Consider the following 56,207-nt stretch of genomic DNA (forward strand, 5'->3'; position numbering starts at 1 on the left):
TCATGACTCACACGCTAGAAGCACAGATCAGCCCCGACAAGGGCCGAAATACGGATCTGTGGATAACTCGGGGCAAGCTAACCACCCTGCGCAAACCATCCACAGGCCGAAAACAGCCGCTTTCGCGGCGCCACCTGCCCAAAGGCCGAAAAATAGAGCAACGTGCCCAAGTAGCCACAGGTTGGCATAATTTGGGCACACTTAGGCACAATTAGGCACAAAACGGCCCCGCACCAGGCGGGGCCAAGAGGAATGAGAGCCTAGTTGCTCGAGTTGACCAGTTCCTCGCTCTGGCGCTCGATACACTCGCGCTGCGCCTGCTCGTCCTGAAGGCTCAGGCACTCTTCGAAGTTGGCCTCGTTGAAGAACCAACCGATGAAGAGCACCATGAGCACGCCGACGGCGACCGAAATCAGAGAGAGGATAAGGCCCACCACCGACATCCAGGTGCGACGGGCCTCCTTCGGCTTCTTGGCGTTGCGCACGAGGGCCACGATGGCCAGCACCACGCCCACGACACCCAGGAGAGCGCCCAAGCCGCCGACAAGCAGGCCGACCAAGGCAACAATACCGATGATGAGAACGGCCAACGCCAGCTTCGACTTCTCGAAGTTCGGCGCGTTTTCGAAGCCCCCCTGGTACTGGGAGCCGCCGTAGCCGGCAGCCGGCGCGGCGTGGGCGTTGCCCTCCGGCGAGGCCCCATAGGCGCCGCCGTCGAAGCCAGCGTTCGCCTCGCCGGTGCCGCCGTAGCCGGCGCCGGGCTCGCCGGCGTGCTGGCCCTGGGCATCGTTAGCACCCGGGCGGGAATCACCGTAGGACGGCAGGCCCTGGTTCGAGTCGTTGTTCTGGTCGTTCCCGTAAGGGGTGTTGGGAGTGGTCATTTCTACCCTCTTTCCTAGTGCTATAACTACCTATCCCGCCCCACAATAGCGAATAAGTGGCCTACTTCGCAGCGCGAACGCTACCACGCGCGCAGATACTCGATGCGCTCGCGCAGCTGCTCGGCGTTACACAGCGCGGTCGGCGGCCCGCCACAGGCCTTGCGCGCCTCGTTGTGGATGGCACCGTGCGGCCGCCCCTTACGCCCGGCGGTGATGGAGACGACGGTGTTGAGTTCCTTGCGCAGCCGCGCGATTTCGTCGACGGCGACCTCCTCGTCCCCGCCGCCCTGCGGCTGCTGCTTCTGCTTCGGCGCGCTCGGCATGCCGTAGATCTGCCGCCGATGCTCCTCCGCCGCGGCCTCAGCCCGGCGCGCCTTCTCCCGCGCCTCCCGGGCGTCCATCTCTTCTTCCTGCTTCTTGCGCAGCAAGTCCTTGACCTGCTGGGCGTCCAGCAACCCGGGGATGCCGAGGAAATCGGCCTGTTCCGCATCGTCAGTAAAGGCGGCGGTGTTGAAGGAGGAACCGTCGTAGATGAGCGAGGAGAACTCCGCGTCGGCGCCGAGCGACTCGTAGGGCTTGTCCAGGTCCGGCTCGGACTCCTTGCGGTTGGCCTGCTCTAGCAGCTCGTCGTCCCAGCCCTCCTTGGGCCGGTCCGGCTTGCCCAGGACATGGTCACGGGACTTTTCCATGTTTTCGGCTAGCCCCAGCAGCACGGGCACCGAAGGTAGGAAGACCGAAGCGGTCTCGCCGGGCATGCGCGAGCGGACGAAGCGGCCGATGGCCTGGGCGAAAAACAGCGGCGTCGACGCCGAGGTCGCGTACACGCCCACGGCCAGCCGGGGCACGTCGACGCCCTCGGAGACCATACGAACGGCGACCATCCACTCGTCGTTGCTCTCCGAGAACTCATCGATCCGCTCGGACGAACCCGGATCGTCGGACAGGATGACCGAGACCGGGGTGTTCGAAATGCCTTTGAGGATCTTTGCGTAGGCACGGGCCATCGTCGAGTCGGTGGCTAGCACGAGGCCGCCAGCATCGGGCATGCTGCGGCGCATCTGCATCAGGCGCGTGTGCGCGGCCTGCAGCACCGCGGGGATCCAGTCCCCCTTCGGGTCCAGGGCCGTGCGCCAGGCACGCGCGGTCTGCTCGGGGTTGAGGATGTCGCCCAGGCGCGCGGCGTACTCCTCGCCCGCGGAATCACGCCAGCGGGCCTCACCGGAATACGCCAGAAAGACCACGGGGCGCACGACGCCATCGGCCAGCGCGTCGCCGTAGTTGTAGGCGTGATCGGAGCGGGAGACCAGGTGGCCCTCCCCGTCCTGCTCGTAGCGCACGAAGGGGATCGGGGAATCGTCGGAGCGGAAGGGCGTACCGGTCAGCGCCAGGCGGTGATTGACGTCGTCGTAGGCCTCGCGCACGCCGTCGCCCCAGCTCTTGGCGTCGCCGGCGTGGTGGATCTCGTCCAGAATGACCAGTGTGCGCCGCGCGGAGGCGACCGCCCGGTGCTTGAACGGGTGCATGCCGACCTGGGCGTAGGTGACCACGATCCCGTCGTAGGCGGGGTTGACCGCCGAGGAGTTAGTGAAGTGCGCGTCCAGGGACATGCCGACGCGGGCGGCGGCGGACGACCACTGGATCTTCAGGTGCTCGGTGGGCACCACCACGATGACGCGTTCGACGGTCCGGTCTTCGAGCAGCTCGGTGGCCACGCGGAGGGCGAAGGTGGTCTTACCGGCGCCCGGCGTCGCCACGGCCATGAAGTCCTGGGGCTTGGTGCGCAAGAACTTCTCCAGCGCCTCCTGCTGCCATTGGCGGAGTTTGCCTTTGTTCTTGCCCGGAATCACTTGCGCCGCAGACCCTTAAAAATCCGCTCGCAGTCGGGGCAGACCGGCGAACCGGGCTTGGCTTGCTTGGTCACCGGGAAGGTCTCCCCGCACAGCGCGACAACCATCTTGCCGTTGACCGCGGAGTCGAGAATCTGGTCCTTCTTTACGTAGTGGAAGAATTTCGGGGTGTCGTCATTCGGAGTGGACGTATCCTCCCGGACGTCTGGCCTTTCGATTGTTTTCGTCGTCGTACTCACAGCACCCCATTTTGCCGCAAGAGTGTGGATTAATGCGAGTCCCCAGCTACCCTAGGGAGGCATGGAACCGTACACCGTTGACAATCCGGACGGCGAACCCCCTGTTAAGGGCTCCCGCCGCCTCTTCCGGCGCGCCTCGGTGTCCCTGATTACGGATGCCAAGGTCGGCCCCGGCCAGGATCGCCACCACCGCGAGGTGGTCTACGCCATCCTGCAGTTTATCCGTATCCCCGCCCTGTTTATCTCCATCTACCTAGTCTACGCGCATCAGGCGTGGATCACGGCGGGGATTGTCTCCGGGCTCACGTTGCCGCTGCCGTGGGCGGCGGTGGTCATCGCCAACGGGCGCGGCCAGCCGAAGGACAAGCGCGAGCGCAACGTCTACAAGCCGGCGCTGGCTCGGCAGATGGCCGCCCAGCAGCGTGAGCAGGTGTCCGGCCAGCAGCGCGCGCAACTCGAGCAGCCGGACACCATCAACCACGACGACCCGAAGAACCCTTAAGAAACAAGGAGCCTGCCTGCTATGCCCGCCACTGAACGCTTTTGTCTGCCGCTTCCGGACGATCTCTCCGCGCTGGCGGGTGAGCTCGCCGATGTCTTTACCTCCGCCGGTTTCGACGTGGCCGGTATTGCCGGCTATTTGGGCCCGGAGGTCACCGAGGCCCTGCACCGTGGCGAGTACGCCCCGGTGGCGCTGCGCTGCCGGGACAACAGCCAGATGGCGTGGCTTGTCCGCATCTTTTTGCTGCACGATGCCGTCCCCGCCACCGCCCTGGCCCAGGCCGTGGGCGCGCGGCTGGCCACGCAGCTGGTGGATACCGGCATCATGCGCGCGGACGAGCACGGAACGGTCTACTGCGCGCTGGAGATTCGGCCGCAGATCATCGCCGGCCGGGAGCGCGTGGTCTTTTCTGACGTCGATGCCTCCCTGGTCGACCACGTGCCCGGCTCCCAGCACGTGGTGGGCGTGGGCGCGGCCAGCCTGTCGCTGCTGCAGTCCACTCCCCTCTCCCCGGTCGGCACGGTGCTGGACCTGGGCACGGGCTCGGGCGTGCAGGTGCTCGGCCAGCTGGGTTGCGCGGAGTCGGTCACCGCGACCGATGTGAGCGAGCGCGCCCTGACACTGGCGCGCGCGACGGTGGCCGCGGCCGGTGCCGGAGACCGGGTGGAGCTTGTGGAAGGTTCCTGGTTCGCGCCGGTGGCAGGCCGGCGTTTCGACCGCGTGGTGGCCAACCCGCCGTTCGTGGTAGGCCTGCCGGAGGTGGGCCACGTCTACCGTGACTCCGGGATGGAGCTGGACGGGGCCTCCCAGAAGGTGGTCTCGGAGGTGGCGGACTACCTGAACCCGGGCGGTACCGCGCACTTGCTGGCGGCGTGGGTTCACCGCACCGACGAGAACTGGGCGCAGCGCGTGGCCAGCTGGCTGCCGTCGCACGGGGTGGCCGCGTGGGTCATCGAGCGCGACGTGGCGGACCCGGCGCTGTACGTGTCCACGTGGCTGCGCGACGAGTCCGTCGACGTGCGCACCCGCGCCGGCCGCAAGCGCAGCAAGGTCTGGCTGGAGTACCTGTCCGACCACGACGTGACCGGCATCGGCTTCGGCTTCGTGGCGCTGCAGCGCATTGCTGACGATGCCCCCACCGAGGTCCTGGCGGAGTCGCTACCCCAGTCCTTTAGCGATCCGCTGGGCCCGGAGGTGGAGGAATACTTCGCCCGCGTGGCCTGGCTCCGCGACCTAGTCCCCGGGGAAATTGAGACCAAGTACTTCGGGCTGCGCCCCGGTGTGGCCTTGGAGGACATCTCCGTCGCGGATGCCGAAAGCCATCAGGGCTTCGAGCCGGCGGTCAAGCGCCTGACCCGCACGGAGGGCCCGCGCTGGTCGCACGAGGTCGACGACGGACTGGCCGCGGTGGTAGCCGGGCTGCGGCCGGATGGGCTCAACCTGGGTGAGACCATCGCCTTGTACGCCGCCGCCCACGGGCTGGACGAGGAGGAGCTGGTGCGCTCGGCCGTGCCTGCCATCGTGGACCTAATCCGGCACGGGCTGGTGCTGCCGGCAGAGTTCCTGGACTAAGCGCCGGGGCAAATAGCGCCGACGCAGGAAGCCCCGGCGCAGGAAGCACCCAGCCGAGCAGGCAACGAGAAGAAAGGCACGAAGAGCAAATGAAGGCAGTGTTGACGCGGGTATCGCAGGCGAGCGTGACCGTGGCGGGTGAGACGGTGGGCAGCATCGACTGCCCGGAGACCGGCGGGGTGCTGGCGCTGGTGGGGGTCTCGCGGGAAGACTGCGAGGACGAGTCCACGACGGCAGCTGCCGTGGAGAAGATGGCGCGGAAGATCGCCGAGCTACGGATGCTCGACGGGGAAAAATCCGTGACGGATACCGGCGCGCCCGTCCTGGTGGTCAGCCAGTTCACCCTGTACGGCGCCACGGCGCGCGGGCGGCGGCCCTCCTGGTCGGCGGCAGCGCCGGCGGAGATGGCCGAGCCGGCCATTGTCGAGCTGGTCCGCCAGCTACGCTCCCGCGGCATCGCCGTGGCCGAGGGCCGCTTCGGCGCCATGATGGAAGTCAGCTCAGTCAACCAAGGACCCTTTACTTTGCTGGTGGAGACCTAGTTCGCCACCCCCAAAAGTTGGTGGGGGAACTAATCCGCACCACGAGCCGTTGAGTAGTTTGTAACCGGCGATACTTTAGGAGGCCCTAGATGACCACTTCCCACGACCAGGATTCATCTAAGCAAGACGCCACGGAGCAAGAAGTAGATCACGGTTCGCGCCGCGGACATACTAATGACAACCCTTCGGCCGACCTCGTGCGGGTTTACCTCAACGGCATCGGCAAGACCGCTCTTTTGTCCGCAGAGGACGAAGTCGAGCTGGCACAGGAAATCGAAATCGGCCTGTACGCCGAATACAAACTCAACAACGCGGAAAAACTCACCCGCGCCGAGAAGCGCGACTTGAAGATTCTCGTAAAGGAAGGCAAGAAGGCCCGCTCCCACCTGCTGGAGGCGAACCTGCGCCTGGTGGTTTCCCTGGCGAAGCGCTACACCGGCCGCGGCATGCCGCTGCTGGATCTTATCCAGGAGGGCAACCTGGGCCTTATCCGCGCGATGGAGAAGTTTGACTACGCCAAGGGCTTTAAGTTCTCCACCTACGCCACCTGGTGGATCCGCCAGGCCATTACCCGCGGCATGGCCGACCAGTCGCGCACCATCCGCCTGCCCGTCCACCTGGTCGAGCAGGTCAACAAGCTCTCCCGCATCAAGCGTGAGATGTACCAGTCGCTGGGCCGCGAGGCCACGAACGAGGAGCTGTCGGAGGAATCCGGCATCGATGAGGACAAGATTGAGATGCTCCTGCGCCAGTCCCGCGACCCGGTCTCACTGGACATGCCGGTCGGCGCGGACGAGGAGGCCCCGCTGGGTGATTTCATTGAGGATGCCGAGGCTACCGATGCCGAAACGGCCGTCGTCGCCTCCCTGCGCCACTCCGATATCCGCTCGGTCATCGGCTCCCTGGAGCAGCGCGAGCAGGACGTCATCCGCCTGCGCTACGGCCTGGACGACGGCGTGCCGCGCACCCTGGACCAGATCGGCCGCCAGTTCGGTCTGTCGCGCGAGCGCGTGCGCCAGATCGAGCGCGAGGTCATGGCCAAGCTCCGCGACGGCCAGCGCGCCGACCGCCTGCGCGAGTACGCCCAGTAGATTTTGTATCCACCGCCTCCCCGCCGCCGGACCTGAACTTTCAGGCCGGCGGTTTCGTCATTATCCATTCGCTTAAGCTAGTGCCGAATGGCGTTTATAGCCTTTACTGCAACAACGGGCCCGCGGCGATATACGCTAGACTATGGTGTATTAGTTTTGCCGCAGCTTAGGTTTAGCAATCCTGCGCTGTCAGCAATCATCCACTCCCCGGAATCAGAAAGGTGCCAGCCCACGTGAGGGACCTAGTCGATACCACCGAAATGTATCTGCGAACCATTTACGAGCTCGAGGAAGAGGGTATTACCCCGCTGCGTGCCCGCATCGCGGAGCGGCTCGAGCAGTCCGGCCCGACGGTCTCGCAGACCGTGGCCCGCATGGAACGCGACGGCCTTTTGCACGTGCGCACCGACCGGAGCCTGGATCTGACCCCGAGCGGGCGCGAGCTGGCGACCGCCGTGATGCGCAAGCACCGCCTGGCCGAGCGGCTGCTGACCGACGTGCTGGGCCTGGACATTCACCAGGTCCACGACGAGGCCTGCCGCTGGGAGCACGTCATGAGTGAGGACGTGGAGCGCCGCGTCGTCGCCGTGCTGGATGATCCGGCGCGCTCCCCCTTCGGCAACCCGATCCCGGGCCTGGCGCAGCTGGGCACCAACGCGCCGGAGCAGTCTCAGGGCACGCGCGCCATTGACCTGCCGGAGGGCAAGGAAGTCACCGGCGTGGTCAGCCAGATCAATGAGATCCTGCAGGTCGACCACCAGCACTTCCGGGAACTGCACGACGCCGGAATCGTCGTCGGCGCCGAAGTCACCGCGCTCAACAACGGCGGAGCTATCACCCTGACCACCAAGTCCGGGCAGGGCATCGAGCTGCTCACCGACCTGGCCCACGCCGTGCGGATCGAGGAGTCTTAAACCTTATGAAGCTTCTGGTCACCGGCGGCGCCGGTTATGTTGGCAGCGTCTGCGCCGCCGTTCTAATCGAGCGCGGCCACGACGTGACGATCATCGATGATTTTTCCACGGGCAACCGCGAGGCCGTCCCGGCGCAGGCGCGCCTGGTCGAGGGCCGCGTGGGCGGGCTGGCCCAGTCGGTGCTGTCCGAGGGCGGCTTCGACGGCGTGCTGCACTTCGCCGCGCGTTCCCTGGTGGGAGAGTCCGTCGAGGTCCCGAACGAGTACTGGCACGACAACGTCGGCACTACCCTGGCCCTGCTGGATGCCATGCGGGCTAACGACGTCAACAACCTCGTCTTCTCCTCCACGGCGGCCACCTACGGCGAGCCGAAGCAGGTGCCGATCACCGAGGACCTGCCGACCGCGCCGACGAACCCGTACGGGGCAACCAAGCTGTCCATCGACTACATGATCACCTCGTACGCGAAGGCCTTCGGCCTGGCGGCGACCTCGCTGCGCTATTTCAACGTTGCCGGCGCCTACGGCTCTATCGGGGAAAACCGCGAGGTGGAAACCCACCTCATCCCCATCATCTTGCAGGTGGCCCTGGGGCACCGCGATAAGATCTTCATCTTCGGCAACGACTGGGACACCAAGGACGGCACCGCGGTCCGCGACTATATTCATATCCGCGACCTGGCCGACGCCCACGTGCTGGCGCTGGAGAGCAACCAGCCGGGCACCCACCGAATTTACAACCTGGGCTCGGGCGACGGCTACTCGGTCAAGGAGGTCATCGCCGCCTGCCGCAAGGTCACCGGCCACCCCATCCCCGCCGAGGACGCCCCGCGTCGCGCGGGAGACCCGGCGGTGCTTATCGCTTCCTCCGAGAAGATCAAAAGCGAGCTGGGCTGGAACCCGACGCGCACGGACTTGGATACCATCGTCTCGGACGCGTGGGAGTTCACTCGCCAGCTCGGCGACAAGGCACACTCGGCCCGCCGCCAATAGGCAAAAACCGGCTACTCCGCACCGACTAGGCCGCCCGCGGCTCGGAGGCACAGCCGCAGACCCCGTAGACGGCTGCCAGCCGGGCCTTCTCCGAGCCCTGGCGCACGCTGTCGATGAGGTGTTCGCTCAGCCCGCAGCGGAAAGCGCCGAGCAACAACCGCAGGAAGGTGTGCTCGGGGAATTCCTTGCGGCCGACCATCAGCGCCGTGCTGGCTTTGTAGTAGATGCCCATCTGGATGGTGCAGACCGAGTAGACGGCCAGCGCGTTGGCGCGGATAGTCCCGCTAAAGGTCTGGGCCAGCGCCAGCATCAAGATTGCCGCGGCCGCGGGGTTGTCCAGGCAGCCGCGCAAGGCGACGTCGCGGGCCTTGGTGCTGCCCATCCACACCGCGGCGGTAAACAGCAGCTCGTCGTCTGCGAGGCAGTCGGCGGGGACGTCAATGTCGCTTAAGACCTCCGGGACGTCGTTGTCTATGGCCACGAGGTCGTAGCCGTAGGTGTGCCGGCCGCAGCAGGCATCGTTAGCGCAGGCGATGGCCAGCCGGCCGAGCGCGGCGAGTTCTTCCCACTCCCCCAGGGGGTTGCGGCGCTGGAAGGGCTCGAAGCATTCCTGCCGGTCGAGCGCGGGCAGTTCGCCCTCGGCGATGCACGCGCGCATGCTGTGGGACTCCGTAATCGGCGCGACGCGGCCGTAGAGCCACGCGTCGCCGCCGGGGCCTTGGTGCAGCGCCGGGTCAGCAAAAACTTCCTCGTAGGGTTGGCCGACCTGGATTTCCGGCACCATCCACAGGCCCTCTAGGTCGACGCAGCACTGGTCTGGGTCGTCGAGGAAGTTAATGAGTTCCGCCAGGTGGCGCTCCGGGCGGGTGCTGATGATAAATGCCAGGAAGATGTGGTCGGGGTAGTTGTCCAACAGGGCGAGTCCTTCCTCCCAGCCTTCTTCGACGTCGTCGATGCTGATGCGCAACAGTGGGCCGGAGACGAAGCTTTCGGTGCCGTCGTGAGCGGGCTGGAAGCTGACGATTACGAGGGATTCGGACGGGTAGAAACCAAGGTTTCCGGGGATGTCGGCAAGGATTTCGGCGGGTGTGTACGTGCGTTCTTGTGAATTAGTCATGCTGTCATCATCGGCGGGATTCCACCCGAGGTCGAGCGCTAGCGCTTCGCGCCTGTGGATAACTCGCCGTTTTTATATTCCACGTAATATATCGGCACGTTATCCACAGGCCGCGACGCTTGCGGATGGTCTACAATAGCGCCAATGCGTTCCCGAAAAGCTTAAGGAATAAACCCGGCCGGCTAATCGTTGTTGCAGGTAAAAGAAGGAGGAAAAGACATGCCTGATGAAAATCGCCGCATGTACGAACTGGAGTATCCTGCCCCAGTAGTCGACCCCACGAGCGACGACGGCAACGGCCCCACCCTCGTAGTAGCCATGAGTGGCTACGCGGACGCCGGCCAGGCGGTCGACGCCAGCACCGCGCACCTGCTCGCCGCGCTCGAATCGCGTCCCGTGGCCGCGTTCAACAACGACGAACTCATTGACTACCGCTCGCGGCGCCCCGCGGTGACCATCGACGCCGACAGCCCAATGGAGATCGAGCAGCTCGACCTCAGCATGCGCGTGGTGCGCGACAACCGCGAAAAACCCTTCCTGCTGCTGTCGGGCCCCGAGCCCGACCTGCGCTGGGAAGGCTTTACCAACGCGGTGGCGGACCTGGCAGACAAGTTCAACGTCACGGACACCATCTGCCTCTACGCTGCCCCGATGCCCGTGCCCCACACCCGCCCGCTGGTGATTACCGCCCACGGCAACTCGCGCCGGCTCAAGCAGCGGATGTTCAAGCTGGATTCCACCATGATGGTCCCGGGATCGGCACAGCTCTACCTGGAAAAGGAGCTGGCCGACCGCGGCCGCAAGGTCGCCGGCTTTACTGTGCACGTGCCGCACTACCTGGCCTCTTCGCCGTACCCGCACGCCACGCTCCAGCTGCTGGAGTCCGTGGCCACGGCCGCGGGCCTGGACTTGCCGCTCGGCAGCCTGGAACACGACGTCGAGCGCGTCAACCAGCAGCTGACCGAGCAGGTCGAGGACTCCGAGGAGGTAAACCAGGTCGTTCGCCAGCTCGAGGAGCAGTACGACTCCTTCCTCGAGCACTACCGCGACGAGCACCCGCAGGCCGTCCTGCCGGGCGAGCAGAACATGCCCACCGGCGAGGAAATCAGCGAGGAATTCGAGCGCTTCCTGGCCTACCTCGATGACCAGGACCCGGAGGTCCGCCGCGCCATTGAGCGCAACATGAACCACGGCCGCGACGACCAGGATCTGGACTCCGGGGCGGGGCCGGAGGATCGCGGCGAGGAGAGCTAGACGGGCCGCGCCCGGCGGTGACGGCGGTTGCGGCGATGACCTAGAGTGGTAGGCGTGACTTTAACGCAAATGCTGCCCGACCTCGCCGAAGTACCGGAGTCGCTCGTCGACACCGCCATCTGGGACACGTTTACCGCGTGGACCACCGAGCGCGGGATTTCGCTCTACCCGGCCCAGGAGGAGGCATCGTTAGGCATCCTCGCTGGGGACAATGTCATCCTGGCGACGCCGACGGGCTCCGGCAAGTCCATGGTGGCCAACGCCGCGCACTTCATCGCCCTGGCCCGCGGGCAGCGCAGCTTCTACACCGCGCCTATCAAGGCCCTGGTCAGCGAAAAATTCTTCGCGCTGTGCGAAATCTTCGGCGCGGAAAACGTCGGCATGATGACCGGCGACGCGACCGTCAACGGCAACGCCCCCATCATCGCCGCCACCGCGGAAATCGTGGCTAATATCGCACTACGCGACGGCCGCGACGCGAAAATCGACCAGGTGGTCATGGACGAGTTCCACTACTACTCGGACCCGCAGCGTGGCTGGGCCTGGCAGGTCCCGCTCTTGGAGCTGGACCGGGCCCAGTTCCTCCTGATGTCCGCCACCCTGGGTGACACCTCCTGGCTGGAAAAGGATCTCTCTGAGCGCACTGGCCGCACCACGGACCTCGTGGCGGGCTCGGAGCGCCCGGTCCCGCTGGATTTCAGCTACACCTTCCTGGCCGCCCACGACACCATCGAGGAGCTGCTAAGCGCCGGCAAGGCGCCCATCTACGTGGTGCACTTCTCCCAGCGTGAGGCCGCCGAGCGCGCGCAGGCACTGACCTCCCTCAAGGCGATGATTACACCGGAGGAAAAGGAGGCCATCGCCGGCGAGATTGGTAGTTTTAGGTTCACCACCACCTTCGGCAAGGACTTGTCGCGGCTGCTGCGCAAGGGGATTGGCATCCACCACGCCGGCATGCTGCCCAAGTACCGCCGCCTGGTGGAACGTCTCGCCCAGCGCGGCCTGCTGAAGGTCATCTGCGGCACCGACACCCTGGGCGTGGGCATCAACGTACCCATCCGCACGGTGCTGATGACGGGCCTGGCGAAATTCGACGGCACGCGCCAGCGCATCCTGAAGTCCCGCGAGTTCCACCAGATCGCCGGGCGCGCCGGCCGCGCCGGTTACGACACCGAGGGCACCGTGGTGGTCGAAGCACCCGAGCACGAGATCGAAAACGCCAAGGCCCGCCGCCGCGTGGGTGACGATCCGAAGCGGCTGAAGAAACTTCGCAAAAAGGCCCCGCGCGACGGCGAGGTCTCCTGGTCGGAAAAGACCTTCGAGCGGCTGACCCACGCCGAGCCGGAGCAGCTGACCTCGCAGTTCCGCATGTCGAACTCCATGCTGCTCAACGTCCTGGCCCGGCACGGCAACGGTTACGAGCACCTCAAGCACCTCCTGCGGACCAACCACGACACCCGCGCCCAGCAGAACCAGCACATCCTAACCGCGCTGGACCTGTTCAAGGGATTGCTCAACGCCGGCGTGGTCCAAAAATCCACCAAGGGCCTGGACATCTACGGCCGGCCCTACCACCTGGTCCGCGAGCTACCCCGGGACTTCGCGCTGAACCAGCCGCTCTCCCCCTTCGCGCTGGCGGCGCTGACGCTGCTGGATCCCGAGTCCGAGACCTTCGCCCTGGACATCATCTCCTGTTTCGAGAGCATCCTGGACGAACCCCGGCAGGTGCTCCAGGCCCAGCAGAAGGCCCGCCGGGGCGAGGAGATCGCGGCGCTGAAGGCCGAGGGCGTGGACTATACCGAGCGCATGGCCATCGTCGAGGAGATCACCTGGCCCAAGCCCCTGGAGGAGCTGCTGGACCAGGCCTTCGAGTCTTTCTGCGAGGGCAACCCGTGGGCCAGGGAATTCGACATCGCACCCAAGTCGGTTTTGCGCGAGATGGTCGAGAAGGCCATGACGTTCTCCGACCTGGTCGCCACCTACGGGCTGGCCCGCTCCGAGGGCGTAATCTTGCGTTACCTGACAGATTGTTGGCGCACGCTCAAGCAGTCCGTGCCGCAGGAGTACATGACCGAGCAGCTCGCCGACATCCTGGAATGGTTGGGCGAGCTCATCCGCCAGGTCGACAGCTCCCTGGTGGACGAGTGGGCACAGATGGCCGGCGAGGACTCCCCCGTCGACCAAGCCACGGTCGACCGGGAGCTGGCCTTCGGCGTGGAGGACCCGACCGCCCTGACGTCCAACAAGCGCGCGTTTACCATCATGGTGCGCAACTACTTTTTCCGCCTGGTCCAGCTCTTCGCCTTCGAGAAGGAGGACCGCCTGGCCGAGCTCCTCGACTATCTGGACGAGGTCCCCGATTTCGGCGCGGCGCTGGACGATTACTTCGACGAATACGCCGACATCGACTCCGGCCCCGCCGCCCGCGGCCCGGAGTACTTCCGCCTGGCAGAAACCCACCCGCGCACGTGGAACGTGCGCCAGATCATCAAGGACCCGGACGGCGACAACGCCTACGCGCTCGTCGGCACCGTCGACCTGGACGCCTCCGACGAGGCCGGCGAGGTCCGCCTGTCCGATCTGCGCGTCGACTACTAACGGCTTAGGGCGCCTTCCCCCTTGGGACGCGAAAACACCCGCCCGGGCTCAGTTGCGAGCCTTAGGGCGGGTGTCTGTTTTAAAGCGCGGCGCTAAATTTAGCGAGCGGCTTCAATCTGGACGGTCTGGGCGACAGCCTGAACGACGGCGCCAACCTTGACGGCCTCCCAGATCTGCTCCTTGGTCAGGCCGGCTTCCTGCAGCTCGTGCGCGTGGGCGGCCAGGCAGTGCTCGCAGCCATTGATGGCGGAGACCACGGTGTTCCACAGCTCGAAGTTAGCCTTCTCCACACCCGGCTTGGAGATGATGTTCATGCGCAGGCCGAACTTGACCTGAGCGTAGTCGTCACCGAGCCAGCCCTTGGCGCGGTAGGCAACGTTGTTCATCGCCATGACGGTGGCGGCACCCAGGGCAGCCTCGACGGCCTCGTCGGACAGGTGCTCCCTGGCCTCTTCCATGATCTCGGACAGGACGGTGTCGTTGCGGGTAGCGGCGGCGGCGGCCAGCAGGGAGCCCCAGAGCTGCTCCTCGTTGAGCTCGGTGCTGCGGGTCAGGGTGCCCAGGTTCAGCTTCTGGTCCTTGGCGTACTCGGGCATGGAGCTCTTCAGGTTATCAATAGACAAGACTATTCTCCTTCTAGTTTTTGATAAGTATATTTCAACGGGATTGAAACAAAGACCCCGCCGGAGCGGACTTCGACGGGGTCCATGGCTTGAATCTTTACTTCAGGGATTCCTGAACGACGTCCATCTTGTTGATGTTCTTGGTCGGGTCGTTAGCTTCCCAGTTGCAAGCGCAGACCTCTTCGGACTGCAGGGCGTCGAGCACACGCAGGACCTCGTCCACGTTGCGGCCCACAGCGTCCGGGGTGACGGACACGAACTGGATAATGCCGTCCGGGTCGATAATGAAGGTGGCGCGGTCGGCGACTCCGTCAGCGTTCTCGACACCCAGCGCACGGATCAGGTCGTGGCGAACGTCGGAGAACATCGGGAACGGAACGGACTTCAGGTCCGGGTGGGTGGCGCGCCAGTTGAAGTGAGCAAACTCGTTGTCGGTGGAGCCGCCCAGCACCTGGGTGTCACGGTCCTGGAACTCTTCGTCCAGCTTGCCGAATGCCGCAATCTCGGTTGGGCAGACGAAGGTGAAGTCCTTCGGGTAGAAGAAGACGATCTTCCACTTGCCTTCGTACTTATCCAGCGAAACCTGCTCGAAGTAGTCCTCCGGCTGCTGGGCGTTCACGTCGTGCAGGTCGCCACCGGTGAGCGCGGTCAGATTGAACTCCGGGAACTTTTCCCCAACGGTCAAAATAGGCATTGTTGACAACATCTCCTTTAATGAGGTTGCTTGGTCCAGATTTGTGGTCTGCGGCCGCCTTAGCGGCCAACGACTTCCATTATGCCTATCAATTTCTAGAACGTCAATAGACCTGCCTATCTATTAATGATATAATGATAAGTATGCATAATAAAGAGTACCGTCCCACCCTCGCTCAGCTGCGCACATTCGTCACCATCGCCGAAAATAAACACTTCGGCACGGCCGCCCAAAAGCTACAAATCTCCCAGCCTTCCCTGTCCCAGGCGCTGGTCGCTTTGGAGCAAGGCCTCGACATCCAACTGATTGAACGCTCCACCCGCCGAGTCATCGTCACCGCCGCCGGCGAAAAGCTACTGCCCTACGCCAAGGCCACCCTGGAAGCCGCCAACGCCTTCTTCGCCCACGCGCGCGGCGCGCACGGCGACCTGTCCGGGCCACTGACCATCGGTGCCATACCGACCGTGGCCCCGTACATCCTCCCGGATCTGCTCAAGAACCTGCACAGCAAGTTCGAGGATATGGAGCCCCGCATCGTCGAGGAGCAGACCGAGCATCTGCTCCAGCGCCTGCGCGACGGCCAGCTGGACCTAGCCATCATCGCCCTGCCGTCGGAGGCCTCCGGGCTGGTCGAGGTCCCCCTCTACACCGAGGACTTCGCCGTGGTCGTCCCCAGCGACCACCCGCTGGCCGGCCGCAACGACCTGAAGCTCGAGGACCTGGATTCCCTGGATCTGCTGCTCCTCGACGACGGCCACTGCCTGCGCGACCAGATCATGGACCTGTGTCGCAAGGCGAAGATCAACCCATCGGAGGCCACCAACTCGGTGACCCGAGCATCGTCGCTGACCACCATTGTCCAGCTGGTCATCGCGGGCCTGGGCGCCACCCTGGTGCCGGATTCGGCCCTGGCCGCGGAAGCTAACCACCCGGATCTGGGCATCGCCCGCTTTGATGATTCCGTGACCGCCCAGCGCCAGATCGGCCTGGTCTTCCGCAACTCCGCCGCCCGTGCCGAAGAGTTCCGCGAGTTCGGCGAGACCGTCAAGGACGCCCACGACAAGGCCCTGGCCCGTTCCCGCGAGTCCATCCAGTAAGTCCAAGCGCCACAAACACTTCGCCCCGCCGCGGGGCACAACCACGTGCTCCGGGCGGGGTGAAAACTTTAGTGAGCCGCTTTTAGACGCGGACGGTAGCCGCGCACGAGCGATACATGTGCGCCTGGGCCAGCAGCACGACGGCCGCCACGATGCTGGCGCCCAGCATGATGAAGATGGACATCAGGATCACGCCCACGATGCCGAAGGAGATAAACAGCAGGCTCACCAGCGTCACGGCCAGCATGAGACCGAAGGAAATAAGCCCCACCAACAGGCTGAACAGCAGCAGCTGCAGGTAGTTCTTCTTGCCGGCGGCAAAGCCCGTCGAGAAGGAGGCACCGAAGCCGGTTTTGCCGTCTGCCGCGAACCACGGCATCAGCGTGAACAGCGGCGACAGGAAGAACATGAGCAGGCCGAAGGCCATGAAGAAGGCGAAAACCCCCGCGAACAAGCTCGGATCCAGCTGCGCCGGGTCGGTGGTGTTGCTCATCTCGTTGAAGCCGCTTAGCTGCATCCCGCCCAGCATGATGACGGTGATAATCCCCTGGACGACCAGGTAGACGCCGGCGGCGGCCCAGTGCACGTCCTTGCCGAGGGCGCCGATACCCGGCCGCGGCTCGTCGACGTGCCAGGTGGCAAACCGGTACAGAACGGGCGTGACCACGATCGAGATCACCAGGCTGAGCAGGCTGGTGACCACGGAGTTGCCCGAGTAACCTGCCTCGATATCCCCGCCGGTGAGCAAGGAGATGCCTATAGACAGGATCGCGCCGGCCAGGCCCAGGACTAGCGCCAGCGGCACCAGGGTCTTCCAGTTGCGGCCGAAGGCGGAAAAGCCCCAGCCGATGGACCGGACCGCCTGCGGGCGCTGCGGCCCGTGCAGGTATCCATCATTGCCGCCCACATAACCCTGCGCGCCCGCGTAACCGTAGCCCGGGGCCTGCTGCCCGCCGGGATTCGGGGAGCCGAAATTCGGGTTGTCCTCCGGGTGGCTCGTCGGCTCGTAACGTGGTAGATCGCCAAAGGAGTCGTTCGGCGACTGCCCGTCGTGCGGATCGTTCGGGGTGGTCATGGTGGGTCCTTTCTGAATTCATCAACAGGATGCGGCGGGGACTGGCTACCCCAGTGACGGTATCACCCGGCGGCCCTATACGTTCAACCTGTTCCGAAAGAGTTTCTCAATAGTTACCGGTTTGAGCCCTCACGCGCCGCCGTGAGTAGAATTAGCTGCAACAATGGCTAATACACACAAGGACCCGCAAGAACCGCGCGAGGCGCGCGACAACTCTCCCGCTGCGCCCAGCCGCGACGATCTGTACGCCCGCCTGGCTAATGTGCGCAGCGCCGACGAGTACTCGTTCCGGCGCCGCCTGAAAAAGGCGCGCTCCCCGCACGCGCTTTCGGCGATCTCCGCCGACATCGACGCCGCCGAAGAGCGCGTGCGTGGCATCGACCGCCTCGTGCCGGAGATCGTTTACCCGGACAGCCTGCCGGTCAGCGCCCGCCGGGACGACATCGCGGAGGCAATCGACAACAACCAGGTGGTCATCATCGCCGGCGAGACCGGCTCCGGTAAGACCACGCAGATCCCGAAGATCTGCCTTGAGCTGGGGCGCGGCCGCCGCGGACTGATCGGCCACACGCAGCCGCGGCGCCTGGCAGCCCGCACGGTCGCCGAGCGTATCGCAGACGAACTCGGCCAGAAGATCGGGCAGACCGTCGGCTACGCCATCCGCTTCGACGACCAGGTCTCCAAGTCCACGGCCGTCAAGCTCATGACGGACGGTATCCTGCTCGCGGAGATGCAGCGCGACCGCTTCCTTAACGCCTACGACACCATCATTATCGACGAGGCCCACGAGCGCTCGCTGAACATCGACTTCCTGCTGGGCTACCTCAAACGGCTGCTACCCAAGCGCCCGGATCTTAAGGTGATTATCACCTCGGCGACCATCGATCCCGAGCGCTTCGCCCAGCACTTCGCCAGCCCGGAAGGCCCCGCGCCCATCATCGAGGTCTCCGGCCGCACCTACCCCGTCGAGATCCGCTACCGACCCCTGGAATTCGAGGCCGGCGGCAAGGTGGTCGACCAGGATCCGCTGGACGGGCTCGTCGAAGCCCTGACCGAGCTCATGGCCGAGGGTGACGGCGATATCTTGTGCTTCTTCCCCGGCGAGCGCGACATCCGCGACGCCATGGAGGTCATCGAGGCTAAGAAGTGGAAGGGCGTGGAGGTCACTCCCCTCTTCGGCCGCCTGTCCAACCAGGAGCAGCACCGGGTCTTTAGCCCGCACTCGGGGCGGCGGATCGTGCTCTCTACCAATATTGCCGAGACCTCCCTGACGGTACCCGGCATCCGCTACGTCGTGGACACTGGCACCGCGCGTATCTCGCGCTACTCCACGCGCACCAAGGTCCAGCGCCTTCCTATCGAACCCATCTCGCAGGCCAGCGCGAACCAACGCTCCGGCCGCTGCGGACGTGTAGCCGACGGCATCGCCATCCGCCTCTACTCGGAGCAGGACTTTTTATCCCGCCCAGAGTTCACCGACCCGGAAATCCTGCGCACCAACCTGGCCAGCGTCATCCTGCAGATGATTTCCCTGCGGCTGGGCGATATCTCCCGCTTCCCCTTCGTGCAGCCACCGGCGGACAAGGCGGTGCGCGACGGCATCGCCCTGCTCAACGAGCTGGGTGCGTTGGGTACGGCCGACAAGAACGGGCTGCCCACGCTGACCAAGACCGGCGCCACGCTCGCGCGCATCCCGGTGGATCCGCGCATGGCGCGGATGCTGGTGGAAGCCCACAAGCTGGGCTGCCTGCACGACGTCATCATCATCGTTGCGGCCATGACCATCCAGGACGTACGCGAACGCCCCCTGGAAAAGCAGGCCCAGGCGGACCAGGCGCACGCGCGGTTTAAGGACAAGACCTCGGATTTCTTAAGCCAGCTCAAGCTGTGGGACTACATTAAAGACTCCCGCAACGAAAAGTCCGGCAATGCCTTCCGCAAGCAGATGAAGGCGGAGTTCCTGCACTACATGCGCATCCGCGAGTGGTTCGACCTGGTGCGTCAGCTGCGCGAGGTCGCCAAGCAGCTCAAGTGGACCGCCCAGGAATCCGGCAAGCGTGCCGATGCCGCCATCCACCAGGCGCTCCTGTCGGGCCTGCTGTCCAATATCGGCGCCCGAGACGGCAACTCCAAGGAGTTCCACGGCGCCCGCAACACGCGCTTTATGGTCTTCCCCGGCTCCGCGCTGGCGAAGAAGCCGCCGGAGTTCGTCATGGCCGCCGAGCTGGTGGAGACCTCCCGGCTGTGGGCGCGCGATGTCGCCCAGATCGATCCCGCCTGGGTAGAGCGCCTGGCCGCCGGCCTGCTCAAGCACAGCTACTCCGACCCGGTCTGGTCGAGTAAGCGGGCCACCACCATGGTCAAGCAGAAGTCGACGCTCTACGGCGTGCCGGTGGTCCACGACCGCTCCGTGCCCTACCACCGCGTCGACCAAGCCGCGGCCCGGGACTTGTTCATACGCCACGCTCTCATCGGCGGCGAGTGGAATACCCACCATTCCTTCTTCCACGACAATGTCGCCAAACTCGACAAAGCGGCCGAGTACGAGGACAAGGCGCGCCGGCGCGGCCTGGTCGCGGACGAGGACACCCTCTTCGCCTTCTACGACGAGCGCCTGCCCGCCAATATCACCAGCGGCAAGTACTTCGACTCCTGGTGGAAGAAGGAGCGCCACGCCCACCCCGCGCTGCTGGACTTCGATCCGGAGGCGCTGGTTAACGACGCCGATAACCGCGTGACCGAGGCGGACTTCCCCGATACCTGGCGCGCCGGTTCCATGGAGCTGGACCTGTCGTACCACTTCAGCCCCGGCGATCCCCTGGACGGCGTGACCATCCAGGTCCCCGTGCCCATGCTGGCCGGGCTGGAGACCACCGGCTTCGACTGGCTGGTACCGGGCCTGCGCCTGGAGCTAGTCACGGAGCTCATCCGCAGCCTGCCGAAGGCCCTGCGCCGCACGGTGGTGCCTGCCCCGGAGTTCGCCGAGCGCGCCCTGGACAAGCTGGTCCCTTACGCCGGGCCCATTACCGAACAGCTCGCCGATGTTCTGCGGGAGCTGGGCGGCCAGGGCATCAACGCCGTGGATTTCCGCCCGCAGTCGCTGCCCGACCACCTGCGCATGAACTACGCGGCCATCGACAAGCGGGGAAAGATTATCGACTCCGACCGCGATCTTTCCGCGCTGGTCCATCGCCAGGCCGGTTCGATTAAGTCCTCGGTCTCGAAGGTCAGCCGCATCTCGGAGTCCGGGGCGGTCAAGGAATGGCGCTCGGATAATCTGGGCTCCATCGACGACGAGGTCCGCACTACGGTAGACGGCCACGAGGTCACCGCCTACCCCGCGCTGGTCGCCACGAAGGACGGCGTCGAGGTCAAGGCGCACCCCACCAAGGCCGCGGCCGATGCCGCCATGCTGACCACCACGCTGACCTTGCTCATGCGGGAGATCACCGTCAACCCGCGCCCCATGGTCAAGGGCCTGCCCTTGCAGCAGCGCGTGGCCATCGACAACTACCCGCACGGCGGGGCCGACGGCCTGGTCTCCGACGCCCGCGTGGCAGCCCTCCGCGATCTTCTACTGGAAGCCGGCGGCCCGGTGCGCTCCCCAGAGGAATTCGACCAGTTGCGCAAGAAGATCGCCCCGGCGGTTCCCGGGCGCGTGCGGCAGATGGTCGTCGCTATCGCCCCGGGCCTAGTCGAATACGGCCGCATCACCGACGAGCTCAACAAGTGGACCGGCCCGGCCATCGACGACATCCGCGCCCAGCTGGATTTCCTGCTTCCGGCGCAAGCAATCACGAAAAACGGCATCGAGCACCTGCGGCACCTGCCGCGCTACCTGCAAGCCGTGCGCATCCGGCTGGAGGAGATGAACCTAGATCCGGACAAGGACGCGGACCGCCAAGCCGAGGTCGATGAGGCCAAGGCCTACCTCAACAATCGCCTGCGCTCCCTGCCGGCCGGCCGCGCGAAGACCAAAGCGGTGCGCGATATCTACTGGATGATCGAGGAGCTCCGGGTTTCCCTGTTCGCCCAGCGCCTCGGCACCGCGCACGCGGTCTCCCTGCGGCGCATCCAAAAGGCGGTCGACAAGCTGGCCTAGCGCCGCAGCGGGAGCCTAAAAACTGGTGCGGTCGCGCCGCTTCATCAGGCGGATCTCCGACTCGAAGTCGTCCGCACTGTCGAAGGACTTATACACGGAGGCAAAGCGCAGGTACGCCACCTCATCGAGGTCGCGCAGCGGGTCGAGGATGGCCAGGCCAATATCGTTGGCATTGATCTGGGAGCTGCCATGGCTGCGCACGGTCTCCTCCACCTCCTGGGCCAGGCGCTTCAGCGCGTCATCCGAAACGTCGCGGCCCTGGCAGGCGCGCCGCACGCCACGGATCAGCTTGTCACGACTGAAGGGCTCGGACAGCCCATTGCGCTTGACCACGGACAGCACCGCCTTCTCGACCGTGGTGAAACGGCCCCGGCACGAAGAACACTCGCGCCGACGGCGGATGGACGTGCCCGCGTCAACGACGCGGGAATCAATAACGCGTGACTGCTCGTGGTGACAAAATGGGCAATACAATGTGGCTCGCTCCCCGTATCTTTCTAGCTTTCCGACTCAATCCGCCAGAGCAGATTAAGCGGATGCGCTACCAGTCTACTGCGCCCGAGCGAGCCTCAACCGGGCGGGCTAGCCCGTCTCCTAGTTCAGGGTGGCCTGTTGGGTCACGGCGCTGTCCGCCGTGCCCAAGGAACCGGCCGCATCCGCGCCGTCGACCAGGCCCATGCCCGCCGCCAACGTGCCCAGGAAGACGGCGAATCCGAACACAGCGCCGAGCGCGTAGTTGCCCTTCTGGCGCGCCTGCTCGGAGACCGCCCCACGTGGCTGCCCTGCGAAATCCTCAGCACTAAGCGCGGGCTGCGAACGACGGTCTGTTCGATTATCCAGCGTGAGCGTTCGAGAATAACGATCGCCCACGCCAGCCGGTCCACCTCCCAGCCAACCGGCGCTGGGATTGCGGTTTTCGGAAACACGGACGGAAGGCTCCCACACCGCAGCCGCGGGGACCACGGAAGGCGCGAGAGTACCGGAGCGGTAAGCTGCATATTCAGTGTCAGCAATACGGCGGTCGTCAAAGGCGAGAGTCATAGTAATCCTTCCTTTCTTTGGTGCCACCGAGTCTAAATCTGGACCCCGACATGGCATCGGCTTTCCTTCGTCCGAATGTTCGAATTAGGTTCTGTGTTCGATTTATAGCAGGCTCCCCAGAGTTTGTCTAGCGCGCGGGCGAAAGTCTCGAACATTTGTACTTTTCATGCTAGAAATGAAGGTAGGAATTTACGCGGGCCCACAGTGCCTGTGACCGACTATCCGACCTGCCAACCAACTTGGAGAGTTAAAGACCATGGCCCGACCCAGCAAATCCTCACAGAAGCCCAGCCTGGACTCCTTGAGTGCCCGCCAGCGGCGCATCCTCGAGGTCATTCACGACGCCGTGCTCCTGCGCGGCTACCCGCCGAGCATCCGCGAGATCGGTGACGCGGCCGGCCTGCAGTCCACCTCCTCGGTGGCCTACCAGCTCAGGCAGCTGGAGGAAAAGGGCTTCCTGCGGCGCGATCCCAACAAGCCGCGCGCGGTCGATGTCCGCCACCTCAACACCGAAAAGGAAGACGCGAAGGCCGAGAAGGCCAGCAAGTCTGCCGAGCTCCCCCAGACCCCGCCGGACGCAGGCCAAGTCAGCTACATCCCCGTCGTCGGGCGCATTGCCGCCGGGACCCCCATTACGGCCGAAGAAAACATTGATACTTACTACCCCATGCCGGACGAGGTCGTCGGCGGCGGAGACCTCTACATGCTGCAGGTCGTCGGCGACTCCATGCGGGACGCCGGCATCCTCGACGGGGACTGGGTCATCGTCCGCTCGCAGTCCACGGCGGAGGAAGGCGATTTCGTCGCAGCCCTGCTGGACGGCGAGGAGGCAACCGTCAAGGAATTCCACCGCGACTCCACCGGCGTCTGGCTGCTGCCGCACAATGACGCTTATTCCCCCATCAACGGGGACGAATCGGAAATCATGGGCAAGGTCGTCTCCGTGATGCGCAAGCTTTAATTCCCCGGAACTTCCCGCGTTATTCCCCCTTTCTGAGGTAATCGGGCATGCAAAGTCTCACGCCGCGTGTGTGATCCCTGGTCCGGTTTGCCCGATCTACCTCAAGAAATACCCAAGCAACCCAAGAATCGGGCGCTTGGGTTTTTCTGTTTGTGTTTGCCCACGCGGTTTTTCTGAGACAATTTGAGTAGACCCATTTCACCGTGTGCGCTGGCCCATCAGCGTGCGTACCCACGGACCGAGGAGAACTCCCCCATGTATGCAGAAGAACGCCGTCGGCAGATTGCGTCCCTCACCGCCGTCGAGGGACGCGTCAATGTCACGGAACTCTCCCACAAATTCGACGTCACCGCAGAAACCATTCGCCGCGACTTGGCCGTTCTGGACCGGGAGGGCGTGGTGCACCGGGTCCACGGCGGCGCGGTGGCCTCGCAGACCTTCCAGACCGCCGAGTTCACCCTGGACACGCGCTCGCGCTCGGCCACCGGGGCAAAGTCCGCGATCGCCGAAGCTGCCCTCGAATTCCTCCCCGAGACCCCGGGCAGCATCTTCTTGGACGCCGGCACCACCACGAACGCCTTAAGCGACCTGATTGCCGCCAGCCCGCTGGCCAACCAGCTGTCCATCGTGTCCAACAGCCTGCCCATTGCCCTGTCGCTGGCTAATAACGGTATCAAGGACGTCCAGCTGCTGGGCGGTACGGTGCGCGGCATTTCCCAGGCAGTAGTCGGCGACACCGCCCTGCGCACCATGGCGCTGCTGCGCGCCGACGTCGCCTTCATCGGCACCAACGCCCTGACCCTGGACCACGGCCTGTCCACGGCGGACGCACAGGAGGCGGCCATCAAGGCCGCGTTCGTCACCAACGCCCGCAAGGTCGTTGTCCTGTGCGACTCCTCCAAGCTGGGCAACGATTACTTGGTCAGCTTTGCCAAGATCTCCGACATCGACGTCGTCATCACGGACTCGGCCGCGCCGCAAAGCTTCGTCGACGCGCTGCGCGAGCGCGAAATCACCGTCGTCACCGCCGACGCCTAAGGCCCAGTCCCCAGATGCCGGACACCCGGCGCAGGCCCCACTCTAAGCTGTGGGCTTGCGCCGGGTGTAGTTTTTCAGCGGCGTTTAGTTGTCTGCCGCGGGGCGGGAGAATTCCTCGATGAGCTCGCGGACCTTCTCGCGGGCCTCGGAGGGGCCTTCGCAGGACACGGCCGCTGCTGCGATCTTCTGGCAGTCCTCAAGGCTGAGCTCAGACAGCTGCGCACCCACGCCGGCAACGGCGGTCGAGGCGGCCGACAGGGAGTTAACCCCCAGCCCGGTGAGCACCGCGGCGAGCATCGGGTCCGCGGCAGCCTCGCCGCAGACCCCTACGGGGACGTTGTTGTCGCTGCCGACCACGCAGGTGTGCTGGATAAGCCGTAGCACGGCCGGCTGCCACGGGTCGGTCAGGTACGCCAGCTGCGGCGACAGGCGGTCCGCGGCCATGGTGTACTGGGTCAGGTCGTTCGTGCCGATGGACACGAAATCGAGGTGCGGCATGATGGTATCTGCCATCAGGGCGGCGGCGGGGACCTCAATCATCGCGCCCGGGATTAGGTTGCGCTCTCGGCACAGGCCGGCGAACCAACGGGCCTCGTTCGCGGTAGCCACCATCGGCGCCATGACCCAAGTCTGCGCGCCTTCCGGGCGCTGCTCGGCGGCTTGGGCGATGGCGTCGAGCTGCCGGGTCAGCAGCGACTCGTTGTCGCGGGCGATGCGCAGGCCGCGCACGCCCAGCGCCGGGTTCTCCTCATCGTCGAGGGTGGCGTAGCTAATCGGCTTGTCCGAGCCAGCGTCCAGGGTGCGCACGACGACCTTGCGGTCGCCGAAGGCGTTAAAAACCTTGGAGTAAATCTGCGCCTGCTCGTCGATGCTCGGCTCCTCCGAGGCGTTGAGGAAGGACAGCTCGGTGCGGTACAGGCCCACGCCCTCGGCCTGGGTGCCGGCCGCCAGCCGCGCGGCGTTGCCGTCGGCGACGTTGGCCAGCAACTGCACGCGGTAGCCGTCGCTGGTTTGCGCCGGGCCTTCCCACTGGGCGATCTTGGCGGCCTTGGCCTGGTACTCGGCCACGGCGGCCTGGGAGCTTTCGGAGTCCGCGCCGGTCTCGACCAGCCCGCGGGAACCGTCCACGAACAGCCACTCCCCCGCGTTGAGCTCGCGCAGCTTCGCGCCCATGGCCACGATGCACGGGATGTCCAGCTGGCGTGCGATGATGGCGGTGTGGCTGGTGGGCCCGCCCAGCTCGGTCACCAGGGCTTTGATCCGGTCGATGTCCAACGTAGCGGTATCCGCCGGCGCTAGGTCGTCGGCCAGCAGCACGGCCTCGCCCTCGACGGAGGGCAGGCCCGGCTCGTCCTCGCCGCGCAGCTCCGCGATGACGCGGTCGCGGACGTCCTTCAGGTCCGTCGTGCGCTCGGCCATGACGCCGCCGGCGGATTCGAACATCGAGACAAACTTATCCGTGGCAGCCACGACCGCGTATTCCACTCCGTTGCCGCCGCGCACGTTCTTGCGCACCGTCTTGTGCCAGCCCTTGTCCCGCGCCATCGAGGCGGTGGCCTTTAGAACCTCCGCCGCGTGCCCCTCGGCGCTTCCTGCACGCCCCTCGAGGCGCTGCGCGACGGTTTCCGCGGCCTCCTGGAAGCGCGCAAACTCTGCCTCGCGCTGGTCTTCTGCGACGATGGCCTCGCCGGACTGCGGCAGCTGCGGGCGGGGGCGTACCCACACCGCGGGAGCGTAGGCGACGCCGGCCACCACACCGGTGCCCGCGATGGTGCCCCGCTGCCCGGATTTCGCTTGAGCCTCGGTAGCTTCAGCGCTCGTCGACCCGGTGGTGGCGGTGCTGCCAGTGTTGTCGGTGTTGGTCATGTAAAACTTCTCCCTACGTCTAAAGACTAAGTAGACAAGATCGGTATACGCGTATTTATGGCAATCCTACTCAGGCTCGCCAGCACTCACTAGAAACGATTTCTGAGGTCTTGCGGAGCTAAGTGCCGTGCGCCTCCGGCCCGCTGGTGCAGGAGTCGGCAGGCCCCGGGGAGGCTCCGCAAGAGAACAACTTTCTGCCCAGTCTACCGAGACCCACGGAAAACCACATATACCCATTGACATACGGGCATAATCGGGCAACAATACCAAGTAAACATCTACAAACGTTGACACACGTTACAGTTCGTTGACATTGACCCCCTCGACCACTCGGCCGCGAACCGCTGCCTGGTCCACCCCGCCCGGCGCCCTGCGCCGGCGGTCAAGGACGACAATCGGCGCAGCGCGGGACGAATAGTCGAAGCGCCCGCCGGAGGAAGCCCACCCACTATGATTTTGACGCTGACCCCTAACCCCAGCATCGACGCGACCTTGTCCCTCGATGAACCGTTAACCACCGGGCTGGTCCACCGCGCCCGGTCCGTTTCCCAAGTCGCAGGCGGCAAAGGAATCAACGTCACCCACGCCGCCTACCTGGCGGGGCACCCCACCATCGCGCTGTTTCCCGCCGGCCCCGCGGATATCTTCCTCTCCCTGGTAGAAGATGCCTCCCTGCCCCACGAGGCGGTCCCCCTCAACCAGACCATCCGCGTGAACACGACGATTACCGATCCCTCTGGCGGCACCACCAAGATCAACGGCCCCGGCCCGCTGGTGGGTCCGGAGGTCCAGCAGGAGCTCATCCAGCGTTTGGGCGCCCTCTCGGCGAACGCGGACTGGGTCGTCCTGGCTGGTTCCCTGCCACCGGGCTGCCCGACCGACTGGTATTCCTCACTCATCAAGGCCCTGCGCAGCGCCTCCCCGCAGACCCGGATCGCGGTAGACACCTCCGACCAGCCCATGCTGGAAGTTGCCCATAACCTGGAGGCGGCCGCACCGGACCTGCTCAAGCCCAACGGCTTCGAGCTCGGCCAGCTCGCCGGCGAGGACGGGCTCGCGCTCGAGGAACAAGCCGCGCGCGGCGATTATTCTGGAGTCGTGGCTGCGGCCCGCTCCGTGGTCCAGCGCGGAGTCAGCGAAATCCTGGTGACCCTGAGCAGCGCCGGCGCGGTACTCGTCACCGCCGATGAGGCCTGGGTGGCTACGCCCCCGGCTTCCGAGGTCGTCTCCACCGTCGGTGCGGGTGACTCGGCTCTCGCCGGGTACCTGCTGGCGCGCACCGCGGGCACCACCCATCCGGAGGCGCTGCGCCAGGCCGTCGCCTACGGCACGGCCGCCGCGGGCCTGGCCGGTACCACCCTGCCCCGGCCGGACCAGATCGACCTGGCAGGCACCACGCTCGACGAACTTGATAACTAAACATCCTTTCCCGAAATCCTAAAGAATTGGAGCTGTCTCATGGCTTCTGAGATCATCACCGCCGACCTGGTGGCCCTTGATGCCCACTTCAGCGATTCCGTCGACTCGGTCATCACCGAGCTGGCCACGCTGGTGCACTCCACCGGCCGCGCCACAGAGGTCGACGGCCTGGCCCAGTCGGCCATCGAACGCGAGTCCAAGGGGCGCACCGACGTGGCCGGGCAGGTCGCCATCCCGCACTGCCGTTCCGCCGCGGTCACCGAGCCGACCCTGGCGTTCGCGCGCCTGGCCGACGGCGTCGACTTCTCCGGCCCCGACGGCGACGCTAACTTGGTCTTCCTCATCGCCGCTCCCGAAGGCGGCGGCAAGGCCCACCTGAAGATTCTGTCCAAGCTGGCCCGCGCGCTCGTCCGCCCAGACTTCCTCGAGGTCCTGCGTACCGCCCAGCGCCCGGAAGAAGTCGTCGAGGCCGTCCTCGGCGTGGTCAACGCGGAAAAGAGGCCGAAGAAGCAGGCCGCGGAGACTGCCGGCAGCGCCGGGGCACAGGCCGGGGCCACCGCGGTTACCAGTGCCGCGGCTGCTAACGTCACTAACACCACCGGTGCACGGGAGTCGGCATCCGGTGCCGCGGTCACGCGCATCGTGGCGGTGACCGCCTGCCCGACCGGTATTGCCCACACCTACATGGCAGCCGACGCGCTGACGCAGAACGCGGATACCCGCTCCGATATCGAGCTCAACGTAGAGACTCAGGGCTCCGCCAACCAGGAGCCGCTCCCCAGCAGCGTCATCGAGACCGCCGATGCCGTCATCTTCGCCACCGACGTCGGGGTCCGCGACCGCGAGCGCTTCGCCGGCAAGCCGGTGATCGAGTCCGGGGTTAAGCGCGCCATCAACGAGCCCGGCACCATGCTGGACGAGGCCGTGGCGGCCGCGCAGAAGCCGAACGCCCGCAAGGTCAGCGGTACCGCCGCGGCCCAGTCCAGCGACGCCGAGGAAGGCGCGAAGCTGGGCTGGGGCAAGCGCATCCAGCAGGCGATCATGACCGGTGTATCCTACATGGTTCCGTTCGTGGCCGCCGGCGGCCTGCTGCTGGCGCTTGGCTTCCTCTTCGGTGGCGCCGACGTCGCCAACGGCTGGCAGGCCATTACCACCAACTACTCCCCGACCAACCTGCCGGGCAATGCCGTTGAGGTCGACGGGGCGATGATGGAATTCCAGCGCTCCGGGATGATGCTCTACCTGGGCGCGGTTCTGTTCGCCACCGGCCAGGCCGCCATGAGTTTCATCGTGGCCGCGCTGTCCGGCTATATCGCCTTCGCGCTGGCCGGACGCCCCGGCATCGCCCCGGGCTTTGCCGGCGGCGCCATCGCCGTGCTGCTGGGCGCCGGCTTCATCGGCGGCCTGGTCACCGGTCTCATCGCCGGCCTAGTCGCCATGTGGATCGGCAGCTGGAAGGTCCCGCGCTGGCTGGGCTCCCTGATGCCGGTGGTCATCATCCCGCTGTTCGCCACCCTGGTCGTCGGCGTACTGATGTACATGCTGTTGGGCGCGCCGCTGGCCGGCATCATGGAGGGCCTGCAGAACTGGCTGCGCTCCATGACCGGCTCCTCCGCGGTCCTGCTGGGCCTTATCCTCGGCCTGATGATGTGCTTCGACCTGGGCGGCCCAGTCAACAAGGCGGCCTACCTCTTCGCCACCGCCGGCCTGTCCACCGGCGACCAGGCCTCCATGGAGATCATGGCCGCGGTCATGGCCGCCGGCATGGTGCCGCCTATCGCCCTGTCACTGGCCACGTTCATCCGCAAGAACCTGTTCACCCCGGCGGAGCAAGAAAACGGTAAGTCCGCCTGGCTGCTGGGCCTGTCCTTCGTCTCGGAAGGCGCCATCCCGTTCGCCGCGGCCGACCCGTTCCGCGTCATCCCGGCCATGATGGCCGGCGGCGCCGTGACCGGCGCTATCTCCATGGGCATGGGCGTTACCTCCCGCGCCCCGCACGGCGGCATCTTCGTGCCGTTCGCTATCTCCCCGGTGGGCAGCTACTTCCTGGCGATCATCGCCGGCGTGGTGGTCTCGGCCATCTGTGTGCTCGCCCTCAAGCAGTTCTGGCCTAACAAGGCCGTGCGCGAAGCCGCTGCCAAGGACGCCGCCGCCCAGGCCGAGCCCGCCGCGGCTTAAAGCACGCCCCGCGGCGCTACCGCTTCCGCCACAGTCGCGCGCACACCGGCGCGGGGCGTGGCACGCGGAACTAGCGCGCCGTAGACTGGGGCAGAAAACAACCGATGAAAGGATTGATTAATCATGGCTTCCAAGACTGTCAAGGTAGGTTCCTCCGTGGGCCTGCACGCCCGTCCGGCTTCCATCATCGCTGACGCCGCTGGCGAGTTCGACGAGGACATCTTCCTCAACCTCGTGGGCGAAGACGATGACGATGAGACCGATGCCGCCTCGTCCCTGATGATCATGGCCCTAGGCGCCGAGCAGGGCGACGAGGTCACCGTCACTTCCGAGAACTCCGAAGCCGTCGAGAAGATCGCTTCCCTCATCGAGCAGGATTTGGACGCCGAGTAAAAGGTCCTAAAGCAGCGGCCCGTAATCTGTAGTAATTAGCAAGGAAATCCCGCCCACGCGGCGGGATTTTTGCGTCTTTAGGCGCCGGCACGCCAGTGTCTAGGGCGCTTCTGCGCCACGCTCGTCCTTGTTTGGGGTAGGCAGGAAGGCAGTCGCACTCGTGCCTAAGAAGACGAGGACAAAGAGCACCCATAGCCCTGGGGGAAGGTAAGGCAGCAGCGCCCCCGGGTACCCCGAGACCGCGACATGGACGGCGACCGTGTACCAGATGCCCACGAGGAGCGCTGTCAGCATGGCAACACAGTACGGGAAGAGGATGGCCCAAAATTCCGTTCGCCGGATCGCGCCTTGGGTACGGCCCAAAAGACGCAGCGGTGAGAAGAACGCATGCAGATTGGCCCGCTTGCCCATCACAGAGACCGCGAGGACCAGGCAGATCGCCAGGAGAGTGTAGGCCGCGGTGGGGACGAAACCGGCGGTTCCGTCGCCGTGGGGCCCGTACATGATCTGGCTATCCATATCCACGTGCCGTACCCAATCCTGCGCGGACTCCACCCGGAGATGATCCGGTGCGCTAGCCGATTCTGCGACCACGGGAAGCCCCCATTCCGGTTTGACTGGAGACTCGCTAGAGATACCGGAGAACGGCACCATGAAGTCTGGGTAGAAGGGGCTGTGGGTTTTCACCGGCGCCGCGGGCGAGAGTAGTTGCCCTATCACGTGGTCATTCGATCCGGCCAGAGAATAGTCAGACGCCTTCTCCATCGGTACGGAGGTCTCCCCCGCAGCTTCGAAGTCCGAAGGCTGCCAGTAGACCACCCCACGGCAGTCGTCACCGATCTCCTCGCATACACCGTCTGCTTCCTGCGCTTGCAACAGGCGAAAATCTTGGCCAACGACGACTGGGACCGTTTGGAAATTCTGGGATCCTACGTAATTTGCCGCCCATAACGAGGTCTGTGCACCTGTGAAGCCTGCCAGCGGGATGGCCACGAGCGCGGTAGCAAGCCCCACCCTCGAGGTCGTCCCGACGGTTTCGGAGGAGCGGATGCCTAGTGCGGGTGCCGACCAGCCGCTCACCTTTTTGATCGCCGCGGCTGCCCAGCGAGCTAGCGCCCGAGCGAAGGGGCCGGCAAGTGTGACAGCGAGGAACGGCAAGGTGAAGACGAATATCAACACGACAGGCCCTGGCGGAGTCGTCACCATGGACCAGATACCCGCGGCAATATTGACCACTGCGAGCACTAGGCCAACCAGTCCCACCAAGGACTTGGACTTACCTACTGTCGCCGCTCCCCGATCCCCGGTTTTGGCCAGCACCTTGTCAACGTTGAGAATCCCCACGCCGAGGAGGTACAGGGGGACTAAGACCAACAGTGACGACCAGGCAACGTCAATGGGCGAGCCCCAGTGATCTGGCAGCTGCTTGTTGAGCCCTAGCAAAATCACCTTGAAAAGCGGCGTCGCCAACAACCGTCCCAACACGACCGCCGAAACGCTTGCCAGAAGCGCCAGGCACGCCCCTTGCAGCAGCAGGTGCCTGGTGAAAAACGCCCTGCCTATGCCGAGAATCCGCAGCGCTTGCACGGTATTTCGGTGGTCAGCGATAAAATTCTGATGCGCCAACCGAACCCCGGCGAATGCCGGGATGATCGCAATCAGACTCATATTCGTCACGCCAGCCTTGAAATCGCTGCTTCCGCCAGTCGAGAATGCGACGTAAAGGATGGTGCCGACGAGCGTGCCTATTACTACCGCAGCCAGTACGATTCCCCCGATGAAGGGGCGCGCCGTCACCGACAGCTCTCTCCGGTAGGCGGCGGTGGGAGTCATGGCCTTCATGAGCTATGCCCCCATCTGCAGCAGCGTTTCTGCCTGCCCGTTGAAAAGCTCGCGGTGGGAGCAATAGACCACTATGGCTCCCCGCTTCGCCGACTGGCGCAGCAAGTCCTCGACCACGCTGACATTCGCGCCATCAAGCGCACTGACGGACTCATCCATGAGCACTAGGTCCGGTTGGGAAGCTAGTGCCTGGGCCACCGCAACGCGCTGGCGCTGACCCCCGGATAACTCTACCGGCAGGGCTTCTGCGAAAGGCTGCATGCCCAACGTGCCAAGCAGCTCATCCCTGCCCTGGGCGTCGAGCCCCCGTCCGGCGACGTGAACTGCCAGCTCGAGGTTCTCCCGGCAGCTGAGGCTAGGCAGGAGGGTCGGCGCCTGTGGCGCGTATCCGACGTGCGCGGCGCGCCACGAGGTTAGCTTCTTGGCCGCGCCCTTTCCGAACCGTTTACCGTCGATGGTGACCTGGCCTTCACTGGGTGAGCGCAGACCGGCCAACAGGTCCAGAACCGTGGATTTACCGCTTCCCGATGGGCCCCGGACTTCGTAAATGCCAGGCCGTGACAACGACAGCGAGGCATCCCGCAGAATATATGGCCCATATTTCGAGTATCGAAAAGAGACACTGTCCCAGTCGATGTGCGACACCGGATTCTCTCCCTTCCGACAAACACGAGGCATCTCCCGAACCAGGTCCCGGCCCGCGGCGAAAGACTGCCTCCGCCAACGGCGGCAGTCAGTTCTGCTTGCACAGGCGGTAGCGCTCAGTGGGCCTCACGGTGGTTGTCATCGTGAAAATGTAAGAACTTAGCCATACTCTTTTGGCAGACTCCATTCTGTACCGGAAAGTCCCCATTGCCCTCCCTTATTCCACCGATATTAAACAGATTTAACGCGAAGTTCACTTCATAGTCACATGCTTAGTGACGCCACCCGATGGTCCTATTGAGATTCTCAACTCGACCACAAAGCCGCGCTCACGCACTTTAGAACCTCCAAGATCGCGAAAAGCCCTGTCCAGATAACCAGACAGCGCTTAAGCTGATTGAGCGGGAGCCTAATACTTCGCGTTCTGCCCTTCCCCGACGTGGTCGTAGAGGCGCTTCATGATGGGGTAACCGATGATGATGCCGACGGAGCCCCAGGCGATGCCCTCGAGAGTGACGCCGAAGACGTCGAGGGTGAGGTTGCCGATTCCGGCGATGAGCGCCACGGCGGCCGCGGTCAGGTTGACCGGGTTGTTGAAGTTGACCTTGTTGTCCATCCAGATGCGCACGCCGAGCATGCCGATGAGCCCGTAGAGCACCAGGGTGGCTCCGCCCAGCACGCCGGTGGGGATGGTGAAGATGAGCGCGCCGAATTTCGGGACGAATGCCAGGGCGATGGCGGTCAGGGCCGCGACGAAATAGGCGGCGGTGGAATAGACCCGGGTGGCGGCCATGACACCAATGTTTTCCGCGTAGGTGGTGGTGCCGGAGCCGCCGAAGCCGCCGGCCAAAGAGGTGGCCAGGCCGTCGGCGAAGAGGGCATCGCCCGCCAAGTCGTCGAGGTCCCGGTTGGTCATCTCCGAGACGGCCTTGACGTGGCCGACGTTTTCGGCGATGAGGACGACCAGCACCGGCAGGGCCACCGCGATGGCCGAGAGGTTGAACTCCGGGGCGTGGAACTGCGGCAGGCCCACCCAGGCTGCCTCCCTAATGGATTCGCCGGCGGACGGTTCCAAGTTGCCGGTCAGCGCGGCAAAGGCCCAGCCGACTACGACGCCGATGAGGATGGACAGGCGCGAGACCATGCCGCGGCCGGCCACCGTGGCCAGCAGGATGACCACCAGGGTCACGGCGGCCACCAGCGGCTGACTGGAGAAGTTCGCGGCTGCGTTCGGGGCCAGGTTCAGGCCGATGAGTGCGACGATGGCGCCGGTAACGGCCGGGGGCATGACGGCGTCGATAACGCGCTTGCCCGCTGCCTTGACGATGAGGCCGATGATAATCAACGCCACGCCCGTGCACAGCACGGCGCCGGCCTGCACGCCAATGCCCTGGGCCTGCGAGGCGGAGAGCGGCGCGATGAAGGCGAACGAGGAGCCCAGGTAGGACGGCAGGCGGTTGCGGGTAATCGCCAAGAACAGGATGGTGCCGATGCCGGAGAACAACAGCGTGGTATTGACCGGGAAACCGGTCAGGGTGGGCACCAGCAGCGTGGCGCCGAACATGGCCACGACGTGCTGCATGCCAATGCCGATGGTGCGCGGCCAGTTCAACCGTTCTTCCGGGGCGACCACGGCCCCCGGGGCGATCTTCTTTCCGTCACCGTGGACGGTCCATCCGAAAATATTACTCACGAGTCTTCATTATGGATCACCTGCGCCGGGCAGGGTTAATCCACGCGAAACTCGGTAAGCTCCGCCGCGACCTGCTGCGGCACGCGGGCGCTTATCCGAGTGCCGTCTTCCAAGTAGTCCTCGCTGCGCACCGTGCCCTCCTCGTGGAGGCGGGCCACCACGTCGCCGCGGGTGTACGGCACGAGCAACTCGACGTCCGCGTCCAGGGTGTTGAGGAAGAGCTCGACCCGGGTGGTCAGCTCGTCGACGCCCTCGCCGGTCTTCGCCGAGACGAAGACCACGTTGTCGCGGTCCAGGGTGTGGCGGACCTCCGCCAGCACCAGGGGATCGGCCTGGTCGATCTTGTTGATCACGATGATTTCCGGCGGCGGGTTCTCCCCCGTCTCCTTGACGATGTCGTAGGTGACTTTGTTGACCGCGGAGATCTGCTTGAGCGGGAAGGGATCCGAGCCGTCGACCACGTGCAGCATGAGATCCGCGCCCAGCACCTCCTCCAGCGTGGACTTGAAGGCCTCGACCAGCTGCGTGGGCAGGTGGCGGACGAAGCCGACGGTGTCGGTGAAGACCACCTGGCGGCCGTCGCCCAGCTGCGCGCGGCGGGTGGTGGGATCCAGCGTGGCGAACAGGGCGTCTTCCACCAGCACGCCGGCCCCGGTCATCGCGTTGATGAGCGAGGACTTGCCCGCGTTCGTGTAGCCGGCAATGGCGATCTGCGCCACCGTGGACGCGGCGCGGCGGGAGCGCTTGACCTCACGCGCGGTCTTCATGTTCCGCAGCGCCTTGCGCAGGCGGGCCATCTCCGTGCGGATGCGGCGGCGGTCGGTCTCAATCTTGGTCTCACCCGGGCCACGCAGGCCCACGCCGCCGTTGGAGCCGGCGCGGCCGCCCGCCTGGCGCGACAGGTTGCCGCCCCAACCACGGGTGTGTGTGTAAAGGTACTCCAGCTGGGCGAGCGAGACCTGCGCCTTACCTTCCTTAGACTTCGCGTGCTGGGCGAAGATATCCAGAATCAGCATCGTGCGGTCGATGACCTTAGTGTTGAGGGCGCGCTCCAGCGCGGTCAGCTGGCCGGGGTTGAGCTCGCCGTCGCAGATGACCGTGTCCGCGCCGGTGGCCTCCACGATCTCTTTGAGCTCCTTGACCTTGCCGGAGCCGATGAACGTGCCGGAGTCTGGCTTGTCGCGCTTCTGGTAGATGAGCTCGACGACCTCGGCGCCGGCGGTCTCGGCCAAGGCGGCCAGCTCGTCCAGGGTGGCCTCGACCTCGGCGATGGTGCCCTCGGTCCACACACCGACCAGGATGACCTGCTCCAGGCGCAGCTTTCGGTACTCAACTTCGTAGCCATCCGTGGTGTCCTCGGCGCGGATGGTGGTCTCCCGGGTCACGCTGCGCAAAGCGTTACGCTCTGCCAGATCCATCTCACCGGTGCTTAGTTCCTCGTCCGCGTGCGCGGGCCGTTGCGGCGCGTTGTCGCGGAAGGCGTGGGCGAGCAGCTTTTCGTGCTCGTTACTAAATTGTGAAGATTCAGTCATATTGGTACTTATTCTTCCACGTCACTGCGCTAAACCCCAAGTGACACCGGCTAACTGAAGACCGCCGCTTCCGCGGGTGCCGTCTGGGGACAGCGGGCGGGGCCCACGGACGGCCGCCGCGAATTTAAGTGCCGGCACTCGTAAGGGATAGAATATCGATATGACCACGCATGCCAGCCAGTCCGGCCCGACGACCGCGGCCGATACCCCAGCCTCTTCCCAGCAGCCGACCCCGGAAGCGCCCGCCGCCCGCGCAGAACAACCGGCCGGGACGGTGCACAAGCTGCCGGAAATGGCGGCGTTGGGCTTTAACTTCGACCGCTGGCAACAAGCCGTCGAGGCGGCGATCGCCACGGATCACCTGCAGGTCACTGGCGAGGTCCGCGGCGGGCAGCTCATCCAGTTCACCGACCCGAGCGGCGCGCAGCTCAACATCCTCGCCGTGGAGCCGTTTGCCACCTTCGTCGGCTTCAACGCCGTAACGCAGTCCTTCGCCCACGTCGACATGGTCAACGACGTGCTCGCCCACCTGGAGGTCATCGACCCCTTCGGCACGGTGCTGGCCACGGTGACCGCGAACCTCGCCCAGGGCCCGCTGCTGGCGGAGGAAGAAACCCAGCAGTGGCAGCAGGTCAGTCTGACCGCCTTGGCATTGGAGACCCGCCGCTACGCCTCTGCCGAGGCCTTTGAGGCCGAAACCGGCCAGTTCCCGGCGGTGGCCAAGTCCAGCGGCGCGGAGATCATCGCCTCCGGCTCCGGGGCCCTGGCCCCGACCCCGGCCTTCGAGTTCGCCGGGCGCGTGATGGAAAGCCAGTGGCTGACCAACGAGCTGACCGGCCAGCGCTTTGCCCACGTGGTGCTCGACGGCGCCTTCCCGCTGGATGTTTGCTTGCCCGACGACGGCGGCGAGCTGCCGGAAAAGAACACGGTCCTGGCCGCCTCGGCCCTGCTGACCGCTAGCGTGGCCGCCCCGACCGGCGGCTGTGGCTCCGGCGGGGGCTGCGGGTGCGGCTCCGGCGGTTGCGGTTGTTCCTAGTCGACGGCCGTCCCACACGGTAAGATGCCCCTCAAAGTCCTGTCCGTTTATTCGTAGCTTCCGATATTTAACCGGCCCTTCAAGGAGGTGACCCCACCATGCCACTGCCTTTCCCCCGATCCGCTGGCCAGCGCCGCGCCCTGGCGATCGTTTCGACGATCATCGCCGCCGCCTTCCTCATCGGGCTGCTCAAGGTAGTCGGCTTAGTGGTCGCGCTCCTGCTGGCCGGGGCGGTGTGGGTCATGCTCTCCATGCGCCCGGACGCCCACGAACACCGGGTGCTGCGCTCTTCCATCCAGCTGTCGGCGGAAGACATCACGGACGTCATGGACGAATTCGACCACTTCAGCAACGCCCAGGACGCCGACACCATCGCGGACCGCACCCTGCACCGCCCGGCGCTGCTGGATTACGACTGCGGCGACGAGGCGGTAGAAAACTTCCACTACCAGTACGCCTCCGCGCGCCGCTTCCTCAACCGGCTGAATGCCCGCTTGGCCAGCACGGAGCTAGAAACCCAGGACTTGGAGTCGCTGCTGCGGGTCACCGACCAGCGCGCGCTCGATATCAAGGAGTCCTGGATCAACGCCCGCCGGTCCGCCCAGCGGCTGGGCGCGCGCTATAACAGCGAGGGCCCCGACAACAGCCTGGGCGACGAGGCCAGCTAGAGGCTGGTCTCCCCGTCCGCGACGATCCGCGACGGGCCGGTCAGTACCGAGCCGCCGTCGGTGATGGTGACCTCCACGGTCCCGCCCGGCACGTGGACGCGCACGGTACCCTCCCCGCGGCCGGCATCGGCCAGCGCGACGCGCGCGGCGGCCACGGTTCCCGTACCGCACGAGCGCGTCTCCCCTACGCCGCGCTCGACCACGCGCATGTGCACCTCGCCGTCTGCGGCCGGGGTGACGATTTCCACGTTGACCCCCGCCGGGAAAAAATCCGTGTCCCAGGTCGGGGTGCCCAGCTCCCACTCGGCAAGCTCCGCCGGTTCCAGGCCCGGCACGACCGCGGCCAAGTGGGGGTTTCCCACGTCCACGCCAAGGCCCGCTACCCGGTGGGTGCCCACCTGCGCGGTCGAGCCCCCTAGCACCTTCGCCTCGCCCATCTGGACGCTGACGGTGGCGTCCGTGGCATCGGCAGCGTGCACCGTCACCTCCTTGGTGCCGGCGCGGGTGCCGACGTTGAAGGTGGAGCCATCGACCAGGCCGTGGGCGCTGAGCCAGTGGGCGAAGACCCGGGTGCCGTTGCCGCACATCTCCGCCACGGAGCCATCCGCATTACGGTAGTCCATGAACCAATCCTCGCGGTCCAAGCCAGCGGGCAGCTCCTCGATCTCGCCGGCCTCCAGCAGCTGCCCGGCGCGCACCACGCGCAACACGCCGTCAGCGCCGAGCCCGGCGCGCCTGTCGCACAGCCGCTGCACGCGCTTTTCGGGCAGATCCACGAGCTCCTCGAAGCTCGGGATGATGAGGAAATCGTTCTCGGTTCCGTGACCTTTACTAACTCGCATGGCACCGAGTCTACTGTTTCGTCTACTGTTTTCCCGACCAGGCCCCAGCCAGCGGGGCTGGGGTGCGCGGGGCGGCAAGGCTACTAGCCCAGGCCTAAGGCCTGCTGGGCCGCGGCGAAGGTGTCGCCGGCCGCATCCAACCAGTAGATGCGCTTGTCCCGGCGGAACCAGGAGCGTTGGCGCCGCACGTAGCGGCGCGTGCCGAAGACGGTCTTTTCTTCCGCCTCATCTAGAAAGAGCTGGCCGTCGAGGTACTGCAGGACCTGCGCGTAGCCGATGGCCCGGCCCGCCGTGGAGTCCGCCCGCAGGCCCATCTCTTTGAGGCCTTCGACCTCGCCGACCAGCCCCTGGGCGAACATCTGCCGGGTGCGCAGCTCAATGCGCGGGTTGAGCCATTCGGCCGGGGCGTGCAGCCCCAGCAGCCGCGTCCCCCAGCGGGGCGGGGCGTTCTTGGGCGGCTGGCTGGCCTGGAAGGGCCGGCCGGTCAGCTCGATGACTTCCAGGGCGCGCACGGTGCGCCGCGGGTCTTGGTCCTCGATGGTCTCGGCGGCCTGCGGGTCCCGCTCGGCCAGCAGGTCGTGTAGGGCCGCCGTGCCGATGTCTAGCCGGAGGTCTTCGTATTTCTGGCGGACGTCCGGGTCCGTTGGCGGGAACTGCCAATCATCGACCAGGGACTGGACGTAGAGCATCGACCCGCCGACCAGGATGGGGGTCTTGCCCCGGGACTGGATGTCTTCCACGTCGGCTATCGCCGCGGTCTGGTAGCGGGCCACGGAGGCGGTCTCCGTGACGTTCCAGACGTCCAGCTGGTGGTGCGGGATGCCTTCGCGCTCTTCGACAGAAAGCTTAGCCGTGCCGATATCCATGCCGCGGTACAGCTGCATGGAGTCGACGTTGACCACTTCCCCGTCGAGTGCGTGCGCCAGGGCCACGCCGAGCGCGGATTTGCCGGAGGCCGTCGGCCCCACCACGGCAATGGGGGTTGGCAGCATTAGTCCACCTCCCAGCGCGCGACGTAGCGCCCCACACCCAGGGAGTCGTCCGCGGCGATGAGCTCCGCCTCCCGCCGGCCCCAGCGGGAGGCGCACTCGGCCAGCTCCAGCCAGAGCGCCGGCTCGACGATGCCGGCCTCGAACAGGTGCCCCGCGTCCCATGCGTGCGGGGTGGTGCTGCCTCCTCCAAGCAGCTCGCAGCACCACTGGTGCGCCGCGGCTGCTGCGGGCAGCTCGGCCAGCGGGGCGCGGCTGTCTAGCCCGGCGCTGCCGTCGACGACCACCACGGTGATGGCCTGCTGGTCGGGCGTGCCGAGGTGCTCGCGCACGGCCCGCACCTCTACCCCGTCGACGGGCTCGGCGACGTAGCGGGCCACCAGCTCCGCCAGGTAATGCCCGCCCGACACCCGGACCTGCGGCGCGCCCCAGGCCGCGAAGGAGCCGGCGTGTTTGGTGCGCCAGCGCGGCGCCTGCGAGCAGACCACGTCGACCGGCACGCGGGCGTGCTCGGCTAGGGCGTGCGCGCGAAGCGTGGCTACCGCCTGCCCCAGCGCCGCGCGGGCGTGGTCTAGCAATTGGGCCCCGGCGGCATCGCTAGGCGCGAGTTCGCGCACCAAGGCGGGGGAACCGGGGATTATCACGAAGGTAGACATACGCGGATAATCTTAGCCGCTGGCGGGGCTGCCCCACAGTTCACCCGGCCGCCTGGGAGTCCGCACGTGGCGGGTGAATACCGAGTAAAGTAATGAATCGGCACTTCGCGCTTTTTAGGGCGCGAAATCGCATACTCACGTAGAAGGCAGCCGTGTCGCGCGGCGGCGATTTTTGCACAAGGATGGTGTTTGACTCATGGCCCCTCAATCACAGGTACCGCACCCCGGCAACATGCCGAAGCCCGGCCCTCGGCCGCAGGCCCCGAAGCCGGGTCAAACCCCGCAGCCCGGGGCTCAGCCGGCAACGCCGGTAGCACTGTCCCAGACGCCGAAGTCCGACCCGACCAAGTGGGGCCGGGTGGCTGCAGACGGCACCGTCTACGTCACCACCGGTGACGGCGAGCGCGCCGTGGGCTCCTGGCAGGCGGGTACGGCCGCCGAGGGCCTGGCCCACTTCGGCAAGCGCTACGACGACCTGGCCACCGAGGTCGAGCTGCTCGAGGCCCGCCTCAAGGCCAACCCGCAGGAGGCGGATTCCATCAAGGACACCGCCGCCACCCTGCGCGCGGACCTGGCCACCGCCGCCGTGGTGGGCGACCTGGACGCGCTGGACAAGCGCCTGGCCGCCATCATGGACCACTCCGCCGCCGCGCGGGAGAAGGCCCAGGCTGACAAGGCCGAGCGCCGCGCCGCGGCCATCGCGGAGAAGGAAAAGCTCGCGGCTGAGGCCGAGGAGATCGCGGAAAACTCCACCGAGTGGAAGGCCGCCGGCGACCGCATCCGCGCCATCCTGGACGAGTGGAAGACCATCAAAGGCATCGACCGCAAGACCGATGACCAGCTGTGGAAGCGCTACTCCCGCGCCCGCGACGCCTTCAACCGCCGCCGCGGCTCTCACTTCGCGGAGCTGGACCGCTCTCGCGCTGCCGCCCGGAAGAAGAAGGAAGAGCTGGTCGAGCGCGCCGAGGCACTCCAGAACTCCACCGACTGGGGCCCGACCGCCCGCGCCTATCGCGACCTGATGCAAGAGTGGAAGGCCGCCGGCCGCGCCCCGCGCGACGTGGATGATCGCCTCTGGGCGCGGTTCCGCGCCGCCCAGGACCACTTCTTCAACGCCCGCAACCAGGTCAACGCGGAGCGCGACAAGGAATTCGCCGCCAACGCCCAAGCCAAGGACACGCTGCTGGCGGAGTACTCCCCGCAGATCGACCCGGCGGCCAACCTGAACACCGCCAAGGCCAAGCTGCGCGAGCTGCAGGAAAAGTGGGAGGAGATTGGCTTCGTCCCGCGCAACCAGATCCGCGAGTACGAGGACAAGATCGCCGAAGTCGAAAAGCGCGTCTCCGACGCCGAGGAGTCCCAGTGGCGCCGCACCGACCCGGAGGCCCAGGCGCGCGTGGAACAGTTCCGCTCCCGTGCTCAGGACTTTAACCAGCAGGCGGATGCGGCCGCCGCCACGGGCAACACGCAGAAGGAAAAGAAGCTGCGCGCCCAGGCCGAGCAGTGGGAGCAGTGGGCCCAGACCGCCGCCGCGGTACTGGATGAGCAGTAGTACCCGTGCCTGATTTCCCCCACCTGCACCTGGCCCACCTTGCCGCTCCCCGCACCAGCGACGGCCGTCCGGTCGCCCCGGGCCAGCCTGCGGTATTCACCGAGCCCAGCGATGCCATCCGGACGCTGAGCTTCCTGTCGAACCTGGCCGCTCAGGAAGCCACCAGGGATCCGGCGGCCTCCATGTCCGCGGAGCTGGCGCTGCACGCGCTGTGCGGCACCCCGGAGATGCTCACTGACCTTTTCGCGGTTGTCTCCGGCCCCGTTCCCGTGGGCGAGCTCTCCCCGCTGGGCTACCCGCTGCTGGCCAGCACCGGTGACATCCCGGAGCTCGACTACGTGGGCTTCATCCAGCTCAGCCGCCCGCAGCTCGAGGATTTGGGCAACGCCGAGCTCGACTGCGTGTTGGACGCGGGCTACCTCCCCCTGCCGGGCACCCCGCTGGAGCCGGAGGCCGCGGATTTGTTGGCCTGGATGCTGGATACCGGCTGCGATCTCGCCCAGCGCCTGGGCCGTGCCCGCGTGCTCACCGGGATGATGCACACGCCGGACGACGAGGTCCTGCCCGCCTCCCTCGCGGAGGTCTTCACGCGCAGCCGGTTTAGCCGCCGGCACGCCGAGACCCAGCTGGTCACCCACATAACGGCGGCGGGCGGCCAGGCCACCCCGGACTCCCCGGTTCTCCCGGATCTCGCGAATCTCCCAGGTCTCCCCGGCCTGCCCGAGGGTTGGCAGTTCGCTGCCTTCCACAACTACGACCTGCCCGCCGATATCGAGCCCCAGGTCGTCGAGCTTCTCACGGTGGCCTCGCAGGACGCCGACTACGGGGCGATGACCGTCGAGCCGGTAGCCTGGACTGCCGACAGGCTCAACGAGGCCCGCCGCCCGTGTGCACGAGCGCCGGTCCGAGACCGTCCTCGTGGCGGCTATCGATGCCACCGGGGCCAGCCGCCGCGTGCGCAGCCTCGCCGAGTGCGGCCGCCACCACGGCGGGTACGCGGAGATAGCCGAATGGACACTCATGGTCACCGACCGGGATTGGCGCCGCCAGGGGCTGGCCACGGCCACCGCGCGGGCCGCGCTAGTTATGGCGCGAGATTTCTGGCCGGAACTTAACCGGGTCTACGGCTCCGCCGCGCTCAGCGACGTGCCCGCGCGGGCGCTGCACGCGCGCCTGGACAGCCAGCCCATCGCCGTGACCACGGCCTGGCAGCGCGACCTGCAGTTTCGTTAGTTCCGCGGCTGGCCGGTCCCGTTGGTCTCGCCGTGGGTGCGGCGGTAGCGGGCCGCGGCCTGCTGGCGGCGGTCATCGACCAGCAGCGGGTTACTGTCTGGGTCCACGGTGGCGCGGATGCGGTTCTGGACCTGTCCGACCTCGTCCATAGTCCCGGCCGCCGCGCGAGCGCGCTCCTGGGCCTCCTGCTGCTCCGGGCTGCGGCGCAGGGCCACCAGGCAGTAGGCGATAAAGGTCAGGCCGCAGGCGACGACCCCGCAGACGGCGCCGATGCCGACCCCGTAGCTCTGGGAGCCGCGCACCCAGAACATGAACAACGAGACCGCGAAGGCCACCGTCGCCATCATCCAGCCGGCCAGGCCGAATGCGGCCCGGCGGGTAATCAGCGTCAGGGTGGTCAGCACGCCCACGCCTAGGGTCATCAGCACGGCGAAGACGTATTCCACGATGGAGATCTCCACCTCACCGGACTGCCCGGTCAGCACTTGGAAACCGCGGACCGGGCCCGCGTGCGGCAGCAGCAGGTAGGCCACGAACAGGGCCACGGCCACCCAGAGGGTGACGATATGGCCGCGCAGGTCCATCGTGCGCGCCGCGCGCTTTTCCGCCGCGGCGGCGGCCTGCTTTTCCTTGCTGTTTTCAATATAGAGCAGCGGTTCCGGCTGCTCTACTTCCGAGCTGGAGGATGGCGTTTCCGGGCGATTTGAATCAGTCACAGTCTTCGACCTTACTCGGTTTGTTTAGCAGCACCCGCCGTTAGCGGATGCCGGGGTTTCGGCCGGCCGCCCCACCGACGGCAACCCCAGGCCAACGCCAACCGGCGCCGTGGTCGGGGTCTGGCCGGCGGCCGACATGTCGCCGGCCTTGGTGCGGCGGTGGGAGCTCACCCCGGCGTCGGCCACCAGGAAGAAGGAGCCGGAATCCGTCACCGTGGTGTGCACGATGTCGCCGGGGCGGATTTCATCCCGGATGTCGTTCCCATCGCCGTCCACAGCGGCGAAGTGGACTAGGCGGCCGTCGCGGGCGCGCCCGGACAGGCGGTGGGTCTGGTCGTTCTTGCGCCCGCCGGTGGCCTGCACGAGCAGATCCACGTCGGTGCCGACCAGCTGGGCGTTTTCCTCGGCCTGGATGGAGTCCTGCAGGGCCACCAGGCGCTCGAAGCGGTCCTGGACGACGTCCTTAGGGATTTGCTGTTCCATCTCCGCCGCCGGGGTGCCCGGCCGCGGGGAGTACTGGAACGTGAACGCGGAGCTAAACCGCGCCTTGCGCACCAGCTCCATGGTCTCCTGGAAGTCCTCCTCGGTCTCGCCCGGGAAGCCGACGATGATGTCGGTGGTGATCGCCGCGTGCGGGATCTTCTCGCGGACTTCATCCAGGATGCGGAGAAACTTCTTCGTGCGGTAGGACCGGCGCATGTCTTTGAGCACCTTGTCCGAGCCCGACTGGAGCGGCATGTGCAGCTGCGGGCAGACCGCCGGGGTCTCCGCCATGGCGTCGATGACGTCGGAGGTAAATTCCGCCGGGTGCGGGGAGGTAAAGCGCAGGCGCTCTAGGCCCTCGATCCGGCCCACCTGACGCAAGAGCTTGGAAAACGCGTACTTGTCGCGCGGCAGTTCCGGGTCGGCGAAGTGGACGCCGTAGGCGTTGACGTTCTGGCCCAGCAGGGTCACCTCGGACACACCCTGGTCGACCAGCGCCTGGACCTCGGCGAGGATGTCGCCGGGCCGGCGGTCCTCTTCCTTGCCGCGCAGCGAGGGCACGATGCAGAAGGTGCACGTGTTGTTGCAGCCGACGGAGATGGAGACCCAACCGGAGTAGGCGGACTCGCGCTTGGCGGGCAGCACCGAGGGGAACGCCTCCAGCGCGTCGACGATTTCGATCTGCGCCTCGTCGTTGTGGCGGGCGCGCTCCAACAGCGTCGGCAGCGCGGACATGTTGTGGGTACCGAAAACAGCGTCCACCCACGGCGCGTTGGTCAAGACGGTGTCCTTGTCCTTCTGTGCCAGACACCCGCCCACGGCGATCTGCATGCCGGGGTGGTTCTCCTTCGTCTTCTTCAGCGAACCCAGAGTGCCGTAGAGACGCTTGTCGGCGTTCTCGCGCACCGCGCAGGTGTTGAAGACGATCAGATCCGGCTCCACCTCCTGCGGGGCGGCCACGTAACCGGCGTCCTCCAGGAGGCCGGAGATACGCTCCGAGTCGTGCACGTTCATCTGACAGCCGAACGTGCGCACCTCGTAGGTGCGCGGGTTTTCAGTCATGGGGTTAGTCACGCCGGTTCATTTTAATGATCAACCAGGCCATTTCATAACTGCCCGGGGCCTAGGCTTCCAGCTCGGCCTCGCGCTCGGCCAGCGCCTTCTTCGCCAGATCCAGCGAGTCAGATTCCCGGAAACCGCGGCGGGCCAGCACGCCGACGATGCGGCGTAGCGCCTTGTCCCGCTCGTGCCTATCTGCGGGCACGGCCTTCACGCCGCGGGCCTTCTTTTGCGCCAGCGACCAGGCCATGGCGCGCTCGTCGGCGGCGTCAATCTGTTCCAACGCCACCTGGCGCTCCTCAGCACCCACGCCCTTGCGCTGCAGCTCCTGGTCCAGCACGCGGGCGGATTTCCCGCGGGCTTGGTGGCGCTGGCGCACCCACTCGCGGGCGAAGGTGGCGTCATCGACAAGCCCCACCCGGGACAAGTCATCCAAAACGTCCGCGACGACCGCGGGGTCGAATTCGAGCTTCTCCAGGCGCTGGGCGAGCTCTTGCCGCGAGCGGGAGCGCTGGTCCAGCAGCCGCAAGGCACGCTCGCGGACCTTGGACTTGGATTCCTCGGCTTCTCTATCGAAGAGATCGGTCTCGCCGCTGCCGCGCGCGTAATCGTCCAAGGCGCGCTGCAGCCGCGCGATCTTGTCCGGTGATGGCTGCGGCATCTACCTAGTCCTGGTCGTCGTCAAAGTCGACGTTCGGCACCAGGCCGACCGACTCATCCGTAAGGTCATCATCGGCACCCGGCACGTCCATGGCGACTTCCTCGCCCGCGTTGGCGGCGTCGGCGCCCACGCCCAGCTTGGTGAAGATCTTCTTCTCGATCTCATTAGCCAGGTCCTGGTTTTCCTTTAGGAAGTTGCGGGCCTTCTCCTTGCCCTGCCCCAGCTGGTCGCCCTCGTAGGTGAACCAGGAGCCGGACTTCTTGATGAAGCCGTGCTCGACACCCAGGTCGATGATGGAGGACTCACGGGAGATGCCCTCGCCGTACATGATGTCGAACTCCGCGATCTTGAACGGCGGGGAGACCTTGTTTTTGACGATCTTCATCTTGGTGCGGTTACCGATGGCGTCCTGGCCGTCCTTCAGGGTCTGGATGCGGCGGATGTCGCAGCGCACCGAGGCGTAGAACTTCAGGGCCTTACCGCCGGTGGTCGTCTCCGGGGAGCCGAACATGACGCCGATCTTTTCACGCAACTGGTTAATGAAGATGGCGGTTGTTCCGGAGTTGTACAGCGCGCCGGTCATCTTACGCAGTGCCTGCGACATCAGGCGGGCCTGCAAGCCGACGTGGCTGTCGCCCATCTCGCCTTCGATTTCCGCCTTCGGCGTCAGCGCGGCCACGGAGTCTACCACGATGATGTCGATGGCACCGGAGCGCACCAGCATGTCCGCGATCTCCAGCGCCTGCTCACCGGTATCCGGCTGGGAGACCAGCAGGTTGTCCGTGTCCACTCCCAGCAAACGAGCGTATTCTGGGTCGAGGGCGTGCTCGGCGTCGATAAAGGCGGCAATGCCCCCGCCCTTCTGGGCCTCCGCGATGGCGTGCAGGGCCACCGTGGTCTTACCGGAAGACTCTGGGCCGTAGATCTCTACCACGCGGCCGCGCGGGAAGCCGCCGATACCCAGCGCGATATCAATGGCGGTGTTGCCGGAGGAAATCGCCTGGATGGGCGGGCGGTTGTCATCGCCCAGACGCATGACCGCGCCCTTGCCATAATCCTTTTCGATCATGGCCATCGCGGCGTCTAGCGCCTTCTTGCGGTCATCCGCGCTATTTCCGGTGGCTTTAGCGGACTTCTTCTTAGCAGCCATGGTTCTAACTCACCTTTTCTTTAACAAGTCTTTTGGGCTTGAGTACTTAGAGCACTTCGCGTTTATAACTCAGCGCACGGATAAACCCGTGGCCTTAACTTTTAGACTCCGCCGGCTAGCCGGTAGGTTCCCGCGCGCTGGCGTTTACACCGTAGAACCTAATACCGCCGACGGACACCACCCCCATAGTACACGCACGCCTGTTCGAATTTCGAATGCGGCACGCCGTCTGCGGATCATTTGGTCGGATAGTCCACGCCCAGTCGGCGCTCTTCCGGGACGCTGAAATCGTCACACAACCCGTCCCAGACTTTGCCCGGATCGACGCCGCGTTCGATAAGCACGTCCGCGGTATCCCCGAACTCGGCCAGGACATGCGAATGGGAAATCCAGGCGGCCTTTTCGGCCCCGAATTCGTCCGTAATAAGCTGGGTGTACTCCGTCAAACGCATGCCCGCCATCCTACCGCGTTATATCCGCGGTCAACCAACCCGGCGGGCGTACAGAAAAACGTTTGCCCTTCTCACTATAAGGGGCCCTAGCGGGGGTACCTCTGTCCTGCATGAACACTGTTCAAAAGCGCCGGTTTCCTGCAGAATGCCAATTCGCTGCTAGGGTTTTCGGGCATGAAGAAGAATACCCTGGCCTCCGATCTGGCCTACGTGGCGGTCTTTACCGCCCTCGTCATTGTCCTCGCCTTTGTCTCCATCCCCGTCGGCACCGCCGGCGTCCCGATCGTTTTGCAGAACGCCGCCATCATCCTGGCCGGGCTCGTCCTGGGAGGCAAGCGCGGCCTGGCCGTCGGCCTCCTCTTCCTCTTCCTCGGGCTAGCCCTGCCGGTACTGGCCGGCGGCGGCACGACGCTGCGCGCCCTGGCCGGCCCGACCGTGGGCTACATAATCGGCTACGTGATCTCCCCGTGGGTCGCCGGCTCCATCGCCTACCGCGCCCCGCGCGCCAAGGGCGCCCGCATCGGCATCTTCATCCTGGCCGGCTTCGTGGCCCTGCTCATCCAGTACGTCTGCGGCGCTATCGGCCTGATGGTCCGCTCCGGCCTCTCGCTGACCGAGGCCACCGTGGCCCAATTCGCCTTCGTCCCAGTGGACTCCGCGAAGCTCGTCGTCGCCATCATCATTGCGTACGGCGTACACGCCGCCTTCCCGGATCTCATGGGCGCTACCAAGCGACGAGCAGACCGCCGTGCCAACAATTAAATTCGACCACGTCGGCGTCACCTACGACGAGACCGAGGTCCTGCGCGATATCTGCCTGGAGCTTAACGAGCACCGGATCGGCATCATCGGCGCGAACGGCGGCGGCAAATCCACCCTGACCCGTCTTATCAACGGACTGGGTGAGCCGACCAGCGGTACGGTGACCGTCGACGGACTCGACGTCGAAGAAAACGGCAAGGAGCTGCGCAAAAAGATCGGTTTCGTATTCTCCGACGCCGAAAACCAGATCGTCATGCCGCAGGTGCGCGACGACATCGCCTTTTCCCTGCGCCGCTTCAAGCTGTCGAAGGAGGAGCGCAACCGCCGTGTCGACGCCGCCCTCGAGCGTTTCGGGCTGACGGACCTAGCGGAGCAATCCCCGCACACCCTGTCGGGCGGGCAGAAGCAGATGCTGGCACTCGCGGCCGTACTCGTCATCGACCCCACGCTGATCCTCGCCGACGAACCCACTACCCTGCTGGACCTGCGCAACCGCGACCGCATCCGGCGCGAGTTCGCCAGCCTGGAGCAACAGCTCATCGTCGTCACGCACGACCTGGATTTCCTCAACGACTTCGACCGGGTCATCTGCATCGACGACCACCAGGTCGCCGCCGACGGCCCGCCGGTGGAGGTCTTAGGTTTCTACCGCAACCTCATGGCGGCCCGCCCGCTCTAAGGCAAAGGAGTCAACGCTCGTGCGGCGCAAAAACATACCGCTGAATGTCTACGTCGATAAAGACACCATCGTCCACCGGCTCTCCCCCTCGGTGAAGCTGGCTATCATCATCGTCTTTATCTTGGTCACCAGCATCTTCATCAAGACCATCCCCTGGGCCCTAGCTGCGGTAATCGTAGGCGCTATCCCCTACGCCCTGGCCCAGGTCCCGCCGTCCATCATCGCCAGCCAGCTCACCCTGCCCTTGTTTATCCTCGTGCCGCTGGCGGCCTTCCAATGGTGGTCGCGCGACTTCGAGTACGCGGCAGTGATGTTCTTGACCATCTTCGCGGCGATGGAAGTCGCCTTCCTGCTCACTCTCACCTCGACGGTGGACGAGATCATGGAGTCGATGGAGCGGACCCTCGCTCCCCTGGCGCGTTTCGGCCTTCCCGTGGAGACCATCAGCTTGGCGATGTCCCTGACTATCCGACTCATCCCGCTGTTGTTCGAAACCGTCGGCGAGGTCTTGGACGCCCGCAAGGCCCGCGGGGCGAACATGTCCGTGATGGCCTTTGCCACCCCGGTGGTCATTCGCTCCATCCGCCGCGCCCAGGCTATGGGCGAGGCGCTGGCCGCCCGCGGCGTCGGCGATTAGCGCCCGCAACGCAGCAAGCCCCCAGCTTCCCTGTTCGGGATGGCTGGGGGCTTGTGCCTGTCAGCGGGCGCTGATGCTAAGCACAGTAACTAGTGCGGATTACTCACCGCGCAGCTCGCGCAGGCGGGCCTCCACGGCGTCGTTGCTGACCTCCGGTTGGGCTGCCTTGCCGGCCTCCGACTGGGCGTTGCCGCTGGTGCTCTGGCCGGACTCAATCTGCTGCTTCTTCTGGCCCGACTCGACCGGCTTGGAGTCGTTCATCTCGGCGCGGATCTGCTCCAGACGGGAGTGGCCGGCCAACTGCACGCCGGCCTGCTGGATCTCCTGCATGCGGGACTCGACGGAGTTCTCAGCCAGCTCGGCCTGCCCCAGAGCCTTGGAGTAGCGGCGCTCGATCTTGTCGCGGACGGCGTCCAGCGACGGGGTCGAGCCGTTGGACAGCTCGTTCATGCTGCTCAGCGACTCGGAGACCTTCTCCTGCATCTTAGCCTGCTCCAGCTGGCTCAGCAGCTTGGAGCGCTCCGCCACCTTCTCGCGCAGCGCCATAGCGTTGCGCTCGACGGCCTTCTTAGCCTGGTCTGCCTGCTGCAGGGCCTGGTCGTGCAACTTCTTGGTGTCCTCGACGGACTGCTCCGCGGTCACCAGCTGCGCGGCGAAGGCCTCAGCGGCGTTTTCGTACTCGACCGCCTTGGTTTCGTCGCCGTCGGCGCGGGCCTTGTCGGCCAGTTGCAGGGCCTGCTTGGTGTTGCCCTGCAGCTTCTCGATCTCGCCCAGGCGGCGGTTCAGCTGCATTTCCAACTGGCGCTGGTTACCGATGACGGCCGCAGCCTGCTGGGACAGTTCCTGGTGCTGGCGCTGAGCGTCCTCGATGGCCTGCTCGATCTGGACCTTCGGATCGGCGTTTTCCTCAATCTTGGAGTCAAACAAAGCCATCAGGTACTTCCAGAGTTTGGAAAATGGGTTAGCCATGAGCCAAGGGCCTCTTTTCTTTAAACATATCGATTGCTCAGTAGTGCTTCGACCCACCATCGTAGCGAAAATAGCGGGCACACGCTGCCAATAGGCGGCGTCAAGGGGAGCTAAAGCTCGGAGGCAGCCGGGGCGGTCTGCGCCAGTTCTTCATCCACCGACGGCAGCGCCATGTAGCCGGCGGCCTCGATGAGTACATCGGCCACCGACACGTCGAGGGCGCCGCAGACCGCCGCGAGCATCTCGGAGGAAACCTCCTTGCGGCCGCGCTCGAGTTCGGAGAGGTAGCCCGGCGAGACGTGGGCGACCGCGGCGAGCTCGCGCAGGGTCACGGACTTGTCCGCGCGGAAAGCACGCAGGCTCAAGCCCAGGGCCTCCCGCAGCAACGGCTCGTTTAACGGCGCGGCATGGGAACGGGTGGGGGTATCCAGCAGTGCGGTAGTAGTGTTCATCACTAGTTCCAACGGCTCAGTAACGTACTTTGTTCCCTATCGGCGGGGAAAAATTCGAATCTTTTCCACAGCCACGGCAAGCGTCTCGGCCACTGCCCTGGTCCGAATCTCGTCTCGGGTACCCGAAAGGCCAGCAGGACCACCCACTTGCCAGGAGCGCTGGGAGCCATCCGGGGCGGCAAGCCCCGCCCAGACCTCGCCGACCGCGTGCCCGTCCTGCGGGTCGGGCCCGGCCACGCCGGTCAAGGCCAGGCCCCAGTCGGCGCCACACCGCGCCCGCGCCCCCGCAGCCATCGCCTCCGCCACTGACGCGGAGATAACAGTGTGCTCCGCGATCAGCGCGGGGTCCACGCCGGCCAGCGTGGTCTTGAGTTCAGTGGCGTAGGTGACCAGTCCCCCGCGCAGCACCGCCGATGCCCCGGCGACCGTGGCGAGCGTGGCCGCGCCCAGCCCCGCGGTCAGGGACTCGCACCAAGCGACGGTCTCACCGCGCTCCTTCAGCGCGGTCACCATCTCACCGGCGGCGGGGTTTGGGCCAGCAGGACTAGGCATTGTGCTTCCGGGCATCCGCCAGGTACTGCACGCCCGTGACAACCGTGACGGCCATGGCAAGGAGCATGACGGTCAGCGTCGGGATATTCATCCAGTCAGGCAGCGGGCACAGATACATGGCTACAGCCAGCGACTGCAGGACGGTCTTGAGCTTACCGCCCTTGGAGGCCGGGACCACCAGCCCGCGTCGCAGCATGACCATGCGCCAGATAGTGATGCCGAATTCGCGCACTAGGATGAGCACGGTGATCCACCACGGCAGCACCCCGATGATATTCAGACAGACCAGCGCCGTGGTCATCAGCGCCTTGTCCGCAATCGGATCGGCAATCTTGCCAAAGTCCGTAATGAGTCCCTTAGCCCGGGCGATGTCGCCGTCGAGCTTGTCCGTAATCATCAGCAGGGCGAAGACAGCAAACGCCCACCACTGATGTTCAGCCAACACGAGCCAGGCAAAGACCGGAATGAAAAGGATTCGCAGGCTAGTCAGGATGTTGGGCAGGTTCCAATTGGAGGGCTTCTCCCCGCCGCGCTTCAAGCCCCCGCCACCGCTGTGCGCTGGGCCGGGGTTGGATGACCTAGTTCCTGGTTGACTCACGTCTACAATCTTACCTGCTTTAGATAGTTTCCTTTTCTGCCACGGCCCAAACGGGGTCCCACCGGGCAATCAGCTGGGCGGACAAAGCCAACACCCCGCGAGTTCAGGGAGCAAGTCTCACCCAGGGCTAGACCGGGGACCGATCTAGCCCGCAAGAAAACCGCCGAGTCGGGCGCTAAAAAACTAAGATGACAGCATGAAGTATTTCGCCACCTTTTACGACTACGCCTCCACCAACCCGCTCGTGTCGGAGCAGCGCCCTGCCCACCGCGAATTCATCAACAGCCTGCGCGAGAGGGGCCTCATTGTGGGCTCCGGCCCCCACCCGGATTCAGCCGGCGGGGCGCTCATCATCCTGCAGCTAGACGACGACGCACAGGTCGCCGACGCCATCAAGATCATGGACGACGACCCGTTCCACACCTCGGGCGTGGTAACCCGCCGCAGCTTCCGCGAGTGGAACCCCGTCACCAAGATTTTCTAGACTGCGTGTTCTCTTATTCCGGCGCCGCAGCTACATGTGCGCGACCAGATTCCCACCAGCAGCGTAAATACCGGCTTTCGAAAGATCGTGCTCGGGACGATCGGATGGGGCGGTGCGCTGCGCACCGCCCCACTATGGTCGGGTTTAAGGCAATTCGGAGCTGGCGACCTCGTCGGCCTTGCCGATGAGGTGGCCGCGTTTGTCGCGGACGATCTTGTTGCCTTCCTCGTCCCAGTCGTAGTGATTGTGGGAGACTTTGATGCCGCCTTGGGCTTCGTCGCGTTTGTTCTTCCAGATGGATGCCAACACCGTGATGACAAGAACGCCCACGATGATGATCAGCGACCAGATGGTGGAAACCTCCGGCACCGGGACGTCGTCGCCGCCGTTGATGAACGGCAGGTTGTTCTCGTGCAGGGCGTGCAGCAGCAGCTTGACGCCGATGAAGCCCAGGATGATGCCCAAACCGTACGGCAAGTACACCAGGCGGTCCAACAGGCCGTCGAGCAGGAAGTACATCTGGCGCAGACCCATCAGCGAGAAGGCGTTGGTGGTAAAGACCAAAAACGCTTCCGAGGTGATGCCGTAAATGGCCGGGATGGAGTCGAAGGCGAACATGATGTCAATCAGGCCGATGGCCACCAGCGCCACGAACAGCGGGGTCAGCGCCAGCTTGCCCTTCTTGGGGCCGGATTCCTCGCGGTGGATGAGCTTGTCGCCGTGGTAGCGCGGGGTGACGTGAATGGCCTTGCGGATCATCTTGATGACCGCCATGTCGTTCGGGTCGGTCTCCGGGGCGTCGCGAACCTCGTCCACAATCAGCTTGATGGCGGTGTAGAGCAGGAAGATGGCGAACAGGTAGAACACGTCCGACCACGCGGCGATGACCGCGGCGCCCAGCAGAATGAAGACCAGGCGAAAGAGGAGTGCCAGCACGATGCCGATGAGCAGCACCTTCTGCTGGTACTTCCGCGGGATCTTGAACGCGCCCATGATCAGGGCGAAAACGAAGAGGTTGTCGACCGACAAGGCCTTCTCCGTCACGTAACCGGTGTAGTACTGCACGGCGTGTTCGTGGTCCCACAGGACCCAGATGACCACGCCGAACAGCAGCGCCAAAGCGACGTAGAAGCCGGTCCACAGACCGGATTCTTTCAGGGTGGGCTCGTGCGGGATACGCACGTGCGAGTAGAAATCAAAGACGAAAAATCCGAGAATGACTGCGCCAGTTAGCAGCCAAATCCATACGGGTACACTCATGGCACTTATCCCTCCGGTCGTTGCAGCAAAAAATTGACCGGAGGTCTCCCCCGCCCGGACGCCCGGGCCGGCGCGACCGGGAGCGGGCAGTGTGTGCTGCCGCTGCCGTGTTGACGATCAGCGCCGAAGGATGGGGTACTCCCCTCCAAGACTCGCTTAATCCTACACGAGTCGGCCCGCCGGGGCCCTAAAACGCCCCCGACGACGGGTTATAGGTTGCCTGTACGGTGCGGGTATCTTCCCCACCGGCAGGTGCCCCATCCGGGTTGGTGTCCGCCTCACCGGCGGCACCGGCAGCTTCCTGTTGTGCCATCTCCTCCTGCACCTCCTTGGGAGCGTCAGCCGGGTCAGCGCCCTTGATGTACCACAGCATGGTCTCGAGCTCCTCCGGCTTGGTGAGCACCTCGCGGGCCTTCGAGCCCTCCGAGGGGCCCACGACGCCGCGGGATTCCATAAGATCCATCAAGCGGCCGGCCTTGGCGAAGCCGATGCGCAGCTTGCGTTGCAGCATGGAGGTGGAGCCCAGCTGGGAAGTAACGACGAGTTCGACGGCCTCCAGGAGGTCGTCCATATCCTTTCCGATATCGTCGTCGATTTCCTTCTTCTTGCTATCCTGCTTCTCCTCGGTAACGCCCTCGGTGTAGTTCGGCTGGGCCTGCTGCTTGGCGGCATCGACCACGGCCTGGACTTCCTCGTCCGTGACGAACGCGCCCTGCAGGCGCTGTGGCTTGCCGGCGCCCTGCGGGATGAACAGGGCGTCGCCCATGCCGATGAGCTTTTCCGCCCCGCCCTGGTCCAGGATGACGCGGGAGTCGGTCAGCGAGGAGGTAGCGAACGCCAGGCGGGACGGCACGTTGGTCTTGATGAGACCCGTGACCACGTCGACGGACGGGCGCTGGGTGGCCAGGACCAGGTGGATGCCGGCCGCGCGGGCCTTCTGGGTGATGCGGACGATGGAGTCCTCGATCTCCTTCGGCGCAGTCATCATCAGGTCAGCCAGCTCGTCGACCACGCAGACGATGTACGGGTACGGACGAACGTCGCGCTGAGAGCCGGCCGGGGCCTGGTACTCGCCCGAGCGCACCTTGGCGTTGAAATCCTCGATCTTGCGCACGCGCGCGGACTTCATGTCCAGGTAGCGCTGCTCCATCTCCTCGACTAGCCACTGCAGGGCCGCCGCAGCCTTCTTCGGCTGCGTGATGATCGGGGTGATGAGGTGCGGGATGCCCTCGTACGGCGTCAGCTCGACCATCTTCGGGTCGACCAGGATGAGGCGCACCTGCTCCGGCGTCGCACGCGTGAGCAGCGAGACCAGCATGGAGTTCACGAACGCCGACTTACCGGAACCGGTGGCACCGGCCACCAGCAGGTGGGGCATCTTCTTGACCGAGGCTGAGACGAAGTCGCCCTCAATGTCCTTGCCCAGGCCGATGAGCATCGGGTCGGTCTGCGCGCGGGTCGCCGGGGCGTCGAGCACCTCCCGCAGGCGCACCATCTCGCGGTCCGGGTTCGGCACCTCGATGCCTACGGCGGACTTGCCGGGGATCGGGGTCAGCAGGCGCAGGTTGTCGGTGGCCACGGCGTAGGCCAGGTTGGACTGCAGGTTGGTTACCTTCGAGACCTTCACGCCCGGGCCCAACTCGATCTCGTAGCGGGTCACTGTCGGCCCGCGGCTAAAGCCGGTCACCTGGGCGTTAACCTTGAACTCCTCGAAGACATCCGTGATGGCCGCGATGATGTGATCGTTGACCTCGGTGCGCTCCTTCGCCGGAGTGCCCGCGGTCAGCAGGTCCGTCGTCGGCAGGTCGTAGTCGCCGTCCTCGGTCGGCGCCGGCGTCGCGGGAGAGGACGCCGCGGCGGGTGCTGCCGTCGGCTCTTCCTCGTCGGCGGCCTTCCCGCTGGCCGGATCCTGACCGGAGCGGGCGATAATCGCCTGGCGCATGGCCTCCCGCGAAGCCGAGACCGCGTCACTGGGCTTCGACTGAGCGCCAGCCGCGCGCGGCGTCGACGGCGCGCCCGCGTCCAGGGTTCGCGTGGGCTCCGCTGCCCCGGCATCCTGGGAGGCTGTAAACAAGTCTTCCGGTTCCGGGGTGGCGTCGCGCACGACCGGGATCTCGTTGGTATCCGCCAGCTCGTCGCGCTGATCGGACTTGGCCCCGGCCGCGCGGCCCAGATTGTTCAAAGCAGTGGTCTCCGCCTGCGCGGCGCTCCAGGCAGAAGCCGGGGACGCGGGGGTACCTGCCGCGCCCGCAGCACCACCGGCGCCCGCGGCAGCGGCGGAACCTGCGCCCGGGCCCGTCTGCGGAGCCGGCTTCGGCTTGTTGGGCAACAGGCGCCCGGTCGCCCGGCGGGCGGTGGAACGGTGCCCGGTGTTACGGCCAGCGGCGATGTCGTCGATGTGATCGCTGACCTGGCCGTAGGCGTCGTCGTCAGCATCCTCCTCCGCGGCGTCCTTGCCGCGCAGGCCGGAGGTGGTGTCAACTAGCAGATCCCACGCCTCGCGCACGGTAATGCCGGTGACCTTCAGCGCGCCGTAGACGATGACCAAAAAGAGCAGGGGCACGGCCAC

The 56,207-nt window shown here is 65.6% G+C and carries 52 protein-coding genes (1 of these 52 running past the window's edge); 24 read left to right on the forward strand and 28 right to left on the reverse strand.

The window, feature by feature from the left end:
- Window positions 1-260 precede the first annotated feature (260 nt).
- The 3 genes from HMPREF3067_RS03945 to HMPREF3067_RS03955 all read right to left on the reverse strand — a co-directional run bounded on the left by HMPREF3067_RS03945 (window position 261) and on the right by HMPREF3067_RS03955 (window position 2,967).
- Window positions 261-881, reverse strand: a complete 621-nt coding sequence (locus HMPREF3067_RS03945) for a hypothetical protein (RefSeq protein ID WP_070768435.1) — start codon at window positions 879-881, stop codon at window positions 261-263.
- Between the two features lie 80 nt (window positions 882-961).
- Window positions 962-2,725 (reverse strand): DEAD/DEAH box helicase, encoded by a 1,764-nt coding sequence (locus HMPREF3067_RS03950; protein WP_070768493.1) that lies wholly within the window; start codon window positions 2,723-2,725, stop codon window positions 962-964.
- Window positions 2,725-2,967 carry a DUF3039 domain-containing protein gene (locus HMPREF3067_RS03955; protein ID WP_070768436.1) on the reverse strand — a complete coding sequence of 81 codons (243 nt, stop codon included), beginning with the start codon at window positions 2,965-2,967 and terminating at the stop codon, window positions 2,725-2,727. Before HMPREF3067_RS03955 ends, HMPREF3067_RS03950 begins: the two co-directional genes overlap by 1 nt.
- Window positions 2,968-3,028: 61 nt before the next feature.
- Here HMPREF3067_RS03955 and HMPREF3067_RS03960 point away from each other — a divergent pair, with 61 nt between their 5' ends.
- From HMPREF3067_RS03960 to galE, 6 genes are all read left to right on the forward strand, one after another.
- Window positions 3,029-3,469, forward strand: coding sequence for a DUF3099 domain-containing protein (locus HMPREF3067_RS03960; protein ID WP_083319125.1), 441 nt, complete (start codon window positions 3,029-3,031; stop codon window positions 3,467-3,469).
- A gap of 21 nt (window positions 3,470-3,490) precedes the next feature.
- The gene (locus tag HMPREF3067_RS03965; protein ID WP_070768437.1) at window positions 3,491-5,041 is read left to right on the forward strand and encodes a DUF7782 domain-containing protein; all 1,551 of its coding nucleotides are present in this window, start codon (window positions 3,491-3,493) and stop codon (window positions 5,039-5,041) included.
- An 89-nt stretch (window positions 5,042-5,130) separates the two neighbouring features.
- Window positions 5,131-5,583: a D-aminoacyl-tRNA deacylase gene (gene dtd / locus HMPREF3067_RS03970; protein ID WP_070768438.1), complete on the forward strand. Its 453-nt coding sequence runs from the start codon at window positions 5,131-5,133 to the stop codon at window positions 5,581-5,583.
- Window positions 5,584-5,672: 89 nt separating this feature from the next.
- Window positions 5,673-6,674, forward strand: coding sequence for a sigma-70 family RNA polymerase sigma factor (locus HMPREF3067_RS03975; RefSeq protein ID WP_070768439.1), 1,002 nt, complete (start codon window positions 5,673-5,675; stop codon window positions 6,672-6,674).
- Between the two features lie 233 nt (window positions 6,675-6,907).
- The gene (locus tag HMPREF3067_RS03980) at window positions 6,908-7,588 is read left to right on the forward strand and encodes a metal-dependent transcriptional regulator (protein ID WP_070768440.1); all 681 of its coding nucleotides are present in this window, start codon (window positions 6,908-6,910) and stop codon (window positions 7,586-7,588) included.
- A 5-nt stretch (window positions 7,589-7,593) separates the two neighbouring features.
- Window positions 7,594-8,580 (forward strand): UDP-glucose 4-epimerase GalE, encoded by a 987-nt coding sequence (gene galE, locus HMPREF3067_RS03985; protein WP_070768441.1) that lies wholly within the window; start codon window positions 7,594-7,596, stop codon window positions 8,578-8,580.
- A 25-nt stretch (window positions 8,581-8,605) separates the two neighbouring features.
- Here galE and HMPREF3067_RS03990 read toward each other — a convergent pair whose 3' ends face one another.
- Entirely contained in the window at window positions 8,606-9,697 is a 1,092-nt protein-coding gene (locus tag HMPREF3067_RS03990; RefSeq protein WP_070768442.1) for a DUF4192 domain-containing protein, read from the reverse strand.
- A gap of 219 nt (window positions 9,698-9,916) precedes the next feature.
- Here HMPREF3067_RS03990 and HMPREF3067_RS03995 point away from each other — a divergent pair, with 219 nt between their 5' ends.
- Both HMPREF3067_RS03995 and HMPREF3067_RS04000 read left to right on the forward strand, forming a co-directional pair.
- Window positions 9,917-10,951, forward strand: a complete 1,035-nt coding sequence (locus HMPREF3067_RS03995) for a PAC2 family protein (protein ID WP_070768443.1) — start codon at window positions 9,917-9,919, stop codon at window positions 10,949-10,951.
- 54 nt (window positions 10,952-11,005) lie between these two features.
- Window positions 11,006-13,549 carry a DEAD/DEAH box helicase gene (locus HMPREF3067_RS04000; RefSeq protein WP_070768444.1) on the forward strand — a complete coding sequence of 848 codons (2,544 nt, stop codon included), beginning with the start codon at window positions 11,006-11,008 and terminating at the stop codon, window positions 13,547-13,549.
- 98 nt (window positions 13,550-13,647) lie between these two features.
- On the opposite strand, the gene HMPREF3067_RS04005 is transcribed toward HMPREF3067_RS04000, so the two are convergent.
- Both HMPREF3067_RS04005 and HMPREF3067_RS04010 read right to left on the reverse strand, forming a co-directional pair.
- A complete protein-coding gene (locus HMPREF3067_RS04005; protein ID WP_070768445.1) occupies window positions 13,648-14,172 on the reverse strand; it encodes an alkylhydroperoxidase, AhpD family in 525 nt (174 codons plus the stop codon).
- 97 nt (window positions 14,173-14,269) lie between these two features.
- Window positions 14,270-14,866, reverse strand: coding sequence for a peroxiredoxin (locus tag HMPREF3067_RS04010; protein WP_070768446.1), 597 nt, complete (start codon window positions 14,864-14,866; stop codon window positions 14,270-14,272).
- A 143-nt stretch (window positions 14,867-15,009) separates the two neighbouring features.
- Between HMPREF3067_RS04010 and HMPREF3067_RS04015 the strand changes: the two genes are divergently transcribed.
- Window positions 15,010-15,963 carry a hydrogen peroxide-inducible genes activator gene (locus HMPREF3067_RS04015; protein WP_070768447.1) on the forward strand — a complete coding sequence of 318 codons (954 nt, stop codon included), beginning with the start codon at window positions 15,010-15,012 and terminating at the stop codon, window positions 15,961-15,963.
- 82 nt (window positions 15,964-16,045) lie between these two features.
- Here the strand turns inward: HMPREF3067_RS04015 and HMPREF3067_RS04020 are convergent, their stop codons facing one another.
- On the reverse strand, window positions 16,046-17,038 hold the full coding sequence (locus HMPREF3067_RS04020; RefSeq protein WP_070768448.1) for a hypothetical protein: 993 nt from the start codon (window positions 17,036-17,038) through the stop codon (window positions 16,046-16,048).
- Window positions 17,039-17,201: 163 nt separating this feature from the next.
- Here HMPREF3067_RS04020 and hrpA point away from each other — a divergent pair, with 163 nt between their 5' ends.
- Window positions 17,202-21,140, forward strand: a complete 3,939-nt coding sequence (gene hrpA / locus HMPREF3067_RS04025) for an ATP-dependent RNA helicase HrpA (RefSeq protein WP_083319126.1) — start codon at window positions 17,202-17,204, stop codon at window positions 21,138-21,140.
- 15 nt (window positions 21,141-21,155) lie between these two features.
- Here the strand turns inward: hrpA and nrdR are convergent, their stop codons facing one another.
- Both nrdR and HMPREF3067_RS11215 read right to left on the reverse strand, forming a co-directional pair.
- The gene (nrdR, locus tag HMPREF3067_RS04030; protein WP_070768449.1) at window positions 21,156-21,614 is read right to left on the reverse strand and encodes a transcriptional regulator NrdR; all 459 of its coding nucleotides are present in this window, start codon (window positions 21,612-21,614) and stop codon (window positions 21,156-21,158) included.
- 120 nt (window positions 21,615-21,734) lie between these two features.
- Window positions 21,735-22,181 carry a hypothetical protein gene (locus tag HMPREF3067_RS11215; RefSeq protein WP_141759320.1) on the reverse strand — a complete coding sequence of 149 codons (447 nt, stop codon included), beginning with the start codon at window positions 22,179-22,181 and terminating at the stop codon, window positions 21,735-21,737.
- A 256-nt stretch (window positions 22,182-22,437) separates the two neighbouring features.
- Between HMPREF3067_RS11215 and lexA the strand changes: the two genes are divergently transcribed.
- A complete protein-coding gene (gene lexA / locus HMPREF3067_RS04035; RefSeq protein ID WP_070768450.1) occupies window positions 22,438-23,142 on the forward strand; it encodes a transcriptional repressor LexA in 705 nt (234 codons plus the stop codon).
- A 255-nt stretch (window positions 23,143-23,397) separates the two neighbouring features.
- Window positions 23,398-24,180, forward strand: coding sequence for a DeoR/GlpR family DNA-binding transcription regulator (locus tag HMPREF3067_RS04040; RefSeq protein ID WP_070768451.1), 783 nt, complete (start codon window positions 23,398-23,400; stop codon window positions 24,178-24,180).
- An 84-nt stretch (window positions 24,181-24,264) separates the two neighbouring features.
- On the opposite strand, the gene ptsP is transcribed toward HMPREF3067_RS04040, so the two are convergent.
- Window positions 24,265-26,046 carry a phosphoenolpyruvate--protein phosphotransferase gene (ptsP, locus tag HMPREF3067_RS04045; protein ID WP_083319127.1) on the reverse strand — a complete coding sequence of 594 codons (1,782 nt, stop codon included), beginning with the start codon at window positions 26,044-26,046 and terminating at the stop codon, window positions 24,265-24,267.
- A gap of 450 nt (window positions 26,047-26,496) precedes the next feature.
- Between ptsP and HMPREF3067_RS04050 the strand changes: the two genes are divergently transcribed.
- The 3 genes from HMPREF3067_RS04050 to HMPREF3067_RS04060 all read left to right on the forward strand — a co-directional run bounded on the left by HMPREF3067_RS04050 (window position 26,497) and on the right by HMPREF3067_RS04060 (window position 30,036).
- Window positions 26,497-27,465, forward strand: a complete 969-nt coding sequence (locus HMPREF3067_RS04050; protein WP_070768452.1) for a 1-phosphofructokinase family hexose kinase — start codon at window positions 26,497-26,499, stop codon at window positions 27,463-27,465.
- 39 nt (window positions 27,466-27,504) lie between these two features.
- On the forward strand, window positions 27,505-29,643 hold the full coding sequence (locus HMPREF3067_RS04055; RefSeq protein ID WP_070768453.1) for a PTS fructose transporter subunit IIABC: 2,139 nt from the start codon (window positions 27,505-27,507) through the stop codon (window positions 29,641-29,643).
- 123 nt (window positions 29,644-29,766) lie between these two features.
- Window positions 29,767-30,036, forward strand: coding sequence for an HPr family phosphocarrier protein (locus tag HMPREF3067_RS04060; protein WP_070768454.1), 270 nt, complete (start codon window positions 29,767-29,769; stop codon window positions 30,034-30,036).
- Between the two features lie 99 nt (window positions 30,037-30,135).
- Here the strand turns inward: HMPREF3067_RS04060 and HMPREF3067_RS04065 are convergent, their stop codons facing one another.
- From HMPREF3067_RS04065 to hflX, 4 genes are all read right to left on the reverse strand, one after another.
- The gene (locus HMPREF3067_RS04065) at window positions 30,136-31,878 is read right to left on the reverse strand and encodes an FtsX-like permease family protein (RefSeq protein ID WP_070768455.1); all 1,743 of its coding nucleotides are present in this window, start codon (window positions 31,876-31,878) and stop codon (window positions 30,136-30,138) included.
- A 3-nt stretch (window positions 31,879-31,881) separates the two neighbouring features.
- Window positions 31,882-32,556: an ATP-binding cassette domain-containing protein gene (locus tag HMPREF3067_RS04070; protein WP_083319128.1), complete on the reverse strand. Its 675-nt coding sequence runs from the start codon at window positions 32,554-32,556 to the stop codon at window positions 31,882-31,884.
- A gap of 376 nt (window positions 32,557-32,932) precedes the next feature.
- Window positions 32,933-34,216 carry a uracil-xanthine permease family protein gene (locus HMPREF3067_RS04075; RefSeq protein ID WP_070768457.1) on the reverse strand — a complete coding sequence of 428 codons (1,284 nt, stop codon included), beginning with the start codon at window positions 34,214-34,216 and terminating at the stop codon, window positions 32,933-32,935.
- Between the two features lie 35 nt (window positions 34,217-34,251).
- Complete coding sequence (hflX, locus tag HMPREF3067_RS04080) at window positions 34,252-35,748, reverse strand: GTPase HflX (RefSeq protein ID WP_070768458.1); 1,497 nt, start codon at window positions 35,746-35,748, stop codon at window positions 34,252-34,254.
- 292 nt (window positions 35,749-36,040) lie between these two features.
- Here hflX and HMPREF3067_RS04085 point away from each other — a divergent pair, with 292 nt between their 5' ends.
- A complete protein-coding gene (locus HMPREF3067_RS04085) occupies window positions 36,041-36,784 on the forward strand; it encodes a hypothetical protein (RefSeq protein ID WP_070768497.1) in 744 nt (247 codons plus the stop codon).
- Window positions 36,785-36,882: 98 nt separating this feature from the next.
- Window positions 36,883-37,452, forward strand: coding sequence for a hypothetical protein (locus HMPREF3067_RS04090; protein WP_070768459.1), 570 nt, complete (start codon window positions 36,883-36,885; stop codon window positions 37,450-37,452).
- Here HMPREF3067_RS04090 and dapF read toward each other — a convergent pair.
- The 3 genes from dapF to HMPREF3067_RS04105 form a co-directional block, all read right to left on the reverse strand.
- Window positions 37,449-38,294 carry a diaminopimelate epimerase gene (dapF, locus tag HMPREF3067_RS04095; RefSeq protein ID WP_070768460.1) on the reverse strand — a complete coding sequence of 282 codons (846 nt, stop codon included), beginning with the start codon at window positions 38,292-38,294 and terminating at the stop codon, window positions 37,449-37,451. The genes HMPREF3067_RS04090 and dapF overlap by 4 nt on opposite strands.
- Window positions 38,295-38,377: 83 nt before the next feature.
- Window positions 38,378-39,283, reverse strand: coding sequence for a tRNA (adenosine(37)-N6)-dimethylallyltransferase MiaA (gene miaA, locus HMPREF3067_RS04100; RefSeq protein ID WP_070768498.1), 906 nt, complete (start codon window positions 39,281-39,283; stop codon window positions 38,378-38,380).
- Between the two features lie 2 nt (window positions 39,284-39,285).
- Entirely contained in the window at window positions 39,286-39,939 is a 654-nt protein-coding gene (locus HMPREF3067_RS04105; RefSeq protein WP_070768461.1) for a hypothetical protein, read from the reverse strand.
- A gap of 196 nt (window positions 39,940-40,135) precedes the next feature.
- On the opposite strand from HMPREF3067_RS04105, the gene HMPREF3067_RS04110 reads away from it, so the two are divergent.
- From HMPREF3067_RS04110 to HMPREF3067_RS11335, 3 genes are read left to right on the forward strand one after another with little or no spacing between them, the layout of a single operon-like run.
- On the forward strand, window positions 40,136-41,491 hold the full coding sequence (locus HMPREF3067_RS04110; RefSeq protein ID WP_070768462.1) for a DUF349 domain-containing protein: 1,356 nt from the start codon (window positions 40,136-40,138) through the stop codon (window positions 41,489-41,491).
- Between the two features lie 5 nt (window positions 41,492-41,496).
- Entirely contained in the window at window positions 41,497-42,606 is a 1,110-nt protein-coding gene (locus HMPREF3067_RS04115) for a hypothetical protein (RefSeq protein WP_070768463.1), read from the forward strand.
- Window positions 42,512-42,724 (forward strand): hypothetical protein, encoded by a 213-nt coding sequence (locus HMPREF3067_RS11335; protein WP_371259766.1) that lies wholly within the window; start codon window positions 42,512-42,514, stop codon window positions 42,722-42,724. The genes HMPREF3067_RS04115 and HMPREF3067_RS11335 overlap by 95 nt, the downstream gene beginning before the upstream one ends.
- Here the strand turns inward: HMPREF3067_RS11335 and HMPREF3067_RS04120 are convergent.
- The 5 genes from HMPREF3067_RS04120 to HMPREF3067_RS04140 form a co-directional block, all read right to left on the reverse strand.
- Window positions 42,721-43,440, reverse strand: a complete 720-nt coding sequence (locus tag HMPREF3067_RS04120; protein ID WP_246819232.1) for an Rv2732c family membrane protein — start codon at window positions 43,438-43,440, stop codon at window positions 42,721-42,723. The two genes, HMPREF3067_RS11335 and HMPREF3067_RS04120, sit on opposite strands and share 4 nt — an antisense overlap.
- Before the next feature lie 24 nt (window positions 43,441-43,464).
- A complete protein-coding gene (gene miaB / locus HMPREF3067_RS04125; protein ID WP_070768464.1) occupies window positions 43,465-44,985 on the reverse strand; it encodes a tRNA (N6-isopentenyl adenosine(37)-C2)-methylthiotransferase MiaB in 1,521 nt (506 codons plus the stop codon).
- Window positions 44,986-45,046: 61 nt separating this feature from the next.
- Window positions 45,047-45,643 (reverse strand): regulatory protein RecX, encoded by a 597-nt coding sequence (locus HMPREF3067_RS04130; protein WP_070768465.1) that lies wholly within the window; start codon window positions 45,641-45,643, stop codon window positions 45,047-45,049.
- 4 nt (window positions 45,644-45,647) lie between these two features.
- Window positions 45,648-46,793, reverse strand: coding sequence for a recombinase RecA (gene recA / locus HMPREF3067_RS04135; RefSeq protein ID WP_070768466.1), 1,146 nt, complete (start codon window positions 46,791-46,793; stop codon window positions 45,648-45,650).
- Between the two features lie 236 nt (window positions 46,794-47,029).
- Window positions 47,030-47,245: a DUF3046 domain-containing protein gene (locus tag HMPREF3067_RS04140; protein WP_070768500.1), complete on the reverse strand. Its 216-nt coding sequence runs from the start codon at window positions 47,243-47,245 to the stop codon at window positions 47,030-47,032.
- A gap of 174 nt (window positions 47,246-47,419) precedes the next feature.
- Between HMPREF3067_RS04140 and HMPREF3067_RS04145 the strand changes: the two genes are divergently transcribed.
- From HMPREF3067_RS04145 to HMPREF3067_RS04155, 3 genes are read left to right on the forward strand one after another with little or no spacing between them, the layout of a single operon-like run.
- Window positions 47,420-48,007, forward strand: coding sequence for a biotin transporter BioY (locus HMPREF3067_RS04145; protein ID WP_070768467.1), 588 nt, complete (start codon window positions 47,420-47,422; stop codon window positions 48,005-48,007).
- Complete coding sequence (locus tag HMPREF3067_RS04150) at window positions 47,994-48,686, forward strand: energy-coupling factor ABC transporter ATP-binding protein (RefSeq protein WP_070768468.1); 693 nt, start codon at window positions 47,994-47,996, stop codon at window positions 48,684-48,686. The genes HMPREF3067_RS04145 and HMPREF3067_RS04150 overlap by 14 nt, the downstream gene beginning before the upstream one ends.
- 19 nt (window positions 48,687-48,705) lie before the next feature.
- Window positions 48,706-49,323: an energy-coupling factor transporter transmembrane component T family protein gene (locus tag HMPREF3067_RS04155; RefSeq protein WP_070768469.1), complete on the forward strand. Its 618-nt coding sequence runs from the start codon at window positions 48,706-48,708 to the stop codon at window positions 49,321-49,323.
- A 99-nt stretch (window positions 49,324-49,422) separates the two neighbouring features.
- Here the strand turns inward: HMPREF3067_RS04155 and HMPREF3067_RS04160 are convergent, their stop codons facing one another.
- From HMPREF3067_RS04160 to pgsA, 4 genes are all read right to left on the reverse strand, one after another.
- Entirely contained in the window at window positions 49,423-50,292 is an 870-nt protein-coding gene (locus HMPREF3067_RS04160) for a PspA/IM30 family protein (RefSeq protein ID WP_070768470.1), read from the reverse strand.
- A gap of 110 nt (window positions 50,293-50,402) precedes the next feature.
- Entirely contained in the window at window positions 50,403-50,744 is a 342-nt protein-coding gene (locus HMPREF3067_RS04165; protein WP_070768471.1) for a helix-turn-helix domain-containing protein, read from the reverse strand.
- A 36-nt stretch (window positions 50,745-50,780) separates the two neighbouring features.
- Window positions 50,781-51,296, reverse strand: coding sequence for a CinA family protein (locus tag HMPREF3067_RS04170; protein WP_070768472.1), 516 nt, complete (start codon window positions 51,294-51,296; stop codon window positions 50,781-50,783).
- Window positions 51,289-51,903 carry a CDP-diacylglycerol--glycerol-3-phosphate 3-phosphatidyltransferase gene (pgsA, locus tag HMPREF3067_RS04175; protein WP_371259768.1) on the reverse strand — a complete coding sequence of 205 codons (615 nt, stop codon included), beginning with the start codon at window positions 51,901-51,903 and terminating at the stop codon, window positions 51,289-51,291. Before pgsA ends, HMPREF3067_RS04170 begins: the two co-directional genes overlap by 8 nt.
- Window positions 51,904-52,090: 187 nt before the next feature.
- Here pgsA and HMPREF3067_RS04180 point away from each other — a divergent pair, with 187 nt between their 5' ends.
- Window positions 52,091-52,378: a YciI family protein gene (locus HMPREF3067_RS04180; RefSeq protein ID WP_070768474.1), complete on the forward strand. Its 288-nt coding sequence runs from the start codon at window positions 52,091-52,093 to the stop codon at window positions 52,376-52,378.
- Window positions 52,379-52,522: 144 nt separating this feature from the next.
- Here HMPREF3067_RS04180 and HMPREF3067_RS04185 read toward each other — a convergent pair whose 3' ends face one another.
- Together HMPREF3067_RS04185 and HMPREF3067_RS04190 are read right to left on the reverse strand one after the other, a co-directional pair.
- Window positions 52,523-53,638, reverse strand: coding sequence for a TerC family protein (locus tag HMPREF3067_RS04185; protein WP_070768475.1), 1,116 nt, complete (start codon window positions 53,636-53,638; stop codon window positions 52,523-52,525).
- Window positions 53,639-53,825: 187 nt separating this feature from the next.
- On the reverse strand, window positions 53,826-56,207 hold the 3' portion of the coding sequence (locus HMPREF3067_RS04190; RefSeq protein WP_070768476.1) for a DNA translocase FtsK. Its footprint extends 840 nt past the window's final position; 2,382 of the gene's 3,222 nt are visible here — the last part of the coding sequence; the start codon falls outside the window, past its right edge; the stop codon is at window positions 53,826-53,828.

The organism is Corynebacterium sp. HMSC04H06 (assembly GCF_001815935.1).
In the GTDB taxonomy this organism is placed as follows: Bacteria; Actinomycetota; Actinomycetes; order Mycobacteriales; family Mycobacteriaceae; genus Corynebacterium.

Excerpts from the sequence above, each read along its gene's own strand:
- HMPREF3067_RS04185 (WP_070768475.1), bottom strand. The coding sequence starts at position 53,638 with ATGAGTGTACCCGTATGGATTTGGCTGCTAACTGGCGCAGTCATTCTC.
- HMPREF3067_RS04060 (WP_070768454.1), top strand. The coding sequence starts at position 29,767 with ATGGCTTCCAAGACTGTCAAGGTAGGTTCCTCCGTGGGCCTGCACGCC.
- HMPREF3067_RS04015 (WP_070768447.1), top strand. The coding sequence starts at position 15,010 with ATGCATAATAAAGAGTACCGTCCCACCCTCGCTCAGCTGCGCACATTC.
- HMPREF3067_RS04055 (WP_070768453.1), top strand. The coding sequence starts at position 27,505 with ATGGCTTCTGAGATCATCACCGCCGACCTGGTGGCCCTTGATGCCCAC.
- HMPREF3067_RS04020 (WP_070768448.1), bottom strand. The coding sequence starts at position 17,038 with ATGACCACCCCGAACGATCCGCACGACGGGCAGTCGCCGAACGACTCC.
- galE (WP_070768441.1), top strand. The coding sequence starts at position 7,594 with ATGAAGCTTCTGGTCACCGGCGGCGCCGGTTATGTTGGCAGCGTCTGC.
- HMPREF3067_RS04160 (WP_070768470.1), bottom strand. The coding sequence starts at position 50,292 with ATGGCTAACCCATTTTCCAAACTCTGGAAGTACCTGATGGCTTTGTTT.
- HMPREF3067_RS11215 (WP_141759320.1), bottom strand. The coding sequence starts at position 22,181 with ATGACTCTCGCCTTTGACGACCGCCGTATTGCTGACACTGAATATGCA.
- HMPREF3067_RS04050 (WP_070768452.1), top strand. The coding sequence starts at position 26,497 with ATGATTTTGACGCTGACCCCTAACCCCAGCATCGACGCGACCTTGTCC.
- HMPREF3067_RS03965 (WP_070768437.1), top strand. The coding sequence starts at position 3,491 with ATGCCCGCCACTGAACGCTTTTGTCTGCCGCTTCCGGACGATCTCTCC.
- HMPREF3067_RS04065 (WP_070768455.1), bottom strand. The coding sequence starts at position 31,878 with ATGAAGGCCATGACTCCCACCGCCGCCTACCGGAGAGAGCTGTCGGTG.
- HMPREF3067_RS04105 (WP_070768461.1), bottom strand. The coding sequence starts at position 39,939 with ATGTCTACCTTCGTGATAATCCCCGGTTCCCCCGCCTTGGTGCGCGAA.
- HMPREF3067_RS04165 (WP_070768471.1), bottom strand. The coding sequence starts at position 50,744 with ATGAACACTACTACCGCACTGCTGGATACCCCCACCCGTTCCCATGCC.
- HMPREF3067_RS04070 (WP_083319128.1), bottom strand. The coding sequence starts at position 32,556 with ATGCCTCGTGTTTGTCGGAAGGGAGAGAATCCGGTGTCGCACATCGAC.
- hrpA (WP_083319126.1), top strand. The coding sequence starts at position 17,202 with ATGGCTAATACACACAAGGACCCGCAAGAACCGCGCGAGGCGCGCGAC.
- hflX (WP_070768458.1), bottom strand. The coding sequence starts at position 35,748 with ATGACTGAATCTTCACAATTTAGTAACGAGCACGAAAAGCTGCTCGCC.
- dtd (WP_070768438.1), top strand. The coding sequence starts at position 5,131 with ATGAAGGCAGTGTTGACGCGGGTATCGCAGGCGAGCGTGACCGTGGCG.
- HMPREF3067_RS04040 (WP_070768451.1), top strand. The coding sequence starts at position 23,398 with ATGTATGCAGAAGAACGCCGTCGGCAGATTGCGTCCCTCACCGCCGTC.
- HMPREF3067_RS03960 (WP_083319125.1), top strand. The coding sequence starts at position 3,029 with ATGGAACCGTACACCGTTGACAATCCGGACGGCGAACCCCCTGTTAAG.
- HMPREF3067_RS04090 (WP_070768459.1), top strand. The coding sequence starts at position 36,883 with ATGCCACTGCCTTTCCCCCGATCCGCTGGCCAGCGCCGCGCCCTGGCG.
- HMPREF3067_RS04170 (WP_070768472.1), bottom strand. The coding sequence starts at position 51,296 with ATGCCTAGTCCTGCTGGCCCAAACCCCGCCGCCGGTGAGATGGTGACC.
- HMPREF3067_RS03975 (WP_070768439.1), top strand. The coding sequence starts at position 5,673 with ATGACCACTTCCCACGACCAGGATTCATCTAAGCAAGACGCCACGGAG.
- HMPREF3067_RS04140 (WP_070768500.1), bottom strand. The coding sequence starts at position 47,245 with ATGCGTTTGACGGAGTACACCCAGCTTATTACGGACGAATTCGGGGCC.
- miaB (WP_070768464.1), bottom strand. The coding sequence starts at position 44,985 with ATGACTGAAAACCCGCGCACCTACGAGGTGCGCACGTTCGGCTGTCAG.
- HMPREF3067_RS04110 (WP_070768462.1), top strand. The coding sequence starts at position 40,136 with ATGGCCCCTCAATCACAGGTACCGCACCCCGGCAACATGCCGAAGCCC.
- HMPREF3067_RS11335 (WP_371259766.1), top strand. The coding sequence starts at position 42,512 with ATGGTCACCGACCGGGATTGGCGCCGCCAGGGGCTGGCCACGGCCACC.
- HMPREF3067_RS03995 (WP_070768443.1), top strand. The coding sequence starts at position 9,917 with ATGCCTGATGAAAATCGCCGCATGTACGAACTGGAGTATCCTGCCCCA.
- dapF (WP_070768460.1), bottom strand. The coding sequence starts at position 38,294 with ATGCGAGTTAGTAAAGGTCACGGAACCGAGAACGATTTCCTCATCATC.
- HMPREF3067_RS04130 (WP_070768465.1), bottom strand. The coding sequence starts at position 45,643 with ATGCCGCAGCCATCACCGGACAAGATCGCGCGGCTGCAGCGCGCCTTG.
- recA (WP_070768466.1), bottom strand. The coding sequence starts at position 46,793 with ATGGCTGCTAAGAAGAAGTCCGCTAAAGCCACCGGAAATAGCGCGGAT.
- HMPREF3067_RS04010 (WP_070768446.1), bottom strand. The coding sequence starts at position 14,866 with ATGCCTATTTTGACCGTTGGGGAAAAGTTCCCGGAGTTCAATCTGACC.
- HMPREF3067_RS04180 (WP_070768474.1), top strand. The coding sequence starts at position 52,091 with ATGAAGTATTTCGCCACCTTTTACGACTACGCCTCCACCAACCCGCTC.
- HMPREF3067_RS04145 (WP_070768467.1), top strand. The coding sequence starts at position 47,420 with ATGAAGAAGAATACCCTGGCCTCCGATCTGGCCTACGTGGCGGTCTTT.
- lexA (WP_070768450.1), top strand. The coding sequence starts at position 22,438 with ATGGCCCGACCCAGCAAATCCTCACAGAAGCCCAGCCTGGACTCCTTG.
- HMPREF3067_RS03945 (WP_070768435.1), bottom strand. The coding sequence starts at position 881 with ATGACCACTCCCAACACCCCTTACGGGAACGACCAGAACAACGACTCG.
- ptsP (WP_083319127.1), bottom strand. The coding sequence starts at position 26,046 with ATGACCAACACCGACAACACTGGCAGCACCGCCACCACCGGGTCGACG.
- HMPREF3067_RS03990 (WP_070768442.1), bottom strand. The coding sequence starts at position 9,697 with ATGACTAATTCACAAGAACGCACGTACACACCCGCCGAAATCCTTGCC.
- HMPREF3067_RS04085 (WP_070768497.1), top strand. The coding sequence starts at position 36,041 with ATGGCGGCGTTGGGCTTTAACTTCGACCGCTGGCAACAAGCCGTCGAG.